This window comes from Streptococcus sp. HSISS3 (assembly GCF_000448605.1).
Taxonomy (GTDB): Bacteria; Bacillota; Bacilli; order Lactobacillales; family Streptococcaceae; genus Streptococcus; species Streptococcus raffinosi.
In genome coordinates this window covers 43,221-93,442 of sequence record NZ_CM002130.1, presented here as the reverse complement: position 1 = coordinate 93,442, position 50,222 = coordinate 43,221, and the positions used below count along the sequence as shown (strand labels likewise).

The following is a 50,222-nucleotide window of genomic DNA, read 5'->3' as shown; positions in this document are numbered from 1 at the left end:
GGCAGGTTACCTACGCGTTACTCACCCGTTCGCAACTCTTCCAAGAAGAGCAAGCTCCTCTCTTCAGCGTTCTACTTGCATGTATTAGGCACGCCGCCAGCGTTCGTCCTGAGCCAGGATCAAACTCTCATTAAATTCTTTAATAATCGTTCGAGCGTTAACTCATTTCCGTCTTCTGACGTTTTTTTCTTGTAAATTGACAGGTTATAATTTCTTCTATCATAACCCTGCACTTGGTTTCTTATTCAGTTCTCAAAGGTCTTTGTCTCTCTTAAGACAACTCCTATATTCTAGCAAATCTAGAATATCTTGTCAACACTTTTTGAAAAGTTTTTTCCAAACTTCCTCGTGTCTCTGCTTCATCCTCCGATGTAGCCTATTTATATTATCATCTCTTGCTTACCTTGTCAATAACTTTTTTAAAGTTTTAGAACTATTTTAAGTTAATGTCAGTCTACTTGAGACAACTTTCATATCTTATCATTCATTACATTGGATGTCAATATGTTTTTAACGAAACTTATTTCCCTTTTCTAGATTGAACCTTTTGGAATCCTTGATATAATATCCAACCGATTAGTATCCCTAGAGTGTTCTGACAGAAATTCGGTATGATTTCTGCGACGGCAAATCCTATTCCATACATAAATATTGAAGCAAGAGCATAACCACCAACCATTGAAATTGTAGCAAGTAACAAACCTACAATACGATATTTTCCCTTAAATCCAGCAAAATATCCTTGCGCACCATGAATCAGTAAACTAATAAACATCCATTGTGGAGCAGACGATAAGAGATCAATCAGAAATGCTGATAAACCTCCTACAATAGCTCCCTCTTTTTTACCTAAATAGAAGGCGGTAAAGTAGATACCTGCATCTACCAAAGTCAACAATCCTGTTGGTGTGGGGATTTTAGCTACAAATCCAAAAGTGACTGACAACGCTGTTAAAACAGCTAACAATGTTAGTTTTTTGTTTTATCATTTTGCATATTGAACTACTCCAAACTCATTTGATTGTTTAATTGATTCAAAAACAAAGGCTTTAGCATTAGCTATAGCGTCAATTTCTGAATATCCCTTAACTAGTTCACTTGCTATACTAGAGGCAAATGTACAACCTGCACCTGTATTATTTTTATCCAATACAGCCTCTTCAAAGATTTTATAGTCTTTTCCATTATAAAAGACATCTATTGCTTTATGATTATTTAAACGATTACCACCCTTAACGATGACTGTCTTAGCACCTAATTCATTTAAAATACATGCTGCACTCTTCATATCGTCAAGAGTATGGATTTTTTTATCAATAAGGAGCTCAGCTTCTGGTAAATTTGGAGTTATGACTGTAACATATGGGAAAAATTTAACCAATTCATTACGTAGCCGAGAAACCTCAACGTCATGGGTCTCCTTACAAACTAATACAGGGTCCAAAACAATTGGAATTCCAGGATGATTCTTAACAAAATCCAAAGTTAGCTCTGCGATTTCAACGTTTGGTAATAACCCAATTTTAAGTGCTGAGAAAGGCACATCTATTAGTGATTCCAGTTGTTGCTTAAAGACCTTGCTATCAATCGGAATGACCTCAAAACCATGTTCCGTCATCGCTGTCAGACAAGTCAAAGCTACAAAGCCATGTTGCTTATTGGTTGTAAATGTTGCTAAGTCTGCGTGAAGCCCTCCACCACTAAAAATGTCATTACCTGAAATGGCTAAAATTAATTCATCACTCATATTTTATCTCCTTCAAATATAATCCATTACCTGATGCTGTCGGTCCCGCAAGATTACGATCACAACTTTCCAAAACTGTCTTAACTTGAGAAATAGGCATGTGACCATTTCCAATTTTCAACAATGTTCCGACCATGTTTCTAACTTGCTTATAAAGAAAACCATTGCCAGAAAAAGTAAAGACATAGAATCCAGTTTTTTCATCAATTGAGACTCGAGCTTGGGTAATTGTGCGCACCTTATTTTCTACAGAGGTACCCGAAGCTGTGAAACCTGTGAAATCATGCGTACCAACCAAATCTTTGGCAGCTTCTTGCATAGGAGCTAAGCTTAGTGGATAGGGATAATGGGTGGCATAATTTCGCATCATAGGATTTTTAGGACGGCCTGCATCTACTAGAAACTCGTAAGTCTTACTATGTTTATTGTAACGTGCATGGAAATCTTCTGATACAAGTTCGATACTAACAATATCAATATCATCTGGGCATTGCGTATCTAAACCGAAACGCAGCTTCTCTGGATCCCGCTCCTGAGGCAAATCGAAGTGAATAACTTGTCCATAGGCATGAACACCAGCATCCGTTCGACCTGCTCCGTGAACTACTACAGGTGTGCCACTATTTAGCCGCAATAGCGTTTTCTCAATTTCCTCCTGAATAGAGCGAGCGTCTGGTTGTCTTTGAAAACCTGAAAAAAGTGTACCATCATAGGAAATTATTGCTTTGTATCTAACCATAAGCCTATCATATCAAATTTAATTGAGGATAAAAAGTGGTTAGGCTATAAATTGACCCCATACAGTTTTTGTGGTAAAAAAAGACGCTCAAGGCGTCTTTTCATTACAGGTCTTCTAAAGCATCTTTTACTTTGTTAAAAAACCCTTTTTTCTGTGGGGCAATCTTTTCATCACCACTTGCTTTGGCAAAGGCGAGAAGAGCCTCTTTTTGAGCATCATTGAGCTTCGTAGGTGTCACAATCTTCACTGTAACGTGTTGGTCTCCTTGTGATCCACCACGAAGACGTGGGGCACCCTTACCTTTGAGACGGAAAGTTTTACCTGTTTGAGTTCCAGCTGGAATAGTCATCTCAACATTTCCATGAACTGTTGGTACTTCAACAGTGTCACCAAGAGCTGCTTGAACAAAGGAAATGTTAAGAGTGTAGTATATCGTTGATCCGTCACGAGTAAATTTGTCACTTGGATTTACATTGATGATGACAAAGAGATCTCCGTAAGGACCGCCATTGAATCCGGCTTCACCTTGACCAGCAAGACGGATTTGCTGACCTGTTTCAACACCTGCTGGAATCTTGACAGATACTTTATGGCTTTGTTTTTCATGTCCTGTTCCATGACAAGTTTGACAAGGATCCTTGATTTCTTGACCTGTTCCATGACAGACATCACAAGTTACTTGACGTCGCATCACCCCAAGTGGTGTTTGCGTATCAACATTGATAACCCCTTGACCATGACAGCGACCACAGGTTACAGGGCTTGTTCCCGGTTTTGCACCAGATCCTGAACATGTCTTACATGTCGCTTCACGGTTGTAGTGAACTTCTTTTTCAGCACCAAAAACAGCCTCTTCAAAACTTAGGTTGACACGATACTGAAGGTCATCTCCTTGGCGAGGAGCATTCGGATTGCGAGCAGCACCGCCACCAAAGAAGCTTGAGAAGATATCCTCAAAGCCTCCGAAGCCTGCTCCACCGTCAAAACCACCGAAGCCACCTTGACCACCAAAGCCTGCATTAGCGCCATCAGGTCCATATTGGTCATAAGCTGCACGTTTTTGATCGTCACTTAATGTCTCATAGGCCTCTTGGACCTCTTTATATTTTTCTTCTGCGCCTGGTTCTTTATTAATGTCTGGGTGGTATTTCTTAGACATCTTACGATAGGCACGTTTTATTTCATCTTGAGAGGCATCCTTAGATACCCCAAGACGATCGTAATACTCAGTATTGTTCATAATTTAAGATACAAAGGGCATCCAATGAAGAAAGCCAAAACAATAGTTTTTAAGAGGGATAAATGGACCTTTTAATTAGCTATCTTTCTGGCTTGGTTCATAGCCCGTGTTCACCAACGAACACTCTTTGTTCCTTTCTTTTTTATTTTTCACAACATGAAGCAGAAGCATATCTTGCATTTACTTCACTTATTTTACCGAAAAACAGAGGCTGGTTTGCAACCTCTGGATTTCTTTTTATCATTACGATGTTCTAAAACAAAGTCGATTATACTTTGTTTTAGAACTAGTAAATCTGAATTGAGTTTCGGCTAAATCGAGCACGCCCTAACCTCTTGGTGAAAAAGACAAATCTTCCTAGAAACTAAAGTTTCTGCGTCAGATTTCCTATTTTCACTGTGAGGTTTTAACGGGCTTTGCATCTTACTTCTCCGTAAACTCTCCGTCTACGACATCGTCACCTGAGTTATCGGCTGTTTGTGCACCTTCTGCTCCTGCTTGAGCTTGTTGTGCTGCTGCAGCTTGTTCGTAAAGTTTAACGGCAAGAGCTTGAGCTTTTTCGTTAAGAGCTTCCAATTTAGCCTTCATGTCATCAAGATTTCCTGATTCTTGAGCTTTCTTAAGATCGTCAAGGGCTGATTGAGCAGCATCACGTTCTGTATCGAAACCTTTACCTTCTGTTTCTTTGATTGTCTTTTCAGTAGCAAAGATAGCTTGGTCGACTTCGTTACGAAGATCTACTTCTTCTTTACGTTTTGCATCTGCTTCAGCATTTGCTTCGGCATCTTTCATCATTTTTTCAATTTCTTCATCAGTCAAGCCTGAGTTAGATTGGATAACGATGTGTTGTTCTTTTTGAGTTCCAAGGTCTTTCGCTTTAACAGATACGATACCGTTCTTGTCGATGTCGAATGTTACTTCAATTTGTGGGATACCACGAGGTGCAGCTGGGATATCTGTCAATTGGAAACGTCCAAGCGTCTTGTTATCTGCTGCCATTGGGCGTTCCCCTTGAAGAACGTGAATATCAACGGCTGGTTGGTTGTCTGCTGCAGTTGAGAAGACTTGTGATTTAGATGTTGGAATCGTAGTGTTGCGGTCGATGAGCTTTGTAAAGACTCCACCCATTGTTTCAATACCAAGTGACAATGGTGTTACGTCAAGAAGAACGACGTCTTTAACATCACCAGTGATCACACCACCTTGGATAGCAGCACCCATGGCAACAACTTCATCAGGGTTAACTGATTTGTTTGGTTCTTTACCAGTTTCAGCCTTAACAGCTTCTACAACGGCTGGGATACGAGTTGAACCACCGACAAGGATAACTTCATCAATATCTGACAAGCTCAAGCCAGCATCTGAAAGGGCTTGACGAACTGGAGTTTTAGTACGTTCTACAAGGTCACGAGTCAAATCATCAAATTTCGCACGAGTCAATGTCATTTCCAAGTGAAGAGGTCCAGCCTCACCAGCAGTGATGAATGGCAAGCTGATTTGTGTTGAAGTGACACCTGAAAGGTCTTTCTTAGCTTTTTCTGCTGCGTCTTTCAAACGTTGAAGAGCCATCTTGTCTGTTGACAAGTCGATGCCGTTTTCTTTCTTGAATTCTTCAACCATGTGATCAATGATTTTTTGGTCAAAGTCATCACCACCGAGTTTGTTATCCCCTGCAGTTGCCAATACATCAAAGACACCATCTCCAAGTTCAAGGATAGATACGTCGAACGTACCACCACCAAGGTCGAATACCAAGATTTTTTCTTCTTTATCAGTCTTGTCCAAACCGTAAGCAAGAGCTGCGGCTGTTGGTTCGTTGACAATACGTTCTACTTCAAGACCAGCGATTTTACCAGCGTCTTTAGTTGCTTGACGTTGTGCATCATTGAAGTAAGCTGGAACTGTGATAACTGCTTTGGTTACTTTTTCACCAAGGTAATCTTCAGCGTAACCTTTCAAGTATTGAAGAATCATAGCTGAGATTTCTTGTGGTGTGTATTCTTTACCGTTTGCAGAAACTTTTTCAGAAGTACCCATCTTAGATTTGATAGAGATTACTGTATCTGGATTTGTGACTGCTTGACGTTTTGCAGCGTCACCAACGATGATTTCACCGTTTTTGAATGAAACAACTGAAGGTGTTGTACGGTTACCTTCTGGGTTTGCGATAATTTTTGATTCAGTTCCTTCAAGAACTGCTACTGCTGAGTTTGTTGTACCTAAGTCAATACCAATAATTTTAGACATATGTTTTTCTCCTTGAATCTATCTTCTTTTTTCTTTTTGATACTTCCCTTAAGTGGTGGGGACGTGAGCAACTCCCTTCGGGATTTCATCACTTATTTTTGAGCCTACTGTCTCAAAAATCCCCTGTTTCAGTAGCACACGCTACTGAAACTTTCACCACGACGGGAAATATCTGCTTTGCAAGCCTATGGCTTGCTTCTTATCTTTCTTTCATAGTTTAGTGTCGTTTCGGACAAGTTTCCTATTATGTTACAACACGAGGAGTCGAAATCAATATTATTTCGACGACGAGTTAGTAAGGAGGCTAGGCAAACGCCATAGCGACTGCCGTTTTCTGACGAGTCGCTTTAACTACCGTCAGAATTGCCTAGTTGAACACGCCCTAAGCTCTGGGTAAAAAAGATAGATTTCCTTGTGTTCATCGAACACCTCGTCAATCTCCTATTTTTACTGTGAGCTTTTTACGGGCTTTGTATCCTAGTTATAAACCACTACCATGGCTGGGCGTAGGACGCGTTCATGAAGTTTGTAGCCTTTTTGGAAGACTTGTGCAATGGTGTCTGCTGGATGTTCATCATCTGCTGGCATGGTTTGAATAGCCATATGGAAGTTGTGGTCAAAATCACCATCGGCTGGAATTTCTTCGATTCCTTCCTCTTTAAGAGCATGTATCAAACTTTCTTGTACCATTTCCAAACCTTTTTTAACATCATCAGTCAAACCTTCAACGGCAAGAGCACGTTCGAGATTATCCAATGATGGCAAAATAGCTTTTGCCAAATCCTGACTACGATATTTTTGCAATTGTTGACGTTCTTCATTTGCACGACGCTGAATATTTTGCATTTCTGCATGGGCACGGAGATATTTGTTTTCCAACTCCTCTGCACGCGCTTGTGCTTCTTCAAGTTCAGAAGGGTCTTTTGCTTCCTCTACAACTTTTTCAGTTGTTTCAGTAGTTTCTTCTTCTTTTTTAATATCTTCTGTCAAGGCATACACCTCTTTCTATACTTTTTAAACTTTATATATTAGTTAACTTCGTAATGGTTACTATTGAGATACCGATAATAATCCGTCAACTTCATAACCAAAACCCTACCGATAACATTGACCAAACTAATCATGCGATGATAATCCATTTCAACAGGACCAATCACATGCATAAGTGCCATCCCACGATAAGGAATCAGGAATTTATGACTGATGACTGTTATATTTTCAAGAGCTTCTTCAGTTAATTCAGCAACCGAAACCTTGGTCACTTCATCATCGGAGATAGCTGATCGAAGCTCAAGCGCCACATGTTGTGGATTATCCAAAAACTGATAAGTTTTTAAATCGGCATAGGTCAATGATGCAACCTTACCTTCGATGAAAATCAATTCCCTAAAGAGTTGTGAAAAGATATAATCAAACAAATCCAAAACATTATCTGTTGTTTTAAAATACTTTTGCACAATCTGAGGAATCTCTGTCCGTAATCGATAATGGATATCTAAAACAGTGTTCCCCAAGAAACGTTCTTGAACAAGTTTATGAAAAATTTCCAAATCACTAGACAAGAAATTCTTCGGAATAGCAAACTGAACTGTCACCGGCTTAGATTCATCCAAAGTAAGAACTGCTAAAGCATCATGATTAGACAACTGAACGATTTCAAACCCCGTCAGACGCTGTCTTGTCGGTTCCACATCTTGAATCACTGCTGTGCATCCTGTCATTTCTGCCAGCAACTTTGCTGCTGCGTCCAAAATGTCTTCAAGTTTAAAAGCCTCAAAGTCGAAGGCCTTGACAACCTGATAAACATCCTGCTCATCAATCGTATCAAGATTCAAAGAGTTAGCGACAAAATATTGAAAACCTGCTCGGCTTGGCATACGCCCACTAGAAGTATGGGCTTTTTCAAGATAACCCATTTTTTCTAACTTGGCCATGTCATTTCGAATAGTCGCTGAACTTGAATCGATAGATTCTTGCAAAGCTTTAGAACCAACTGGTTCATGGGTACGAGTGAACATCTCAACAATCAAATTCAAAATAGCATTTTGTCTTTGCGTAATCACGATGTCACCTCATTTCTATTTATTAGCACTCTCATATGCCGACTGCTAACTTATGATTCTATTATACACCTAAACTCTAACATGTCAACACAAAAAACCAAAAAAATTAGCACTCTTTTTACAAGAGTGCTAAAAATACATCTAAAGACCTAGAAAAATAAAAAATACCCTCAAGGGGCATTTTAATCTCAGCGATCATATTTTGACAAATGATAGGTTTCAACAATAGAAATGAGATGCTTAGCATAGTCCGGATCACTGTTGAAACCTGCAGCTTGTAATTTTTCCGCCGCAACTTTATAACTAGTCGTTTCTGCTACCTCTTTATAGGTTGACTCACCCCATCTTCCCTGACGAAGACCTTCCAAATAAGCCAACATAGAACTTGACCAATCCTTGAAGACTGCAAAATCTACCTTTTGATATTGCCATTTACCTTTACTATAAACGTTATCTTTCAGAAGGATATGCTCCTGACCCGGCTGAGCAGATAGACTATATAGATTATGATATTTGACCGACAAAAGACTGCTACCGTAATTAGACTCATACGCCGCTTGACTAAGGAGAATAGAGGCAGGTACACCGTAGGTTTTGGACATCTTTTGCGCTGTAGGAGCCAAGTTGTCAACGAATTCTTTCTGTGTGTAGGCAACTTTGACTGAACGAGCATTGTCATCCGTAGACGCATGCAAGATGAGTGGCAAAAGGATACCTAGAGCGAAAACAGCAACTAAGATTATGAAGGCTTTTAGTTTAAAACGTCGTCTCACTTAGTCTTCTCCTTTAATAGTGCCAGATATTCTTCTAAGGTAAGGTCATGCTTGGTCATATACTCTGCCGACTTTTCACCAACATAACGGAAATGCCAGTCCTCATAATCTACGCCTGTTGATGACGCCTTTCCCTCTGGGAAGCGAAGAACAAAGCCGTATTTTGGTGCTAACTCCTTGACCTTAGCAACCGTATCAGGATCTGCTTCGTTTAGGCTATCAACGGTACTCATATCAATTGCAAGACCTGTTTGATGTTCACTAGCACCAGGAGGTTGTGAGTACGTTTGAACCTTTTTCTCTGCTTGAGATTTCGTCAAACTTGGATCCGTAGCCATTTCTTGTTGAACATAGGTGTTATAAAGTTCTGTTTGATAAGCAACACTGCGGTAACCTGAAATGAGATGATAACTTGGATCAATTTCTTGAGCTGCTGCTAAAAATTCTTTGACGTTCTTAGCAATTCTGGAATCTACGGAAATACCATCAACATCTGCAATCTTTGGATTAAGCTCTTTAGACTTATTGTCTCGATTTACCAAAAGCAATTCCCAGTCTTTCGGTGATACATCAGGAAGTCCTTTCGTATCTTTACTCTGAGTTGCACTTGCAGTTTGCTTGTCACTCTTTGTGACTGATGTTCCACTGGTTTGTTGAACCGTATGATGCACACCAAATAGTGAATAGGCTCCCGCCACAACTAGCAATACTACAATCAAGACACTACTAACAATCAAAAACCAATTGGTTTGTTTTTTCGTCTGACGACGACTTGGATACTTATTTTTTGCCATTTTCTTTTTCTATTATCTCTCGTCCAACCTGACGATAAGTCATCTCGCCAAGCGTTTCTAATGTGAATTTCCCATTGTCATATGTAACGACAGTTACCGAACCATTATCTAATGAAGGATGTTCGACAGAAGGGTCAATTAACCAAGCTAGGGTCGCAATAGTCATGCCGTGACTGACGACAATAGCATCACCACCACCAGCTTTTAACACATCCTCTGCAATAGCTGTAAAACCCTCTATAATACGTTTTTTAAGAACTTCCCAAGGTTCTGCCCAACCAGCCGTATCCACATCAAGAATACTCTGTGCAAGCTCGGGGTAGCTCACTTCGTATAAATCCTTACCTTGAAAAGCATCTGTTCTCGGTAGCACACCATAGAAAAGTTCGCCATCGTAGCCACCATCTAAACTACCAAAGCACCACTCACGAATGCGCTTGTCCCGTTTATACGGAATGCTCTCAAAACCAGTCTCACGTAAGATAATGTCCATGGTTTGAATGGTACGTCCCGAATCACTAGAATAGGCAGACTTGAAAGGAATACCTGCCGCTTTTAGACCTACACCCAGCTCACGAATGCCCTCTTCCCCAGATGGCGTTAAAGGACTATCGGACCAACCTTGCGCACGTCCAATAGTATTAAACATGGTTTTTCCATGTCTCGCAATATACAACTTAACCTTACTCATGGCGCCCCCTTCTTTCCGTCATTTTGAATTCATTATAGCACAAATCTACCTGACTATCTAGCTAGCGAAACCATCAGAAAATGCTTCACCAATCGGTAAAGCACTTATCATCACTTTAGTTTTTAAAGCTATGAACAGGAGCTGGGATTTGACCACCACGCGCTATAAAATCAGCCGAAGAAGCTTTATTTACCTTCATTACTGGCGCATAGCCAAGGAGACCACCAAGTTCAAGCATATCACCTTCCTTACCATAAGGAATGATGCGAACAGCTGTTGTTTTCTGGTTAATGACACCAATAGCGGCTTCATCAGCAATCATAGCTGCAATTGTTGTATCTGGCGTATCAGCTGGAATAGCAATCATATCCAAACCAACAGAACAGATAGCCGTCATAGCTTCCAATTTTTCAAGGTTGATATGACCAGACTTAACAGCTGCAATCATCCCCTCGTCTTCAGAAACCGGGATAAAAGCACCTGACAAACCTCCGACTTGGTTACATGCCATGATACCACCCTTTTTAACTTGGTCATTAAGAAGGGCAAGAGCTGCAGTAGTACCATGCGTACCAACAACTTCAAGACCCATTGCTTCAAGTACACGAGCCACTGAATCACCTACTGCTGGAGTTGGTGCAAGAGACAAGTCTACAATACCAAATTCAACGCCTAGTCGTTCGCTAGCCATCTGACCAACCAACTGACCAACACGTGTGATTTTAAAAGCCGTCTTCTTAACTGTTTCTGCTAGAACATCGAAGCTTTCACCTGGAACCTTCTCAACAGCACGCTGCACCACACCAGGGCCTGAAACCCCAACATTGATTACAACGTCAGCCTCACCAACACCATGGAAGGCACCTGCCATAAAGGGATTATCTTCAACCGCATTAGCAAAGACGACCAATTTACCTGGACCCATTGGATCTGCTTCAGAAGCTTCTTTGATGATACGTCCCATGTCACGTACTGCCGTCATGTTAATACCAGTTTTTGTTGAACCGATATTTACAGATGAGCAGACAAAATCAGTCTCAGCAAGCGCACGTGGGATAGAATTAATAAGAATCTCATCACCTTTTTGGTAGCCCTTTTGAACAAGGGCAGAAAAACCACCAATAAAGTTAACACCGATTTCTTTAGCCGCACGATCAAGTGCTCTGGCAAATGGTACATAGTCTGTCGCATCTGTCGCTGCACCAATGATTGAGATTGGCGTAACTGAGACACGTTTGTTAACAATTGGAATACCAAGTTCAGCTGCAATTTCGTCACCAACTGCTACCAAATTCTTAGCTTTAGAAACAATCTTGTTGTATACCTTTTCCGCAGCCTTATCAATATCTGAATCAATACAATCAAGGAGTGAGATTCCCATGGTAATGGTACGAACATCAAAGTTCTGTTCCTCAATCATGGCAATGGTTTCTGTAACCTGTTTAATATCCATTTTTTAGCTACTCCTATCTTACAAGTTGTACATAGCATCAAAAATCGCTGAACTTTGGATGTTGATTTTAACGTTCAATGATTCACCAAAGGCTTCCAATTCACCACGTAGGTGAGTAAAATCCTGCTTATCTTCTGATGATACCACTGCCATCATCGTAAAGAACTCATCAAGGACTGTTTGGGAAATGTCGTCAATGTTCAAGCCAAGCTCTGCAACCTTAGTCGCAACTCCTGCAACAATACCCGCTTTATCCTTACCTACAACTGTAATAATCGCTTTCATGACAAGCCTCCATCATTTTATTTTGTATAATTTTAGCATATTTTACGTAAAAAGGCTATTTTTTATAGAAAATATACCTTTTTAAGCGAAAAAGACGAATATTTTCACCCGTTTTAGCTAGTATCGTTTATGAATTAGATTCATACCAATATCTAAAAACGTGTGGATAACTAAATTTACAGCGTCAGTCTTTTTTATGATTTCTCATCTTAAAAATTCAATGATGCACACTGTCCACTGACTTATCCACAATTGTGGATAACTCTGTGGGTAACTTGTCGATAAATAAAAAAACCACCCCAATTGAACGGCATCCCAAAAGTTAGACAGAAAAAATCTAACTTTTGAGATCAATACAATTCAGGTGATATTATCAATTTATTTCCACTTTAAATTAACATGAGCATTCATTTCTTTATAGGCAGTATCCACACGTTCTTTGGTTTCTTCGTCTAGTTGATTTCTATATTTTCCACCTTTGATGAAATCCTCTAAGATGTAGGTTTGGTAGGTATACAAAGGATAACCTTCTGGTGAAACTGTTCCCTTAGGTGTACGGTTAACCCAGGTTGGATGCGCTTGAGCTGTCTTAATCGTGGTTTGACCATTTTTCTTTTCAAGAGTAAGGTCCATCAAAACACCTCTCTCTGTCCATTTCGCGCTATCCACACCGTCCATTGTCTCTATACGCTGGTTAGAGATGAAATTCCCCATCGAGTAAATGATAAGCTTTTGCTGTCCATCTTTTTTAACCACCTCAGACGGCTCAACCACATGAGGATGTCCTCCAAAGATAACATCAGCCCCCCAATCAATCATCTTATGATAAAGGGTAATCTGCTCTTTTGTCGGTTCCAAGCGATATTCGACACCCATCTGTGGCATGATAACAGTGATATCAGCTTCTTTTTCAGCACGTTCAATCTCAGCCTTCATACGTTTTTCATCTAGATTCGACAAATGATCCGCAACCTCTTTCTTAGTCAGATTTGAATCCAGACCGTTGTAACCATAAGAATAGGAGAGTATCGCAATCTTGATACCATTAACATTCTTGATGAGTAGGGGTGCCTTGTCACGCACAGGTTTTTCATAAACACCGATAGGGTCAATACCTACTTTTTTAAAGGCATTAGCTGTTGTAAAAGCCCCCTCTAAACCAGAATCCAAAATATGGTTGTGGGCCAAATCCATGACATTATAGCCAGCATCCTTGATTGCCGTAGTCACTGCTTGAGGAGCATTAAATAAGGGATAACCCGACAGAGGATAATCAGGATTAATGGTCCCTTCGAAATCACCCAAAACCAAATCAGCCTGCTTTAACCACGGTTTCACATAAGTAAAATTTTCCGTAAAATCATAGCTACCATCTTCCTGAAGGGCACTCATATAAAGACCGTCGTGGTAAAGCAAGTCACCATTTGCCATGATACGTGCCGTCTTTACTTGATTCGAACCATTTTTCCGCTGTTCATTATTCCCATTAACAATTAAAATTTCAAGAAAAAGCAAACCTAAGACGAGAGCAATCAACCCCATCAAAATCTTATTAGTCATTGCAATGTCACGCTTTTTAGCACGGCTCTGTTCCATAATAATCTCCTTTTTCACACTTCTAGTGTACCAAAAAAAGTTATCCATAAATCGTAAATAAGATTAATAAACGATTACATCTCACCTCTATAATGATTGACAAGCATAGAAGCTGTTTCGAAACAAGATAAAAACCCTACTTCAGCAGAAGTAGAGTTCTATTAATCATTATCGTGTTGGTGTATATTCCAAATCTTTGCCATGCTTAGCAACAAAATCTGTCATTTCAGAATCTGGAATTTGACGCAAGTAGAGATTAGCACGAATCGTTTCATCCTCCTCACGACAAGTAGAAAGAACGAGGTATTTATCTGAAGCACTAACCTTCAAATCCTTGTTTTTAACATCGGCTGTATTATAAATAATATCCAATTGTTCCTTAAAGTCTTTATCATCTTTAAAGGACGTACGATAAAACGCTGTATCCTCAGGTACGATGACCATCGCAAGGGCTTCATAATAATACTTACGTTGAGGTGTTTCTACGACAACATATTTGTGTTGGTCGAAGAATGACTGATCGCTGTAATAGTTAACATCATTGAACATACGGTGGTCTTCTACCTGACTTCCTCGAGCATGACCAAAGAGCCAAGTCAAGCGGTCACTAAAGTCTTTCTTATTGTCCATATCCATAAACACAGTACCAAACAGAGGTTCATTACCTCCTTCAAATGTTTTATCTAGATATGTAGAATTATCTTTAGTTTGTACAACAGGCTCATCTAACTTTGTACCTGGTGCATAAATATAGGCTATGGTGTCAGGGTTAGTTGCAGTAAGGCCATCAAACTTGTTCTTTAGATAAGATTTTTCCTCACCTGAAACCTTATAAGTGCTTGCTTTTTTGGTAGTCAAAGCACTCTTAATACCATTGGAAGATGACGCTGTTGGCGACAAGTACTGGAAGCCAAGGAAAATTGCCAAAGCAGCAATCACTAAAGCTGAAATCCCAGCAACCAGTTTTTTGCGAGATCCAGTAGATTTACGATTATGACTACTCATGAAATATGAAATCCTTTTCTTTATCTATAGAAAAATATCACCGAAGCCTAAGCCCCAGTGATATTCTTTTCAGCAATAACGGTTAATTATTTAACTGCTGCTGTGTTTGGAAGAGTTTTTGCTTCTGCTTTAGAGCCAGATTTGTTTTCTTTAGCTGCTTCAGATTTTGCTTCTGCTTTTTTAACTTTTTCTGCTGAAGTTTGGGCTTTTTTCACATCTTCTTGTGATGGAGCAGTTTTATCCTCTGCTTGAGATCCATGTTCTGCTTCATAACGAGCATTCTTTTGTTCTGGAGTTTCATTCAAAATGTAATAGTTACCTTCTTTTTTAGAAGCTGTATTCCATTTCTTTTGAAGTTCTTCAGTGTAACGGTTACGAACATTGTTACGAGCAGTATTCAAAGCTGATTCGTAAGCTTCTTTCTTTTCAGTGTAAAGGTGTGATCCACCTTCAACTGCATCAAACTCAGATTTAGCTGCAACTACTGCTGGATCTTGAGCTGCTTCAGCATCAATATCTTCTTGGTGTCCTGCCAAGTACTCATTTACTTTACGAGCATTTGCAAACTCTGTTTGAGAGTTGTATGCATCATTCACACCACCACCATTTGTTGGTTGATCATATGCTCCTGGAGTGTTAGCTCCACCATTGATATCTGCCACTGCTGGCGCTGCTGCTGCAAAAAGGGCAAGAACTGCAGCTGAAGTAAGCAATACTTTTTTCATAATTGTGTCTCCTCTAATGGATCATTATATTTACATCAGGACTGCCTGACATTTATAGATTATAACACTATTTAGAGGTATGTCAACAATTTTTTAAAAACTTTTTTAAATTTTTAATATACACTACAATTCCTACGAATAAAGGAGTCGAAGGGGATATTATTGCTCAAAAATAATTAACGGTTTTTAATTTTAGTGTTATTTTGAACAATTTATTATACGCTATCTTAAGTTAAAATACAAACCTTTCTTCATATATAAAGATAAAACCAGTAAAATATACATTCGTTATCATAAAAAACAATGGCTAGAAGAGTCCTATAAAATAACCAAATCTAAGTTATTTGAGGTGTAGAACAATATCAACTTTCAAGTTATCTCACCTACTTATTTTCTGGTGTTTTTGGATGATAAATACATAATATGCAGAACTTTAGTTCATTCCATTAGATAAAAATTAGGATTTATGAGAGTTGTTTTGTTTAGGAATTCGTTTACATCAGTTAGAATTATGAAAAAATAAGCTGCTATCTTATTTTTGATAGAGTTTAAACTAAAATTTTTTAAGAAAATGATTTTGACAAATTTTTCGTATACACTATGAGTAAAACTCAAAATAAGGATATTTTCCAACTTGTCTACCTATAAAAGAAGTATATTGGGAAAAATAATTTTAGAATCAGATCCTCAACCATCTATTCTAGTCTAACTAATCCCTCCTTCTGCCCGTTAAGCACTTGTACCACATTCGAAACCATCTCCATAGATAGGTTATGGCGATTATCCTATAAGTAAACAATCGTTTCGCTTTGTATTCCGACTTAATCCGATAAATCCTGTTGAGTCCTATCTTACCAAAGAAGCAGATTATTCTCTTGAAACTGTCTCTGTGGCTCTAACTCATAGTGACGAAGAAATTACAAAGACTTATGTTAATACTAGAGATGTAGTAAATCAAACTGTCGGTGACATCGCATTTCGCAGCTTAAAATAATAATGGGGTGAATATGGGGAAAGTATGCATTTAATTTGACAAATACCTTTATTAGTTTTAATATGATAGTATCAACTTGATATTAATTATAGGACGAAACTTAAATGACCGAACTAGAACTTTATAGAAGCTTGTCGCGAAATAATAGTCTGAGCAAATCTGAAATGAATGTTGTTATTTTTTGCTATGAATCGGAGCATACTTCTAAAGAGATTGGTGCCCACCTTGGTTGGCAATCTCCTAATGTTGCTAGATTATTAATAGCTATGTTTAATAAAGGTATGCTCAATAGACATCAGCTAGAAGATAAAAAAACTTATGTTTATAGAACTAATGTTTCCAGTCCTGTACTTGGAATAAAATAATAACGATAGTAATACTATCATATTATTTTATTCCGTTGACTATCAAGTATATAGTATTTTATTGATAGTTTAGAGGTGTTATAAAAAATAGAATTACTATTGATTAATAAATTATAAAAGGAGACTTTATGCTAAAAATAATACAAATAAATTTTAACGGTTATTGTTCTGCTCAAAATAACACTACTAATATTCTAAAACTATTGAATCATGACTTTGATATTATCTCAATATCAGAGATTTGGAATTACAACCTTTCTAAACTTCAGCATACAAATAACTATAAATTATTTAGTCCATTAGCTTTAAAAAGTATTTCTTTTAATCAACTCACCACAGCTTTACTTATAAAAAAATCAATAGTAAAAAAATATAAGCTTAACCAAGAGTCCAGACCTTTCCTTTATAAAAATCCTCTTCAATACAGAAATTGTTACTTAACAGGTCCAAATATTGAAATTTGTTCAGTATACCTTCCTGCTGGCTCCCCTAAACAACGGAGCAAAGAAAATGCTCTGAAAAAAATTACTAATTTCTTTTTAGGTAACAAAGTAAAAATACTGCTGGGAGATACAAACTGCGATGCAGAGAGTTTCTTTAGCGAGTATCAAAGAGATTTTTCCTCACAATATGATTGTGATAGACTTCGTAGTAAATGGAAAAATGTAATTGATAAATACTCTGCTTGGAATATTGCAGAGATATCCAAAGGAAATAAAATTACACTACCTAAATGCGGAACTCATATTGATCACATTTTGACAAATCAACAAGTTATAGAAGCAATACATGAAAATTTTATTGAATCAGACCATAAGGCTGTAATAGCTAAGGTTTTAATAGAGGAGTAACCAATATGGCACAAATAGGTTTTATGAATAATCCTCATATTTTATTAATTCAAACTAATAAAGAAAATATCATTGCGGAAGATATTATTTTGGACTATTCGGATACAGACATCGTTTTCCCAGTGCTAGATGAACACATAGCACAAGGACAAGAATTTGAATTCATTTTTGGTCATGATATTCTTGTCATTGCTGACCCACGTCATACACTTAACGGAAAAAATATAGAGTCATTTTTTAATGATGAAATGATTCCCATTTCTAGTTATGGAGACTGGTTCGCTTGTTTTGGAGTTATCAAAAAAGAAGCTGAAAATTTTATAGTAGGAGATATTAATTTGAAAAATCACCTTGATTTAAGGAAACATCTTAGTATTAGAGACGGAGAGTCACTAATTCCTATTGAGTTTAAGTAAGGAGGAAAATATGTTTTTTAATCATAATAAAGAGCCTACAATTTCACTTTACAAAAAGAGAATTAACTGGATACTATTAAGTCGGTTATTGAAGTGGATACTATCTATAATCTGTTTAGTAGCACTATGTGAAATGCTCTTCAATTTTTCCTTCTCAACTTTGGTAATCATAGACCTCAAACAATCCCTTGATAAATATATAAATATCAAAGTGACAAAAGGAAACAAAAAGACTCTCTTTAATATACCTAGCCATTTAGTAGAACTATTAGCCCAATGGAAAACAATACAAAATCCTGAACAGCTGATTTTTACCTATATCAATACAAAAGGTAATGTTAACAGTCCTCTACACATTGATTACTTAAATAATAAAATGAAATCAGTTGAACGCCGTCACCCTAGACTAAAACACACCACACCGCACAAATTACGCCATACTGGAGCAACATTAGCTAGACAAGCAGGAACATCACTCGAAGCTATTTCAGAAGCATTAACTCACAGTGACACTCTCACAACTAAGACCTATGTCAACACTTCAAATGTCATACCAATGGCTGTTGGTGAAATTGCCTACCGTAACCTTAAAAGTAATGGTGTGAATTTGGTGTGAAAAGTGGTGTGAATTTTGCTAAAAAAACATCAAAAAACACCCCATGGTGTGAACCATGAAGTGTTGATAAATGCTGTATTGTAGCCGTTTCTTAACGTTTTGAGAACTGGCTAGCTTTACGAGCTTTCTTAAGACCTGGTTTCTTACGTTCAACCATACGTGCATCACGAGTAAGAAGTCCAGCGCGTTTCAATGAATCGCGGAAGTCTGGGTCTACTTGAAGAAGTGCACGAGCGATACCGTGACGGATCGCACCTGATTGACCAGCGTATCCACCACCTACAACGTTAACGTGTACGTCGTATGAACCTTCAGTTGAAGTAACTGCGAAAGGTTGGTTGATAACGAGACGAAGGTCTGCGTGTGGGATGTATTCTTCTACATCTTTTTTGTTAACAGTGATTTTACCAGTACCTGGAACCAAACGTACGCGTGCAACAGCGTTTTTACGGCGTCCTGTACCTGCATATTGTGCTTGTGCCATTATATTAGTGCTCCTTTCCTCTTAGAATTAGATAAGTCCTGAGATATCAAGTACTTCTGGTTGTTGTGCAGCGTGAGTGTGCTCACCGCCAACGAAGACTTTCAATTTCATACCTTGTGCGCGTCCAAGAGTGTTGTGTGGAAGCATACCTTTAACTGATTTTTCAATCAAACGAACAGCGTTTTTAGAACGAAGTTCACCTGCTGAGATTTGTTTCAATCCACCTGGATACATTGAGTGAGTGTAGTAGATCTTATCAGTTGCTTTTTTACCAGTCAATTTAACTTTTTCAGCATTGATAACAATTACGAAATCACCTGTATCAGTGTGTGGTGTGAAAGTTGGTTTGTTTTTTCCGCGAAGTACGCTAGCAACTACTGCAGAAAGACGTCCAAGTGGCACATCAGTTGCGTCAACGACATACCATTTACGTTCAACTTGGCCTGGTTTAGCCATAAATGTTGTTTTGTTCATGATTTCTCCTATATATAGTTCGATTTTTGTTTACGAGTGATGGGTGTTCCTTCCCATCGAAAAGTATTTGGAAGGTTCCGGGGCCTTTCAAATGGGGTAAACAATACCGTTTAACATAATATCAAAAAAACACGTCCAAGGCAAGTCATTTGGAGGTGTTTTTCTTTTATTTTTTTAGCCTCTGTTTTATAAGGTAGGTAATAGAATTAGCCCTCAACACCCCCTCCTCTAAGGGATGCAAACTAGTCCTCAGATTCCCAAAAAAGCTGGTCCAGAGTTTTGTCTAATGTTTTACAGATAGCAATGCACAGATTTATAGTCGGGTTGTAGTCTCCCTTTTCAATAGCAGAGATGGTCTGACGAGAGACCCCTATAGCATCTGCTAAGCCTTGTTGAGTGAGGTCTTTTGCCACACGCGCTGACTTTAATTTTAAATTTTTCATTTAAAAAACCTACTCTTCGTCTTCTAGCTCTTCCAAACGGTTTTTCTTGATTCTTTTAATAATAACCCAGCAGTCACAAATAAGGATCAAACCCAATGTCAAAAATGCTACACTACTCATAAGATTCTTCCCTATCTTAAATGACTGAAATAGACTTAAGAGGCCCATTAGCAATATAAAAATTCCCAAAAAACACATTACCCAGGAAATTATAAGCATCTTCTTCTCAAGTTTTTTGTCTAGTAACCATGGATGCCCATTACGTGATACGCTGTGGACTAAAACCACGCACATAGAACCAAAGAAAGTGATGATTAATAGTGACTGCACTAATTCGACGGAGTGTGTCTTACTAGCAACCATAATCGTTACAAATAGACCAAGCATGGCCACCCAATAACCTCCAGCAGCAGATTCTCCACTGATTAACCGAGCACGTTCATCCATCGTGCTAGCTACTTTTTTCTTTGACTTTTTCATTTTGTTTCCTCCATTTTCTAGATTCATTATATCATTATTTTACACAATGTCAAATATATCATTCATTTTGTATAAGTTATATTTTTATTTGCTATTAACATATCATTTTAGAAACAAAAAATCAGATAGGAAATCCTATCTGACACTTTTTCTATCTAGCTTCTTTACCAATCGTGAAGACGGCCAAGGTATCTGGTCCGACGTGGGTAGAGATGACTGGACCAAGTGGCATAATAAGAACTTGCTCAATGCCATCAACTGCTAACAAATCTTCTTTGAGCTTTTCTGCCGCTTCGATGTCGTTAGCATAAGCAACAATTGCTGTGCTATGACCAATATCTTGAGTAGCATGCAGAAACATTTCCTTAATAGCTTTTTTACGTCCTCGAATCTTGGCCAAAGGAACCAACTTGCCTGAGGCATCTAACCAAAGGAGAGGCTTGATATTAATCAAACTACCAATAATGGCTGAACTCTTAGAAAGACGCCCCCCACGCATCAAATGGTAGAGATCATCAACCAAGAAGTAAGTGCGTAATCGTGGCAAAATAGCTTCAATCATGGCTTTGGTTTCAGATAAACTCTTACCCTTGTCACGGGCCTCTGCCGCCAAGATAGAGAGATAACCTTCCCCACCTGCTGCCGCTAAAGTATCTACAATCTCAATGACAGCTTCTGGGTATTCATCCAAAATCATGTCACGCGCCATAACAGCACTTTGATAAGTACCTGAAAGCACTGATGAAAAGGCAATATAAAGAAGGGCATCACCATTTTTGGCGTGACGACGAAAAACCTCTTCAAATTGACCAACATTCACTTGGCTAGTAGTCGGCTGAGCACCTTCTCGCATACGTTCTAAGAGACGGTCACTCGTTAAACGGTTAGGACCAACGGTCTCATAGGTAGTATCATCCAGAGTAATGGTCAAACCAACGAGTTCTACCTCATTTTCCTGAGCCCATTTTTCATCTAAATCTGCTGTTGAATCTGTCAAAATTTTGAATGTCATATGTCCCTCTATTCTATTTCATTTAAAAGATCCTGTAATTGACCTAATTGTGTATCATCCCATGGACCTAACTTGGGTGTTTTTAAGTCAATATGTGCCGACATCTTGTCTAAGTCCGATTTAACGGTATTGACACGTTCTTCCAACTCTCGTGCTGAAACACGTAAAGCCCCCTGAGAAAATATAGCCCACTGTTCATTTAGGTCACTGGTTGCTACCTCAACTAGATGTTGAACGGTATTCATCTCAGCTGCTGCTCGCTCAATGTAGCTATCTGCTGTCTCGTCTTCCTCAGTAAAAATAACACTGATACGATATTGGTCATAGCGCTGACGGGCTCCTGGAACGAACTGAGCATCAAATACACAGATGACATCAATATGTTCAAAGTTGGCATAATGATTAAGTTTACGAAGCAGTGTTTCACGAGCTTCATCAAGCTGATTAGTCTTAAAGAGTTGACGGGTTTCTTGCCAAAAGGCAATCATGTTATAACCATCAACCAAAAGTATTCTTTTTTTCATCGTTACAATCGGTTTCGATAAACTTCATACATGAGTACTGCAGCTGCCACGCTAGCATTAAGGCTCTGTACATGGCCACTCATAGGGATAGTAATCATTTCATCTACTTGTTTTTTGATGTTAGCAGAGATACCTTTTCCTTCATTACCGATAATCAGAGCAAGTCTCCCAGCGGTGTTCCATTTATGAGATGGTGTACCATCCATGTCTGTTCCAAATATCCAGAAGCCTGCTTCTTTAAGCTTATCAAGAGTTTGACTAAGATTAGTCACTCGAGCAATGGGAATATGCTCCACTGCTCCTGTTGAGGTTTTGGCAACGACAGGTGTTACCCCCACAGCACGGTGCTTAGGAATAATAACACCTGTTACCTGAGTAGCATCAGCCGTACGCAAGATGGACCCAAAGTTATGAGGATCGTTGAGTCCATCTAAAATAAGAATGAGAGGATTTTCCTCTTGCTCAACCTTGTCCATAATATCTGAGAGCTCAGAATAAGCAAACTCCGACACACGAAGAACAAAACCTTGATGGACAGCTCCACCTGTCATATCAGACAAGGTTTTCTTAGGTGTCCAAGAAATAGAGACCTTCTTTTCAGCTGCCAAAGCCTTGATAGCATCAACATTTTTCCCTCGAAGATCATCTTGAATATAGAGTTTATTACCAGTATTAGCCTCGAGACTTTCTGTTACAGCGTGCACGCCATAAACAATGTCTAGACTTGATTCTTTAGTTGTTTTCATAAGCCCATTCTATCATAAAAAAGGCCCTCTTACGAGGGCAAAGCATATTAAATAAACGTAATTGCTGCTAGGTAAAGCACGAGAAGAACAAGAACAACAGTTGCAGCAGCCAAAGCTTGCTTACCAATTGTATCTGGATCTGAGATTGATTCTGCAATCTTTCTCGCAGCTTGAGTAATGGTTTTACCTGCTGCTTGGAAGATATCAATTGAACCTGTGCTTGTTGAACTATTTCCAGAAATCGCTGAAGACCAACCACTCAAAACCTCAGCAATTTGATCTGCCAATTGCTGTGTCAAGGCTCTAGTTGTCTCAGCCAACTCATTAACTGCTGTAGCCTGAATGTGATTAGCTGCTTCAGTATAGTTGTTTACACTAGTATTATAGGTTACCGGTATAGTCATTGTTGTCGTGGTCGATGGGTACTGGGTCCTTTGATAACCACCAGGAGTCACCGGCAGATCTCCATCATTGAAGACGCTAAATGTTTGTGTCAGATAATGGATATTATTATCTGTATCGATCAACTCAAAGGTCATCTTATGGATACCAGTCGTTTGCTCTGCCAAGTGGTAGGCACTCAAACCAGCATTTACTTCATCCAAAGTTCCTTCAACAAAGTAGCTATGGTGAATTTGTTTCCCATCAAAAACAAGATTAAGACCCTTAATCTTCTTACCGTCCATCTTGTTAACATCGAAGTTGACGTTAAAGATTTCACCACGTGCCAAATAGAGAATATCTGTATTTCCTGTAACAGCTGGGTGATCTTCAAGAAGAGAACCGGTACTATCACGTTTAGGAACTACAGTGTAAACTTCGGAGGTGATTGGAGTCGCTAGAATCTCTGAGATAAGCCCATCCGTAAAGGTTACTTCTGACGAATAAGTCAAACTCTCGCTCTGCAACATTGAAACCACTACAGAAGTTTCAAAAACTTCAGAAGTTGATGTTGAATCTTTCCATCCAACTGTGAGGACAGTCAGACTCTCCTCTGTATTTTTATTTGACTGACTTGCTTCTGCGTTCGTTGACGCAAGAGAGCTGGCAGTGCTTGCAGCTTCTGAAGCAAGTTCGGAAGTTGCAACGGCTTGGCTAAAATTAGTAGCACTTACAGATGTCGTATGAGAATTTAGGGAAGAAAATTCCGATTTTTCAACAGCATGTGTATTCCCAGCAAGTTCAGATGTATAAAGTGTGCTTTCACTTTTATACATGGATGTCACCGCTTGAGATTCAGCTGTCGCTGTAGCCTCACGAGACTTATCATAAGTAAGCACAATGTTTGGCTTGGTTTGCTCAGAATCAGATGCCGGCTTTGCATCACCTCGCTCAGATGTCGCTGTTGAACTACCTGCACTAAAAGCTTGTACTTGAGCCCCTTCTGAATGAGGTGTAGCCTTAGAAACTCTTGTCTCTACGATATCAACTTGAGAGTGCACTTCAAGAAGTCCCTCATCCGTTTCACTCGAAGAAACGACCATTAGTGATGTTGATGTCACTACTGAAGTTACTTGACTCGCTGGCTCTGCCTTTGCTTCCACTGCTGAAAAATCAACTTGCGGAGCAAGAGGAGCTGGAGCCGGAGTCTCACTCTTAACATAATCTATATTAGCTTTGTCAGGACTTGCCTGAACTTCATCTGCTTTACCTGTTTGTAGCGTAAAACTAGATAAAATCAAAGCAGCAAACGTTGTATATAAAACTTTTTTCTTAGCTATTTCCATTCACCTCCTCATTTTTTATATGGCTTTATTTATTAATATTATAGACTTTTTTTTACTTTCTGTCAAATTAGTTTTATTAAAAAACGTTATAATATCAGGGTTTTACACGTGTCAGACCCTCCTTAATTTTCTCATTTTTGACCTTCTAAATATCAGTTTTATCTTATTTTTTATTGGCAAACCGCTTAATTTCTTTGATTCTCAAATCATTTTGATTTTGAGGATTTTATTATTTGCTACGACTAATAGGAGTTGTAAGATAAGCAAAAAATCCTGCAATGGCAGAATTTTTTAGATTTCTCTTTCAACTTGATCAATACACCAAGTAATTAATTCTTCTAAGCGAGTCAGGTCTTCAGTCATATGAAGATAGCCCATGACGGCTTCGAAGCCTGTTGACATTTTATAAGTAATAACATCCGTATTTTTAGCCTTGGTGTGACTATGGGCATTACGACCTCGTTTGTAGATGTCCAGTTCTTTTTCAGTCAAGACTTCTTGATCTAGCATTTTTTCAATGAGACTAGCCTGAGCTTTGGCCGAAACATAGCGTGTAGCTAGACGGTGCAGTTGATTTGGCTTGGTCTGACCTTGAAAAATCAGGTGACGACGAATGTACAAGGAATAAACAGCATCTCCCTCAAAGGCAAGTGCAATACCATTGATAAGATTGACATCAAGGTGTTTAGTCACGTGTCCACCTCACACCATCCTTGGTATCAAGAAGTTTGATACCTTGAGCAGCCAACTCATCGCGAATACGGTCCGCTGTCGCAAAATCCTTGTTAGCACGCGCCGCTTGACGTTCTTCAATGAGTTTTTCGATATCTTCATCAAGGACTTCCTCTTTGAAAACAATTCCAAAGACTTGAAGTATTTTTTCAAAAGCATCTTTAACCGTTTGATCATAATGGCCTGAATTAATCCATTTAGCCATGTCAAACAGGACAGTTACACCGTTTGCTGTGTTAAAGTCATCATCCATAGCTTCCTGGAAAGCGTCCAGATAAGTTTGTAACTCAGCTTGGTCCACCTGACCTGTTAATGGAAGACTGTGGGTGTTTTTCAAATACTTAAGATTGACTTCAGCATCATGGATAGCTTTTTCGGTGAAGTTAATTGGCTTACGGTACTGTTGTGTCGCTAAGAAGAAGCGAAGCACTTGACCATCAACTGTCTTAAGCATGTCATGAACCGTTACAAAGTTACCCAAAGATTTTGACATTTTCTCATTGTCCACATTGACAAAACCGTTGTGCATCCAGTAATTAGCAAAGGTCTTGCCAGTCTTGGCTTCTGATTGAGCAATTTCATTGGTATGGTGTGGAAATTCCAGGTCTGCACCACCACCGTGGATATCAATAGTATCCCCAAGAATTTCAGTCGCCATAACGGAACATTCGATGTGCCAACCAGGGCGACCAGGTCCCCAAGGGCTATCCCAAGAAATTTCGCCTTCTTTGGCTGCTTTCCAAAGGGCGAAATCCAAAGGATTTTCCTTACGAGCGGTTTCGGCGTCCGTACGACCACTAGCACCAATTTCAAGATCTTCCAAGGTCTTATTAGCTAACTTAGCATAATTTTTTGACTTAGCTACTCGGAAGTAAACATCACCTTCAGAGACATAAGCAAACCCTTTGTCAACCAAGGTTGACACAAATGCAATGATTTCATCCATATAGTTAATAACACGAGGATTCTGTGTCGCTGGTTTGATGCCAAGCTGTGCAGTATCTTCCATAAAGGCTGCGATAAACTTGTCTGATAATTCTTTGGTCGAAATACCAGCTTCATTGGCTGCCTTAATAATCTTATCATCTACATCTGTAAAGTTAGAAATGTAGTTAACAGTGTAACCACGATACTCAAAATAACGACGAATGGTATCAAAAGCTACTGTTGAACGGGCATTTCCGATATGAATATAATTGTAAACAGTTGGTCCGCAAACATACATATTGACAACATTCTCTGTCAAAGGTACAAAATCACGGAGCGAACGCGTCATCGTATCATAAATTTTAATCACTAGAGATTCCTTTCAATTAACTGGAAACTATTTTTTATCCTTGATATGGTTTAGGTATAAACATAAAACTACAACAAGGACGATAATCAATAAAGCCAAAACCAACTTACCTTGAGCCAAGAGAGAGACGACTGATACAAAACTTCCCACCATATAGAAGACCAAAAAAGGATTATTTTTGAAAAAATGGTTCATGATTCAGCTCTCACTTATGACGTTGTTTGTAAACAAGACCTGCCCATAAAAGTGAAATACAGAACCATAAAGCTGCCATGCTATAATCAGCTCGGTGTAAAGCTATGTAAACAAGAGCGAGCGGACCTACAACGGTCAGTCGAGTCACCTTTGAACTAAAGAGTTTCATCTTTTTCTTTCCTTATAGACGTGATGAGTGAAAGCTAGCTGCTTTTAGAAGGTCTTCTAGCTTTTCGCTATAATATTCACGGCCTTCCTCAATGTCATGAATCACTTCTTCATCCTTTTGGCCATGAACACGTACAACCTTAGCAGGAACACCAACAACTGTAACATCTTCTGGGACATCTGCAACTACCACAGCTGCTGCACCGACCTTGGCATTTTTTCCAATCTCAATAGGACCTATAACTTGAGCATGAGCTGAAACCAAGGCCCCTTCACGAACGGTTGGGTGACGTTTTCCGACATCTTTACCAGTACCACCTAAAGTGACACCATGGTAGAGCATAGCTCCCTTTTCCACAACGGCTGTTTCACCAATGACAAGACCAGAACCATGGTCAATGAAAACACCTTCGGCAATCTGAGCCCCAGGGTGAATCTCAATCTGAGTCCAAAATCGCCAAAATTGACTATGCATACGAGCTAAAAGTCGGCAATGGTGGCGCCAGAGAAAATGTGAGATACGATGAGCTGCCAAAGCCTTTAGACCAGGATAGGTTAAAAGAACCTCCAAACTTGTCCGAGCCGCTGGGTCATTTTTCTTTACAATATCAATACTTTCTTTCCACCACCCCATATAGGTCACTCCTTATATCATTATTGTTTACTGTGGCCTTATTATCTTTTCAGAGATTTGATAATACTAGGACTACTTACTATCATCCTCAAAATAAGACCAATCCACTAACTCAGGCTGCTCATCAAAAGGATTGATGACAATACCTTGAACCTTATCCAACTCATTTTCACCTGTTGAAGGCTTATAAATTTCTGACAACGGCCACTGTAGAATAGTTCCCTTGGCCTTACGGAAAGGAAGTCCAAAAGTCTCGTTTCCGTACCATTTGGCAAAGCTCGTCAAGTTCGTAAATACAGGCACATAGCTCTGTCCCTCTGCATTAGACATGGTTGCAAAGAAACGATCTTCTTGTCCATCCGTCTCACGCTTATGAACAAAGGCCGGAACAAGATAAATCTTGTCTTTAGGGGTTGCCTTTTGATTTTCCTCACTCAAAAGATTATTAAGAGTCTGAGTAAAGTAGTTGATAAATTGAATCAATTCACTGCTTGCAAAAAGAGTGGTGTTCGAAAAATCACCATCGGATTTAAGATTGAAAGCAAGGCCAAAAAGTCCTGCCTCAACGAGCTGCGATAGAATATCTAAACTTGAACGTTTTACCCATGCTTGTTCTCGAGCACTCTCTTGAGTATCTTTAAAGGCTTGCAAATCCTGCTCGCTTGTAAAGACAGGAACAACCTTCTTCCCTTCTACTTCAACCGCATAGAGGTCTTGGGCCGCCAATACTGGAGTACGTTGCAGGTGATTAACCAAAGCCAGACTAGTCAAAAAATGGTCTGGTTCTGTTAAAAATTCTCTCAAGGTTTCATCAAAGACTTGCAATTCTTGATTTTCTGTCATTCTTCTGTTTGTTCTTTCGTTTCTGATTGATCAAATTTTTTCGGTGCTTCCCCACTTTCCTTATGGTGGCGTGGTTTATGATGAGAACGACGGCGATGACGAGACTCTCCTCCATTTTCTCCGTCCTCAATTTTTTCAGGTTTTGGAAGCAGGGTCTTAATTGAAGCATCAACACGGCCTTTTTCATCGATTTTGATGATTTTAACAGTTACCATATCCCCAACCTTAACCACATCTTCGACATGCTCTGTACGTTTCCAAGATAATTCTGAAATGTGGACTAAAGCATCGGTTTTATTGAATAGGTGAACAAAGGCACCAAACTTTTCAATACGCACAACTGGTACTGTGTAAACCTCACCAACCTTAGCTTCACGCACAAGGTCGGAGATGATTGTTTTGGCACGGTCAATAGCATCCTGATCACTAGAGAAAATCTGAACAAGTCCTTCTTCATCAATATCAATTGTGACACCTGTCTCAGCGATAATCTTATCAATGGTTTCACCACCCTTACCGATGACAACCTTAATCTTGTCAACAGGAATCTGAATACTGTCAATCTTAGGAGCCGTTGGTGCCAATTCTGGACGTGGCTCAGCAATCGTTGACTCAATAACATCAAGAATCTCAAAACGAGCCACCTTGGCTTGAGCTAAAGCTTCCTCAAGAATAGCAGGTGTAATCCCCGAAATCTTAATATCCATCTGAAGAGCTGTAATTCCTTGACGTGTACCAGCTACCTTAAAGTCCATATCACCAAAATGATCTTCCAAACCTTGAATGTCGGTTAGGACAGTGTAGTTTGTTCCATCTGAAATAAGACCCATGGCAATCCCTGCAACAGGCGCCTTAATCGGCACCCCACCTGCCATAAGAGCCAAAGTGCCTGCACAAATAGAAGCCTGTGAAGAAGAACCATTTGACTCCAAGACTTCGGCTACCAAACGGATAGCATAAGGAAACTCTTCAACGCTTGGGAGAACTTGAGCAAGGGCACGCTCACCCAAAGCTCCATGACCAATTTCACGACGGCCTGGCGCACCGTAACGCCCTGTTTCACCTACTGAATACTGAGGAAAATTGTAGTGGTGAAGGAAACGTTTCTTGTATTCTGGGTCCAAACCATCAACAAGTTGTGTATCACTCATAGGAGCCAAGGTCAAGACTGATAAAGCCTGGGTTTGCCCACGTGTAAAGAGACCTGATCCATGAACCTTTGGCAGAAAGTCAATCTCTGCGTCCAAAGGACGAATTTCGTCCACACGACGACCATCGGGACGGACCTTGTCTTCGGTAATGAGACGACGCACTTCAGCATGTTCCATCTGTTCAAGAATTTCTGCCACATCACGTAAGATAGTATCTTTATCGTCATCTTCTGCAAAGCGTTCTTGATAAGAAGCGAGGACCTCTTCTTTTACAGCCTGGGTTACTGCTTCACGCGCTAATTTTTCTTCCACCTGAACAGCCTTAGCTAACTGATCATAATAAGCTGTTTCAATTTCAGCCTTCAAATCAGCATCAACTTGGAGCAGTTCAACCTCAGCCTTCTCCTTACCAACAGCCGCAACAATGTAATTTTGGAAATCAACCAACTCTTGAATAGCTTCATGCCCTTTCAAGAGTGCCTGCAACATAATATCCTCTGATAATTCTTGAGCTCCTGATTCCACCATATTAATGGCTTCCTTGGTCCCTGCCACTGTCAAGTCTAAATGCGAAACTTCTTTATCTGCTGCACTTGGGTTGATGATAAAATCTTCCGCTGCATAAGCTACTTGAACCCCAGCAATCGGACCATTAAAAGGAATATCAGAAATAGAAAGTGCTAAAGAACTCCCAAACATAGCTGCCATTGGCGCACTAGCATTTTCATCATAAGAGAGAACAGTGTTAATGACTTGCACTTCGTTACGAAAGCCCTCCGCAAACATGGGACGAATAGGACGGTCAATAAGACGAGCAGTCAAAGTGGCATCAGTTGAAGGGCGTCCCTCACGCTTGTTAAAACCACCTGGGAACTTTCCAGCCGCATACATTTTCTCTTCATAGTTAACTTGTAAAGGAAAGAAATCTGCCGTTGCCATCTTTTTAGACATGACAGCTGTTGATAATACGGTTGTATCTCCATAACGCACGACAACAGCACCGTTAGCCTGCTTGGCTACCTGTCCCACTTCCACAACAAGCGGGCGTCCTGCAAAGGTCATCTCAAAAGTTTGTTTAGCCATGTTTGATCCCTCTTTTTATCCATAACCAGCCCTACAAAAACGAACTGGTCAACTTTATGTCATTCATTTGATATAACTTCCATTTTACCATATTATAGTCAAAAATGGCAGAGCTTCGGCATAAGTTGTCTCCCAAGCTTTTCTCGGCTCCAGATATTTAGGTGGTTTTGTGATATAATAAACACTCATAAGAGACAGAGGAATGAGTATGAAAAAATTACAACACATCATTATGGTTGCCTTAATCCTAATAGGCTTAGTAACACCTGCCCTAGCACAAGAGCAGACTGATGACTTCAATGTTGCTGCTAAACATGCGATTGCTATCGAATCAACTACAGGGAAAGTCCTCTATGAAAAGGACGCTACCACTCCCGATGGTGTTGCTTCAATGACGAAAATCCTAACAGCCTACATGGTCTATAAAGCTATTGATCAAGGTAAAATTACTTGGGATACTGAAGTAGATATCTCAGATTATCCATTCAACTTAACAGTTGATTCAGAAGTTTCAAACGTCCCACTAGACTCTCGAAAATATACTGTCAAACAACTCTTAGATGCCACCCTCATCAGTAGTGCTAACAGCGCAGCAATTGCTCTAGCTGAAAAGATCTCAGGAACAGAGAGTGCTTTTGTAGATACTATGAAGGCCCAATTAAAGAAATGGGGAATTACTGATGCAAAACTGTACAATGCCTCAGGGCTCAATAATAAGTATCTAGGAGATAACCGTTATCCTGGCTCTAAACCAGATGACGAAAATACCATGAGTGCTCTGGATGTTGCGATTATCGCAGACCACCTCATCAAGGACTATCCCCAAGTACTTGACATCACCAAGCAAGGCGAAGTTGATTTTGAAGGTGACAACAAATTAACCACTCATAACTATATGTTGGAAGGTCAAGACAACTACCGTGAAGGGGTTGATGGACTTAAGACCGGAACAACCGAACTCGCAGGAGCATCCTTTGTTGCTCACTCTAATGAAAATGGCATGAGCTTGATTACAGTGGTTATGAACGCTGACAATGGTGGGGAGGATGAAGCCGCCCGTTTCACAGCTACCAATGACCTCTTAGATTATGTCGTCCAACACTGGAAGATAAATAAACTCAACACTAAGGGACAAATCGTCAAGAAAAATGATATCAAGGTAGCCGATGGAGTCAGTAAGACCGTCTCTGCTAAACTTGAAACAGACCTTACTGTTGTCCAAAAGATAAATAGCCAAAATGACACTGTTAACATCAAAGCAAAAACGGTAACGGCACCTATCAAAAAAGGAGATACCATTGGAACAGCAACCTATGATGATAAAGACCTCGTAGGAACAGGATATATCTCTGATCCACCTCAAGTTGCTGTAACAGCCAACCAGTCCATTAAGAAAAGCTTCTTCTTAAAAGTTTGGTGGAATCATATCGTTAATTTCTTTACCGGAAACAAGTAGGCACTGAACTCCCTTTTGATATCAAAAGGGAGTTTTTTGCCTTATGAATTAATGATGAAATCATAAAACCTTCTTCTCAACACCTTAAGTTCCTCTCAAAATGTGGTATAATGAATATCCAAAATACACGAAGGAACAAGCCATGAAGAAACTAATTACGCTTATTATGACCTTCTTACTCTGTCTGGGAAGCGTAGCTCCTGCTTTTGCAGCAGAGAAGAAAAAAGGATTTGACGCCGCAGCCAAGCATGCTATCGCTGTAGAAGCAACTACCGGTAAGATTTTATACGAAAAAGATGCCACTACTTCTACAGGAATTGGTTCTATCACCAAACTCCTAACAGCCTATATGGTTTATCAGGCGGTAGACAAGGGAGATCTTAAATGGAACACAAAGGTTAATATTTCCGACTATCCCTTTGAATTGACTGTTAGTGCTGGAGTTTCCAACATCCCATTAGATGCCAGAAAATACACCGTCAAACAACTACTTGACGCAACTCTTATTTCCAGTGCCAATAGTGCATCCATTGCCCTAGCTGAGGAAATCGGAGGAACAGAAAGTAAATTTGTCGACAAAATGAAAGCCCAACTTAAAAAATGGGGAATCACTGATGCTAAAATTGTCAACGCCTCTGGTCTCAATAATTCCTATTTGGGTGATAATATCTATCCAGGTTCTAAATCTGACGAAGAAAACACCATGAGTGCCAAGGATGTTGCTATCATTGCACAACATGTGATTAAAGAATATCCTGAAATTCTCGATATCACTAAAAAAACAGAAGCCAAATTTGATGGTGTTAATAAACTCAAAACCTTTAACTATATGCTTAAGGGGCAACCTAGTTACCGCAAGGGTGTTGATGGCCTCAAAACAGGTACCACTGATTTGGCCGGAGCTGCCTTCGTAGCCCATTCAAATGAAAGTGGTATGAGTATTATCACAGTCATCATAAATGCTGAACATACCGATACGGATGACTACGCCCGTTTTACCGCAACCAATGACCTGCTTAACTATGTGGTCTATCATTGGGAAAGTAAGACCGTTGCCAAGAAAGGTCAAGACATAGATAAGAGTCAAGCAAATGTCCTTGATGGTAAGTCTAAACAGGTCTCTGCTGTAGCCAAGTCTGACTTTAATATCATCCAAAAAATAGATGACGACAACACTAAACATATTAAAGTCTCCACCAACCAGATTCAAGCCCCTGTCAAATCAGGAGACAAGGTGGGAACAGCTACCTTTGAAGATAATACCCTTGTAGGAGAGGGCTACCTACCGGATCAGGGCATGCCTAGCATGGAACTTGTTGCTGGTAAAGAAGTTAAGAAAAGCTTCTTCCTCAAGGTCTGGTGGAATCACTTTGTCACCTTTGTCAACGAGAAACTTTAACCGTTACAGTCGAGCTTTGCTCGACTTTTTCTTTTACACTCGCTTGACTGAAGCCTTTACACTCGCTTGACTGAAGCCTTTACACTCGCTTGACTCCTATTGACACAAAAAGACAGATTACAAGCGCAATCTGTCTTTGTTGTTTAGTCTTTACACTACTGTAAAGGTCAATTTATCTTTAGAGCAGCCAATCTTAAGGGTCTGTCCACTCACTACTTGGCCACCTAGTAAGAGCTCAGACAACTTATCCTCCACTTGAGTTTGAATCGCACGACGCAACGGACGAGCACCCATCTCAACATCATAGCCATCTTGAGCTAAATACTTGAGGGCAGCTGGTTGGAATTTCAAGTCAATCCCTTTTTCAGCCAAAGCTGATACCAACGGTTTTACCATAATCTTGACAATTTCACGAAGCTGTTCTTCCTCTAGACTATGGAAGACAACCTTCTCATCAATACGGTTGATAAACTCTGGACGGTAGGCCTTCTTAAGTTCTTCCATGATACGTGCCTGCATGGCTTGATGGTTATGAGAAATGTCTTGAGCACCAAAACCAACAGTTTTGTCATCACGAAGAGCCGTCGCTCCCAAGTTTGAAGTCATGATGATAATGGTATTTGAAAAATCAACTTTACGTCCACGGCTATCTGTCAGAACACCATCATCCAAAACCTGTAAGAGAATATTGAAAATATCAGGGTGAGCTTTTTCGACCTCGTCAAAGAGAAGGACTGAGTAAGGCTTATTGCGAACTTTCTCTGTTAATTCACCACCCTCATCATATCCGACATAACCTGGAGGGGCACCATTCAGACGACTAGCCGCAAATTTTTCCATGTATTCTGACATGTCAAAGCGAAGCAAAGCTGACTCATCATCAAAGAGGACTTCTGCCAAAGTCTTAGCCAATTCCGTCTTACCAACACCAGTAGGTCCAAGGAACATGAAGGAACCAATCGGACGTTTTCCAGTACGAATACCTGACTGGTTACGACGAATAGCACGACTAATCGCTGAAACTGCTTCGTCTTGACCAATAACACGTTTGTGAAGCTCAGCTTCAAGATTCAGGTAACGTTTGCTATCTGCCTGAGTCATCTTCTCAACAGGAATACCTGATAGGCGACTAAGGGTTTGCATAATCTGGTCCGTATCCACCAAAGCTGGTTTTGGTAATTTTGCCTTTTGACTAGCCTTATATTGTTTAATAGCAGCTTTCATATCACCAGCTAAAAGTGCTTCATCCAAAGGCGTTATCTCACGTTTGGCTTCTTTTTTGATACGACCTTGAACAGTTGCACTCGCTTCATCTAGAAGGTCAATAGCCGAATCAGGTAAGTTTTTACTCGTCAAATAACGGTGTGCTGCCTTGACAGCTGTCTCAACGGCTTCATCAGTGATAGTCACACGATGGTAGACTTCATATGACGAACGCAAGCCCTTCAAAATATCAATAGCTTCAGATACGCTTGGTTCTTCAATTGTAATCTTAGCAAAACGACGAGAAAGGGCTGCATCTTTCTCAATATGCTTTTGGTACTCAGCTTGTGTGGTTGCTCCAACCATGTGAAGTGTTCCACGTGCTAGAGCAGGTTTCAAAATATTTGCCGCATCCAAGGTGCTATCAATACCAGAACCAGAGCCAATAATCGTATGCAATTCGTCAATAAAGAGAATGATTTTTCCATCAGCTTCAATCTCATCAATGATTTGATTCATACGCTCTTCGAAATCACCACGAAAACGAGTCCCTGCAACCACACTCATCATATCAAGTTCTAAGATACGCATATCAGCTAATTCGAAAGGTACGTCACCCGAAGCAATACGCTGTGCCAAACCAAGGGCAAGGGCCGTCTTACCAACACCTGCTTCACCTACAAGAACAGGATTATTCTTCGTTTTACGACTCAAGACCTGAATCATGCGTGAAATTTCTTCGTCACGCCCAATGACTGGATCAAGGGCTCCCGATTCTGCTACTGCAGTCAGATCTTTTGTATAATCTGACAGTTCCCCAGTAGAAGATTGAGGAGGCTGCATCATATTAGCAAAATTTCCAGATGCTTTTGCTTTTTTAGGCTTACGCTGGTCATGAATCGCCTTCAAATCTTGCTTACTAAGACCTGCATAACGCTCCAAAGAACGTCGCAAATCAATAATACGAGGCTTGTCACTGTCATCCTTATATTGAAAACCAGCAACTTCAAGGAGACGGCAAACCATCAAATCCTTATGGAGCAAAAAAGCCATCAAAACATGTTCAGAACCCACCTCAACGGCACCAGTCACCTTAGCAATTCCCTCTGCCTCTTGCAGCATAGCCTCTAAAGCATGTGACTGTGCACGTAAATCAATAATATCTGATTTGGACAACTCTGTTGGACTCTTCTCCAAAGCCAAGACAGCAGCCGTCTCAATTTCTTCCGCACGAATACGGTCTTCAAAATCAGTAAATGTTAGGTAGGCTACAGTTCCTGGAACTTCAAGCATAGCTAGAAGCACATGCCAAGTCTCCAGAAAAGGACTACCAAAGCGCTCTGCTTCAAGCTGAGCACGATGGAAAATGGCTTGCATTTTTCTTGAATATGTCGTCATCTAATTTCCTTTTCTATCCAATCTAAGTAAAAGCGAGCGTAAGATACGCGAACGAATTGTAGCAGCATCCTCACCGAGAATATCATCACTAGCAGTTGCTAAAATCAAATTCCCCTCACGTTCTGTGATAATTTTTTCATCAAATAGCAACTGAATCAAATCCGTAAAAACCTGTTCGCTGAGCTGATCTGCTAAGTTTTGAAGTAGAGCATTGATTCTGTGATGTTTATCAGAAAATCTGACCTTGACGATACGAATATAACCGCCACCACCACGCTTACTCTCAACAATATAACCACGACTCTCTGTAAAACGTGTCTTAATAACATAGTTAATCTGACTCGGTACAACTTGAAAAGTATCTGCTAAATTCGAACGTTGAATCTCAGCAATCCCAGACTGGCCCAGCAATTCTTTAATATATTCTTCTATACTGTCTGATGTATTTCTTGCCATCTTAATTCCTCCAGTCTAATTTGACTATAACTGACTATTATTATACCAAAAATGTCAGCACATGGGAAACTATAGTCTCAAAAAGCTTTTTAAAGTTGTCATTAGAGGTCATATAAGATACAATAAATAAGACAAAATGAAAAGGCAACCTAGGTATTCTGCTGAAACAACTTGAACAATCGAAGAGCTAATCCTCATCAGAACAAGAGCCTTTCACTTTATACTATGGTAATATTCCTCTTACCACTATCGAGAAATACTCACTTCACCTGGGACTTCTCACTAATTTTATTTTCCTATGAAAGGTTATTCATGAAATACATCATTGCATTTTTAATCTCTATGATTCCCCTTGTTGAGCTCCGTGGAGCCGTACCTGTCGCTATTGCCTCAGGTATTCCTTGGTGGCAAGCCCTCATTCTTTGTGTTATCGGGAATATGCTTCCAGTTCCAATTATTTTCTTCTTCGCCCGCAGTGTTCTCGAGTGGGGTGCTGACAAACCTCTTATTGGTGGCTTCTTTACCTGGTGTCTTAAAAAAGGCCACAGTGGGGGGCAAAAGCTTGAAAAAGCCGCTGGAGACAAAGGTATCTTCTGGGCCCTCTTACTCTTTGTGGGTATCCCACTTCCAGGAACAGGAGCTTGGACAGGTACACTGGCAGCATCCATCCTAGATTGGGACTTTAAACGCAGCGTTTTAGCTGTTATGCTTGGAGTTATCCTTGCAGGTATTATCATGGGGACGCTTTCTCTTCTCCTTGGTGTCAATACCTTCGCTCATTAATATTTTTTACGTCTAGGGAATACTCAGACGTTTTCTATTTACGACAAAAAAGAAGCTACGATTACGTAACTTCTTTTCTTTTTATCTAGCAACTAGAATTAGTTGTTAAGAGCTGCTGCCATTGTAGCTGCAACTTCTGATTCAAAGTCGTTAGATGCTTTTTCGATACCTTCACCAACTTCAAAGCGAACAAATTCTACTACTGAAGCATTTACTGATTCAAGGTAAGCTTCAACCGTTTTGCTGTCGTCCATGATGTAAACTTGAGCAAGAAGAGTGTAAGCTTGGTCAACCTTAGTGTTGTCAAGCAAGAAGCGGTCCATTTTACCTGGGATGATTTTATCCCAGATTTTTTCTGGTTTACCTTCAGCAGCCAACTCAGCTTTGATATCTTCTTCAGCTTGAGCAAGAACAGCATCAGTCAATTGAGCTTTAGAACCAAATTTAAGGTGTGGAAGAGCTGGTTTGTTAACCATTGCACGGCTTTCATTATCTTGATCGATTGTGTGGTTAAGTTGTGCCAATTCATCTTTAACAAATTGTTCATCCAATTCAGTGTATGAAAGAACAGTTGGTTTCATTGCAGCGATATGCATTGAGATTTGTTTAGCAAGAGCTTCATCTCCACCTTCAAGAACTGTAACAACACCGATACGTCCACCGTTGTGTTGGTAAGCTCCGAAGTGTTGTGCATCTGTTTTTTCAAGCAAAGCAAAACGACGGAATGAAATTTTTTCACCGATAGTAGCTGTTGCAGATACATATGCAGCTTCAAGAGTTTCACCTGAAGGCATAGTCAAAGCAAGTGCTTCTTCGTTGTTTGCTGGTTTACCCTCAGCGATTACTTTAGCTGTTTCGTTTACCAATTCAACGAATTGAGCATTTTTCGCAACGAAGTCAGTTTCAGCGTTAACTTCAACGACTGCTGCAACATTACCGTGAACATAAACACCAGTCAATCCTTCAGCGGCAACACGGTCAGCTTTCTTAGCTGCTTTAGCCATACCTTTTTCACGAAGCAATTCAATCGCTTTTTCGATATCACCATCAACTTCAACCAATGCTTTTTTAGCGTCCATGACACCAGCACCAGATTTTTCACGCAATTCTTTAACAAGTTTAGCTGTAATTTCTGCCATTTTGTGTTTTCTCCAAATTTATTTTATCAAACTAAGGGGCAGGGCTGAGCCCCGCCCCTTAGGTGTTTGTCTTATTTTTAGTGGGCATCGAGCCCTAACTAACCTTAAAGATTAGTTGTTGTCACCTTCGACAACTTCAACGATTTCTTCGATTGAATCAGCTGCAGCTGCTTCTTGGAAATCTGCAGAAGCATCTTCACCTTGGTTACCTTCGATAATAGCATCAGCCATTTTAGAAGTGATCAATTTAACGGCACGGATAGCGTCATCGTTAGCTGGGATGATTACATCAATCTCATCTGGATCAGCGTTTGTATCAACCATCGCTACAACTGGAATACCAAGTTTTTTAGCTTCTTTAACAGCGATTTGTTCTTTGTGTGGGTCAACGATGTAGATTACATCTGGAATACGAGGCATATCTTCGATACCACCCAAGAATTTTTCAAGACGTGCACGTTGTTTGTTAAGAAGTGCAACTTCTTTCTTAGGAAGAACTTCGAAAGTTCCATCAGCTTCCATTTGTTTGATTTCTTTCAAACGAGCGATACGTTTTTGGATAGTATCCCAGTTTGTAAGAGTACCACCCAACCAACGGTGGTTGATGTAGTATTGACCAGCACGAGTAGCTTCTTCAGCGACTGCTTCAGCTGCTTGTTTTTTAGTACCAACGAACAAGATTACTGCATCGTTAGCTGCTGCTTCACGAACAAATTCGTAAGCTGTATCAGCCATTTTTACAGTTTGTTGCAAGTCGATAACGTGGATTCCGTTACGTTCTGTAAAGATGTATTTAGCCATCTTAGGATTCCAGCGACGAGTTTGGTGACCGAAGTGAACACCAGCCTCAAGAAGTTGTTTCATTGAAATTACTGCCATGAGTATTTCTCCTTAAAAATTGTTTTTTTCCTCTTCTAAGCTTTAGACTTGCAGTCCCACCCTGCGGCAACAAGACCACAATCGGCTTAGAATGAGTATTTGTTACTTTACGCAACTATAGTAGTTTATCAAAAAAAGTGACATTTGACAAGCTATAAAATCAAGCTATCCATTAGCAGAGCACTCCCTCCTTATAAAAGGTAATCGTTTCCTTTGAGATTCGAAAATATTTCGTTTATAATTAGGCTATCAAAAATAGAGGAGGACATTATTTTGTCATTAGTCGGAAAAGAAATTATTGAATTCTCAGCACAAGCTTATCACAATGGAGAATTCATCACTGTTACAGATGAAGATGTTAAAGGAAAATGGGCTGTTTTCTGCTTCTATCCTGCAGATTTTTCATTTGTTTGCCCAACTGAACTCGGCGACCTTCAAGAGCAATATGAAACACTTAAATCTCTTGATGTAGAGGTTTACTCTGTCTCTACAGATACTCACTTTGTTCACAAAGCTTGGCATGATGACTCAGATGTTGTTGGAACTATCACTTATCCTATGATTGGAGATCCTTCACATCTCATCTCTCAAGGTTTTGATGTTCTTGGTCAAGATGGTCTTGCACAACGTGGAACATTCATCATTGATCCAGATGGCGTTATCCAAATGATGGAAGTTAACGCTGATGGTATCGGACGCGACGCAAGCACTCTTATTGATAAAGTTCGTGCTGCTCAATACATTCGCCAACATCCAGGTGAAGTTTGTCCAGCCAAATGGAAAGAAGGAGCTGAAACATTGACTCCTAGCTTGGATCTTGTAGGTAAAATTTAACAACCAGGGGGTATCGTATCCATGGTCTTAGATAAAAAAATCAAGGCTCAATTAGCACAATATTTAAATTTACTAGAATCTGATATTGTATTACAAACCGATTTGGGAGATGACGATAATTCTCGAAAAGTAAAAGAATTTCTAGATGAGATTGTCGCTATGTCTGACCGCATTAGTCTTGAATCAACACATTTAAAACGTCAACCTAGTTTTGGTATTGCACAGAAAGGGCAAAAAAGTCGTGTTATTTTCTCTGGCCTACCGATGGGGCACGAATTTACGTCTTTCATTTTAGCTCTTTTGCAAGTTTCTGGTCGTCCACCAAAAGTTGATGAGGATATTATTGAACGCATCAAAAAGATTGACAAAACTATCAATCTTGAAACTTATGTTTCACTAACATGCCATAATTGTCCAGACGTCGTTCAAGCCTTTAATATAATGGCTGTTTTGAACCCAAATATCACCCACACTATGATTGAAGGTGGTATGTATCAAGATGAAGTCAAAGCCAAAGGTATCATGTCTGTTCCTACAGTTTACAAAGACCAAGAAGAATTTACATCTGGCCGTGCAACCATTGAACAGCTTGTAGAAAAATTGGATGGTCCACTTGATGCTGATGCTTTTGCCGATAAAGGGGTCTATGATGTCTTGGTCATTGGTGGGGGTCCTGCTGGAAACAGTGCTGCAATTTATGCTGCCCGTAAAGGACTAAAAACTGGTCTTTTAGCAGAAACCTTTGGTGGACAAGTTATTGAGACAGTCGGTATTGAAAACATGATTGGTACGCTATATACAGAAGGTCCTAAGTTAATGGCCCAAGTTGAAGAGCATACGAAATCTTACAATGTTGATATCATCAAAAGTCAATTAGCTACTGGTATTGAGAAGAAAGAACTCATTGAAGTCACACTAGCTAATGGTGCTGTTCTACAGGCTAAAACTGCTATTCTAGCCCTAGGAGCCAAATGGCGTAATATCAATGTTCCTGGTGAAGATGAATTCCGTAACAAAGGGGTTACTTACTGTCCACACTGCGATGGTCCTCTATTTGAAGGAAAAGATGTTGCTGTTATCGGTGGTGGTAACTCAGGTTTGGAAGCCGCTTTGGATTTAGCGGGTATTACTAAACACGTTACGGTCTTAGAGTTCTTACCTGAACTAAAGGCAGACCAAGTTTTACAAGAACGTGCTGCTAAAACTGATAATCTAACTATTCTTAAAAATGTTGCAACCAAAGAAATCGTTGGTCACGATCATGTGACTGGTTTGAATTATGTTGAGCGTGATACAAATAAAGAAAAACATCTTGATCTTGAAGGTGTCTTTGTTCAAATTGGTCTTGTACCAAGTACTGCTTGGCTCAAAGATAGTGGCATTGAACTCAATGAACGCCAAGAAATTGTCGTTGATAAATTTGGTTCAACAAACATCCCTGGCATTTTTGCCGCAGGTGACTGTACTGACAGCGCCTACAAGCAAATCATTATCTCCATGGGATCTGGCGCTACAGCAGCTATTGGTGCATTTGATTACTTGATTAGACAATAATCAAAACTTACGTGTTAGTAATCTGTCTGCAACAGTTATAATTACTATAAAGAGGTTGACTAAATTTCAGCCTCTTTTTTTGAATATACGTAGCTTTAATAGTCCAATCGCCTATTTGATAAAAGAGACTTGACGAATCATTCTTTTTTCGATAGAATGGTATTTGTTATGGCGGTATAGCCAAGTGGTAAGGCACGGCTCTGCAAAAGCTTGATCGTCGGTTCAAATCCGTCTACCGCCTTCATAATTTGAGGACACCTAAGGGTGTCTTTTTTTGCTATAATCGCATAAAAAATCCCCGAAGCCAGAAGCTTCAGGAATCCATAAATCATAAACTAATGAGCATATCTAATAGCAGCTATCTTAAAGATACGCTCTCAAACTTTAATCAAACTAAGATTGTAATATTTAAAACACAAATAAATATGTTCAGACATTCTTAAATTTTTTCAGGAGCTCCACCAGCTGTGTTTGTTCTTCAGAAGTCAAAACGGAAAAAGTCTCCTCAATTGCTCGTTGATGCGGTGGAATTGCTGCTTGAATGATTCGACGGCCCTCATCTGTCAAATCAACCTCGAAAGCTCGCTTATCCGTTGGACAAGCTTGTCGACTCAACCAGCCCTTTTTCTCCATATTTTTTATGACAACAGTCATATTACCAGAAGTGGCAAGCATGCAATCAATTAATTCACCAATCTTCATACGTCCCTTGGCATTTAACACATCCATAACTCCAAATTGAGTTGGTGTTAAATCAAATTCTTTAAAAGTCTCAGAGACCTTGGCATCAATGGTACGAAAAGCCTTACGCATAACAACCATACTCTTGACAGCCATGTTTTTATCTAAGTCGCTCATTTATAGTCCTTTCCAAATAGATGCTGTATTTATTACTCTACCACAGTTTTTCTAAAAGTGGTATATGAAAAAGAAGAAATAAGAAAAAGAGTTCTTAGATATCTAACCAACACCTCAGAACTCTTTCATTTACTAACTATTACGATTCCAAAAAAGAGCCAATAAAATCACCGCACCTAATACTGAAGGAACAATAGCGGTGCCTGATAGCATCGGTCCCCAATTTCCAAAAAGAAGTTGCCCAACAAAAGCGCCAAGCCATCCTAAAAAGGTCTTACCAATACAGCCCATTCGCTCACCTCGGTTTGAAATAGCAGAGGCAATAAGACCAATTAGAAAACCAACTATCATACTTCCAATCATAAGAATTCCTCCTTCTTACTTAAATTACCCAATCACCATTTCGGAAGATTGGTACACGACTACCATCTTGACGGATACCATCAATATCCATTTGATTTGAACCAATCATAAAATCTACGTGTACATCTGAACGGTTAAGACCAGCTTCCTTAAGCTCCTCTTCTGTCATGTCTGCTCCTCCCTCAACACTGGTAGCATAGGCTGCTCCAATAGCTAGGTGGTTGGAGGCATTTTCATCAAAAAGGGTATTAAAGAAGGTAATACCAGACTGCGAAATAGGACTTGGATCTGGTACCAAGGCACATTCACCTAGAGCACGCGCTCCACTATTGTTGAAGACAAGATTTTTCATCACTTCATCACCTTGGTCTGCTGTAACGTCTACAATCTCACCGTCTTTGAAGGTTACCTTGATTCCCTCAATAATATTGCCATTGTAACTTAGAGGCTTTGTACTTGAGACATAGCCATCTGCACGACGAAAATCTGGTGCCGTAAAGACTTCTTCGGTTGGCATATTAGGTAGGAAGCCTTCACCCTGTGCATTAATTGCCCTTGCAGATTCCCAAACGTGATTTTTGGGTAATCCTAGAGTTAAATCTGTTCCAGGTGCTTGGTAGTGTAAGGCTGAGAATTGTACCTCATTAAGTAGGCGTGCTTTAGCATCTAAACGATCAGCATGTTCCTTCCAGGCACGTACAGGATTCTCTTCATAAACACGACAGGTCTTGAAAATTTGGTCCCAAAGTAAATCTACAGCTTCCTCATCACTCGAAGCATCAGGAAAGACCTTCTTAGCCCATTCTTTACCAGCTGCAGCAGCTACAGTCCAACTAACTTTATTAGACTGAGTTGCCACCTGCATAGGTTTAAAGGCCACCCCAGTAGCCTTAGCATGAGCAGATAGACGTTCAGGAGCTACACCATTAAGGGCCCCTGGATCTGATGAACGAACACCTAAGCGACTTGCCTTCTTGTCCAGCAAATATTCCATCTCAGCTTTTTTATAGGTAGGAACCTCTTCAATTCGGTCCATACCAGCATGCAAAAATCGTTCTCGATTAATGATATCATCCGACCATTGAACAATTACCTCAGCTGCTCCTAGAGCATAGGCCTCTTTAACTAAAAGATGAGCTAGCTCTGCTTGCTCTACATCTATACTCAAGGCCACCGTATGACCAGGTTGTACATTAATCCCATTGGCAACCAATAATTTAGCATATTTTTCAAGATTTTCTTTAAAATGTGGTAAAACCATAATCAACTCCCTGAAACTATAATTTTCTAACAGTATACCATAAGACTAAGAAAAAAGTTTCCTCACAGCTTTAACCTTGCCTTACCCACTACAGTTGGCAAGAAAAATAAAAAAGAGAACAGAGACTAACTCCATTCTCTCAAGTTTATGCACGACTTCTTTTATCTCCTAAAAGAAATCATCAAAAAGACTTAACTGATTATCTTCTGGCATATTGCCTAGGATTCCCATTTCATCTAGCTTTTCAACCAAAGTGGATGAAAGGCCTCCTCGTTTACGCAATTCTGTTTTAGAAAGGAATTCTCCTTCCTCACGTGCAGCAACTACCTGCTTAGCAACATTCTCGCCCAAACCTTCAAGTGCAATAAACGGTGGAATCAAGGTATCTCCCTCAATCAGAAATTCAGTTGCCTGACTTTTGTAAAGATCTAACTGACCAAAGGTAAAGCCACGTTCTAACATTTCATTGACAATTTCAAGAGTCGTAAACAAATCAATTTCCACATTAGTCGCTTCATTTCGTTGACGCTTTTCTTTAATATCTTCCATTCTCGCTTTAACAGCATCAAGCCCTGCCGACATAGTCTTAAGTTCAAAAGCTTTGGCACGGATAGAAAAGTAGGCACAATAGTAATAAATAGGATGGTGTACTTTGAAATAAGCGACACGCAGGGCCATCATAACGTAGGCTGCCGCATGGGCTTTCGGGAACATGTACTTGATTTTTCCACAAGATTCAATATACCAGTCTGGAACATTATTTTCACGCATGGCTTGAATATAGCCATTACGCTCTTCTTCAGAAATCTTCAACCACATTCCCTTACGCACACGTTCCATGATGGTGAAGGCCATCTTAGGATCTAATCCCGCATGCATTAGGTATACCATGATATCGTCACGACAACCGATAACGGTTTTCAGAGTGGCAATACCTTCCTTGATCAAATCTTGTGCATTACCCAACCAAACGTCTGTACCATGAGACAAACCAGATAACTGTAAGAGTTCCGCAAAGGTCGTCGGATGCGTCTCATCGACCATACCACGAACAAAGTTAGTCCCAAACTCAGGGATTCCCAACATTCCCGTTGGTGTCCCAATCTGTTCAGGTGTTACACCTAAAATATCGGTACCTGAAAAAAGCTTCATTACATCCGGATCATCTGCTCGAATATCTTTGGGATCAATTCCCGATAAATCCTGCAACTTACGAATCATCGTCGGATCATCATGTCCCAGAATATCAAGCTTCAACACGTTCTCATCAATATCGTGGAAGTTAAAGTGAGTCGTTTGCCAAGCAGCAGTCACATCATCGGCTGGATATTGGACGGGGGTAAAATCATAGACATCCATATAATTTGGAATAACAACGATACCACCTGGGTGTTGACCTGTACTTCGCTTAACCCCAGCAGCTCCCATGGCCAAACGATCGACCTCGGCATCACGGTAAAACTTATTGTAATCACGCTCATAACCCTTGACAAAACCATAAGCCGTCCTATCTGCAACAGTACCTACTGTTCCAGCACGAAAGGCATATTGCTCACCAAAAATATCTCGAACATCTAAGTGGGCTGACGGCTGATCATCTCCTGAGAAGTTCAAATCAATATCAGGAACCTTGTCCCCATCAAACCCTAGGAAGGTTTCGAAAGGAATATCTTGACCATCTTTCTTATACTCGGTTCCACATTCTGAACACTTCTTATCAGGCAAATCAAAACCAGAACCATAAGAACCATCTGTGATGAACTCAGAATGTTGACATTTAGGACATAAATAATGAGGAGGCATAGGATTTACCTCAGTAATTCCAATCATTGTCGCAACAAAACTAGAGCCAACAGATCCTCGAGAGCCAACCAAGTAACCACGTTCATTTGAACGGTTAACCAACATCTGCGAAGCCAGATAGATTACGGCAAAGCCATTACCAAGAATTGAAGACAATTCTTTCTCAATCCGTAGGTCAATAATATCAGGTAGAGGATTACCGTATAGCTCAAATGCTTTAGCATAAGTCATCTCAGCAACTTGCTCCTCCGCACGATCAATAAAAGGCGTGTACAAGTCTTTTTTGACAACCTCGACCTCTTCAATTTGGTCAGCCATAGCCTGCGTATTCGTTACTACAACCTCATAGGCCAACTCTTTCCCCAAAAAGGCAAAGTCATCTAGCATCTCGTTGGTTGTTCTAAAATGTGCTTCGGGTAAAGGAGCCGGTTTAGCATTTTCTCCCTTACCAATCGGCCTATTAATCATGGCTCCTTGTCCCAAAGCACGAACAATGATTTCACGATAAATGGCATCCTCAGGATTGATATAATGTACATTTCCGGTAGCAAGTACAGGCTTGTCAAGACGATTAGCAACCTCTATCAAATCCCGAATCAGCTGTTCTACAGTTGCCTCATCCTTAATTAAATCCTTTGCAATCAATGGCGCATAAATTGCCGGTGGCATAACTTCAATAAAGTCATAATATTTAGCAACTTCAACTGCCTTTTCAATACCATGAGACAAGAGCGTATCAAAAACCTCACCGTCCGCGCAAGCAGAACCTACAATGATTCCTTCACGATACTCATCTAAAACCGTACGAGGAATACGGGCTACTCCCTCAAAATATGATACATTTGATAGGCTGACCAATTTAAAGATATTCTTCAAACCAGTTTGATTCTGAACATAGAGCGTCGCATGTTTGACACGAGACTTTTTATACGAATCCTCAGAAACCAACTCCGTGTTCAACTGTTCCAGATTAGTCAAACCATGCTTATCAAATACATCTTTAATGAAAATAAACAACAAACGACCCGTAGCTTCCGCATCATAATTGGCCATATGGTGGTGATCCAAAGCTACACCAAAACGTTTGGTTAAAGGTCCCAAACCATGACGCTTATACTCAGGATAAAGATTTCTAGCAAATTCCAAAGTATCAATAACCGGTTGTGAAATTGTTGGTAATTGATTTCTTTCATAATTGGCATTCATAAACCCAACGTCAAAGGTCGCATTGTGGGCTACTAGCACCGTTCCCTGACAAAAAACTTGAAACTCCTGTAATACTTGTAACAAAGGTTTGGCACCTTTAACATGATTGTCAGTAATACCAGTCAATTCAGTAGTAAACGCAGACAAGGGGTAACCTGGATCAATAAATTCATCAAATTGCTCAATAATATTACCTTTATGCATTTTTGATGCCGCAATCTGAATCAAATCATTATGAACAGCAGACAAGCCCGTCGTTTCAACGTCAAAAACAACATATGTTGCTTCTTTTAATTCCAATTCCTCAGAATTATAAACAATAGGAACCTTATCCTCAACAAGATTAGCTTCAAGACCAAAAATAGCTTTAATCCCTGCTTTTTTAGCCCTATGGTAACCATGAGGAAAACTCTGAACATTGGCATGGTCAGTTATAGCAACTGCTGGATGCCCCCAAGAGGCCGCTGTATCAATAAGCTCCTCAACGGTAGGCATCGCATCCATAGTTGACATATTGGTATGAGCATGGAATTCAACACGCTTTTGTCCCTCAGGCATCAAATCCTTACGAGGTGTATGAGAAATCTCCTTAATATCTTGTACATTCATCGTCAAACTATGTGTATAAGGATTATTCTCAATACGTCCTCGAACCCTTACCCAGTTTCCCTTTTTAATCATATCGAACTTAGCGAGCTCTTCACTATCCTTCGCCCAACGTTGCATCGCAAAACTTGAAGTATAATCAGTTACTTTAAAATTAATGATAATACGTCCTGTCTTCGTTTCACGTTGTTCAACATCAAAGATATATCCCTCAAAGACAATTCTGTTTTCTTCAGAATTAACATCAATCATCGGGGTTATCTCAGCCTTATCAAAGCTTGCCTGACGTTGGCTTTGTTTCTCGGTAGATCTTGGACTCTGCTCAAGTCGAGAAGTTGATACTGGTTCACTTTCAACAATAGATTGAAGAACTTGTTTGGCTTGAGATTCAGCTTGCTCTTGCAAGGAAACTTTATTTGTTTCATAAGCCGTTTCGAAAGAAGAAGATACATCTTTATCTTCAATAACGGAAACTTTAACATCAGACAATCCAACATTTGAAAGAACATTAGAAACTAAAAAATAAATCTATCCTGAACATTCTCTCTAAAAATATGAGATGGAGCTTTAACGAGAATTTCTTTATTAAAAAATTCAACACTGAGATTGGAGAATAAAGAATAAAGGGAAAAATGTGAAACTTTTAAAGACTCTAAAGCATAAGAAAAATAGAAAGATAGTAAGTCATTATCACAAGACGATGACTCCAAAATAAACTCATAAGAAACTTCTGCACCAAGGGTATTAAAAGTAGACTGAAGTAACGAATTAAAAAGGTTAAAGCCCTCACTTGACAAAACATTTTGAAAAGTAAAAACAAAAAACCAACGACGTTTTGATTTTGATAATTTTACAGAGTGAATAGAACCATCTTTAATTTCATTATAAGTTTTATGATCCTTAGGAAAACGAATTTGTTTTAAAAGAAGCTGAAATTTATCAGACATAAAAAATGACTCCTATATACAAAAAAACACTCCTCATGGAGTGTAACTTATACCGGCGGCCGGGGTCGAACCGGCACGTCCTTGCGGACACTGGATTTTGAGTCCAGCGCGTCTGCCAATTCCGCCACGCCGGCAAAGTATAACTGGGGTAGCTGGATTCGAACCAACGCATGAGGGAGTCAAAGTCCCTTGCCTTACCGCTTGGCTATACCCCAAAGTATAGGCGAATGAGGGGAAATCGAACCCCCGAATGTCAGAGCCACAATCTGATGTGTTAACCACTTCACCACATTCGCCATTATATTAACACGGGCAGTAGGAATTGAACCCACACTGAAGGTTTTGGAGACCTTAGTTCTACCTTTAAACTATGCCCGTTACTATGGAAGGGGAGGGATTCGAACCCCCGAACCCGAAGGAGCGGATTTACAGTCCGCCGCGTTTAGCCTCTTCGCTACCCTTCCAAATATAAATAAATGGCGCGAGACGGAATCGAACCGCCGACACATGGAGCTTCAATCCATTGCTCTACCAACTGAGCTACCGAGCCAAATTGCGGGAGCAGGATTTGAACCTACGACCTTCGGGTTATGAGCCCGACGAGCTACCTAGCTGCTCCATCCCGCGATAAAAATTAAGGAGGATGTGGGATTCGAACCCACGCACGCTTTTACACGCCTGACGGTTTTCAAGACCGTTCCCTTCAGCCGGACTTGGGTAATCCTCCAAATAATATAGTCCGTACGGGATTCGAACCCGTGTTACCGCCGTGAAAAGGCGGTGTCTTAACCCCTTGACCAACGGACCATATAATGGGCACGAGTGGAATCGAACCACCGACCTCACGCTTATCAGGCGTGCGCTCTAACCATCTGAGCTACGCGCCCAAGCTAAATGCTTGGCTATTTATTCCAAATAAAGCGGGTGACGAGAATCGAACTCGCGACAACAGCTTGGAAGGCTGTAGTTTTACCACTAAACTACACCCGCTAAATGGGAGTTAACGGGATCGAACCGCTGACCCTCTGCTTGTAAGGCAGATGCTCTCCCAGCTGAGCTAAACTCCCTCTTGGTCGTTTAACTCAGCCAACGGTCAGAAACTTCGTTTCTCTTATCCGCCGATTGAAATCTCGATTGCCTCTCAATTCCAACTAAGCTAAACTCCCTAAATGCTAAGCGACTACCATATCTAACAGGGGGCAACCCCCAACTACTTCAGGCGTTCTAGGGCTTAACTGCTGTGTTCGGCATGGGAACAGGTGTATCTCCTAGGCTATCGTCACTTAACTCTGAGTATTCTCAACTCAAAATTGAATATCTATACCGTCTCAAGAAACCTTCACGCTATCAATGTCTCTCAGTTACTTGCTTTGGATAAGTCCTCGAGCTATTAGTATTAGTCCGCTACATGTGTCACCACACTTCCACTCCTAACCTATCAACCTGATCATCTCTCAGGGCTCTTACTGATATATAATCATGGG

The 50,222-nt window shown here is 40.0% G+C and carries 43 protein-coding genes, 13 tRNA genes, 1 rRNA gene, 3 pseudogenes and 1 other annotated feature (1 of these 61 only partly in view); of the genes and pseudogenes, 11 read left to right on the top strand and 49 right to left on the bottom strand.

The window, feature by feature from the left end:
- Positions 1-520: 520 nt before the first annotated feature.
- The 15 genes from HSISS3_RS00565 to abpA form a co-directional block, all read right to left on the bottom strand.
- The gene (locus tag HSISS3_RS00565; RefSeq protein ID WP_021151352.1) at positions 521-967 is read right to left on the bottom strand and encodes an ECF transporter S component; all 447 of its coding nucleotides are present in this window, start codon (positions 965-967) and stop codon (positions 521-523) included.
- Between the two features lie 18 nt (positions 968-985).
- A complete protein-coding gene (locus HSISS3_RS00560; RefSeq protein ID WP_021151351.1) occupies positions 986-1,747 on the bottom strand; it encodes a bifunctional hydroxymethylpyrimidine kinase/phosphomethylpyrimidine kinase in 762 nt (253 codons plus the stop codon).
- Positions 1,740-2,486, bottom strand: coding sequence for a tRNA pseudouridine(38-40) synthase TruA (gene truA, locus HSISS3_RS00555; protein ID WP_021151350.1), 747 nt, complete (start codon positions 2,484-2,486; stop codon positions 1,740-1,742). Before truA ends, HSISS3_RS00560 begins: the two co-directional genes overlap by 8 nt.
- 103 nt (positions 2,487-2,589) lie before the next feature.
- On the bottom strand, positions 2,590-3,726 hold the full coding sequence (dnaJ, locus tag HSISS3_RS00550) for a molecular chaperone DnaJ (RefSeq protein WP_008536278.1): 1,137 nt from the start codon (positions 3,724-3,726) through the stop codon (positions 2,590-2,592).
- Between the two features lie 423 nt (positions 3,727-4,149).
- Entirely contained in the window at positions 4,150-5,973 is a 1,824-nt protein-coding gene (dnaK, locus tag HSISS3_RS00545; RefSeq protein WP_002888263.1) for a molecular chaperone DnaK, read from the bottom strand.
- A 477-nt stretch (positions 5,974-6,450) separates the two neighbouring features.
- Positions 6,451-6,963 carry a nucleotide exchange factor GrpE gene (gene grpE, locus HSISS3_RS00540; protein WP_021151349.1) on the bottom strand — a complete coding sequence of 171 codons (513 nt, stop codon included), beginning with the start codon at positions 6,961-6,963 and terminating at the stop codon, positions 6,451-6,453.
- Between the two features lie 38 nt (positions 6,964-7,001).
- Positions 7,002-8,036 carry a heat-inducible transcriptional repressor HrcA gene (gene hrcA / locus HSISS3_RS00535; protein WP_021151348.1) on the bottom strand — a complete coding sequence of 345 codons (1,035 nt, stop codon included), beginning with the start codon at positions 8,034-8,036 and terminating at the stop codon, positions 7,002-7,004.
- 188 nt (positions 8,037-8,224) lie between these two features.
- Positions 8,225-8,809 (bottom strand): glycoside hydrolase family 73 protein, encoded by a 585-nt coding sequence (locus tag HSISS3_RS00530; protein ID WP_021151347.1) that lies wholly within the window; start codon positions 8,807-8,809, stop codon positions 8,225-8,227.
- Positions 8,806-9,603: a M15 family metallopeptidase gene (locus HSISS3_RS00525; protein WP_021151346.1), complete on the bottom strand. Its 798-nt coding sequence runs from the start codon at positions 9,601-9,603 to the stop codon at positions 8,806-8,808. The genes HSISS3_RS00530 and HSISS3_RS00525 overlap by 4 nt, the downstream gene beginning before the upstream one ends.
- Positions 9,590-10,294 (bottom strand): histidine phosphatase family protein, encoded by a 705-nt coding sequence (locus HSISS3_RS00520; RefSeq protein WP_008536268.1) that lies wholly within the window; start codon positions 10,292-10,294, stop codon positions 9,590-9,592. The genes HSISS3_RS00525 and HSISS3_RS00520 overlap by 14 nt, the downstream gene beginning before the upstream one ends.
- A gap of 115 nt (positions 10,295-10,409) precedes the next feature.
- Positions 10,410-11,747, bottom strand: coding sequence for a PFL family protein (locus tag HSISS3_RS00515; protein ID WP_002888271.1), 1,338 nt, complete (start codon positions 11,745-11,747; stop codon positions 10,410-10,412).
- Positions 11,748-11,765: 18 nt separating this feature from the next.
- Positions 11,766-12,032: an ACT domain-containing protein gene (locus tag HSISS3_RS00510; RefSeq protein WP_002888272.1), complete on the bottom strand. Its 267-nt coding sequence runs from the start codon at positions 12,030-12,032 to the stop codon at positions 11,766-11,768.
- Positions 12,033-12,410: 378 nt separating this feature from the next.
- Complete coding sequence (locus HSISS3_RS00505; protein WP_021144892.1) at positions 12,411-13,628, bottom strand: CapA family protein; 1,218 nt, start codon at positions 13,626-13,628, stop codon at positions 12,411-12,413.
- Positions 13,629-13,796: 168 nt separating this feature from the next.
- On the bottom strand, positions 13,797-14,633 hold the full coding sequence (gene srtB, locus HSISS3_RS00500) for a class B sortase, LPKTxAVK-specific (RefSeq protein WP_021151345.1): 837 nt from the start codon (positions 14,631-14,633) through the stop codon (positions 13,797-13,799).
- A gap of 86 nt (positions 14,634-14,719) precedes the next feature.
- Positions 14,720-15,358 carry an amylase-binding adhesin AbpA gene (abpA, locus tag HSISS3_RS00495; protein ID WP_021151344.1) on the bottom strand — a complete coding sequence of 213 codons (639 nt, stop codon included), beginning with the start codon at positions 15,356-15,358 and terminating at the stop codon, positions 14,720-14,722.
- An 871-nt stretch (positions 15,359-16,229) separates the two neighbouring features.
- Between abpA and HSISS3_RS12555 the strand changes: the two are divergent.
- The 5 genes and pseudogenes from HSISS3_RS12555 to HSISS3_RS00470 all read left to right on the top strand — a co-directional run.
- Positions 16,230-16,352: pseudogene (locus HSISS3_RS12555) on the top strand (site-specific integrase); the annotation flags it as partial.
- A gap of 104 nt (positions 16,353-16,456) precedes the next feature.
- Entirely contained in the window at positions 16,457-16,717 is a 261-nt protein-coding gene (locus HSISS3_RS00485; RefSeq protein ID WP_042771679.1) for a hypothetical protein, read from the top strand.
- Positions 16,718-16,845: 128 nt separating this feature from the next.
- Complete coding sequence (locus HSISS3_RS00480; RefSeq protein WP_021151343.1) at positions 16,846-17,568, top strand: endonuclease/exonuclease/phosphatase family protein; 723 nt, start codon at positions 16,846-16,848, stop codon at positions 17,566-17,568.
- 5 nt (positions 17,569-17,573) lie between these two features.
- Positions 17,574-17,984: a hypothetical protein gene (locus HSISS3_RS00475; protein WP_021151342.1), complete on the top strand. Its 411-nt coding sequence runs from the start codon at positions 17,574-17,576 to the stop codon at positions 17,982-17,984.
- Between the two features lie 169 nt (positions 17,985-18,153).
- A pseudogene (locus HSISS3_RS00470) lies at positions 18,154-18,600 on the top strand (tyrosine-type recombinase/integrase); the annotation flags it as partial.
- Between the two features lie 91 nt (positions 18,601-18,691).
- On the opposite strand, the gene rpsI reads toward HSISS3_RS00470, so the two are convergent.
- The 13 genes from rpsI to pnp all read right to left on the bottom strand — a co-directional run bounded on the left by rpsI (position 18,692) and on the right by pnp (position 30,593).
- Positions 18,692-19,084: a 30S ribosomal protein S9 gene (gene rpsI / locus HSISS3_RS00465; protein ID WP_002888293.1), complete on the bottom strand. Its 393-nt coding sequence runs from the start codon at positions 19,082-19,084 to the stop codon at positions 18,692-18,694.
- 27 nt (positions 19,085-19,111) lie between these two features.
- Complete coding sequence (gene rplM / locus HSISS3_RS00460) at positions 19,112-19,558, bottom strand: 50S ribosomal protein L13 (RefSeq protein WP_002886374.1); 447 nt, start codon at positions 19,556-19,558, stop codon at positions 19,112-19,114.
- 242 nt (positions 19,559-19,800) lie between these two features.
- Positions 19,801-20,001, bottom strand: coding sequence for a helix-turn-helix transcriptional regulator (locus tag HSISS3_RS00455; RefSeq protein WP_008536245.1), 201 nt, complete (start codon positions 19,999-20,001; stop codon positions 19,801-19,803).
- Between the two features lie 9 nt (positions 20,002-20,010).
- Complete coding sequence (locus HSISS3_RS00450) at positions 20,011-20,481, bottom strand: hypothetical protein (RefSeq protein ID WP_042771677.1); 471 nt, start codon at positions 20,479-20,481, stop codon at positions 20,011-20,013.
- 151 nt (positions 20,482-20,632) lie between these two features.
- Positions 20,633-21,493, bottom strand: coding sequence for a DegV family protein (locus tag HSISS3_RS00445; RefSeq protein WP_021151340.1), 861 nt, complete (start codon positions 21,491-21,493; stop codon positions 20,633-20,635).
- 8 nt (positions 21,494-21,501) lie between these two features.
- Positions 21,502-22,017, bottom strand: coding sequence for an NYN domain-containing protein (locus HSISS3_RS00440; protein ID WP_021151339.1), 516 nt, complete (start codon positions 22,015-22,017; stop codon positions 21,502-21,504).
- 2 nt (positions 22,018-22,019) lie between these two features.
- A complete protein-coding gene (gene rlmB / locus HSISS3_RS00435) occupies positions 22,020-22,763 on the bottom strand; it encodes a 23S rRNA (guanosine(2251)-2'-O)-methyltransferase RlmB (RefSeq protein WP_008536241.1) in 744 nt (247 codons plus the stop codon).
- Positions 22,764-22,810: 47 nt separating this feature from the next.
- Positions 22,811-24,490, bottom strand: a complete 1,680-nt coding sequence (locus HSISS3_RS00430) for a hypothetical protein (RefSeq protein WP_021151338.1) — start codon at positions 24,488-24,490, stop codon at positions 22,811-22,813.
- A gap of 291 nt (positions 24,491-24,781) precedes the next feature.
- The gene (locus tag HSISS3_RS00425) at positions 24,782-25,183 is read right to left on the bottom strand and encodes a Mini-ribonuclease 3 (protein WP_021144836.1); all 402 of its coding nucleotides are present in this window, start codon (positions 25,181-25,183) and stop codon (positions 24,782-24,784) included.
- On the bottom strand, positions 25,176-26,519 hold the full coding sequence (cysS, locus tag HSISS3_RS00420) for a cysteine--tRNA ligase (protein WP_021151337.1): 1,344 nt from the start codon (positions 26,517-26,519) through the stop codon (positions 25,176-25,178). Before cysS ends, HSISS3_RS00425 begins: the two co-directional genes overlap by 8 nt.
- Positions 26,520-26,895: 376 nt before the next feature.
- Positions 26,896-27,516: a serine O-acetyltransferase gene (cysE, locus tag HSISS3_RS00415; protein WP_002886354.1), complete on the bottom strand. Its 621-nt coding sequence runs from the start codon at positions 27,514-27,516 to the stop codon at positions 26,896-26,898.
- A gap of 72 nt (positions 27,517-27,588) precedes the next feature.
- Positions 27,589-28,359, bottom strand: a complete 771-nt coding sequence (locus HSISS3_RS00410) for an SseB family protein (protein ID WP_021151335.1) — start codon at positions 28,357-28,359, stop codon at positions 27,589-27,591.
- On the bottom strand, positions 28,356-30,593 hold the full coding sequence (gene pnp / locus HSISS3_RS00405; protein WP_021151334.1) for a polyribonucleotide nucleotidyltransferase: 2,238 nt from the start codon (positions 30,591-30,593) through the stop codon (positions 28,356-28,358). The genes HSISS3_RS00410 and pnp overlap by 4 nt, the downstream gene beginning before the upstream one ends.
- A 208-nt stretch (positions 30,594-30,801) precedes the next feature.
- On the opposite strand from pnp, the gene pbp3 (HSISS3_RS00400) reads away from it, so the two are divergent.
- Positions 30,802-32,049, top strand: coding sequence for a D-alanyl-D-alanine carboxypeptidase PBP3 (gene pbp3 / locus HSISS3_RS00400; RefSeq protein WP_042771676.1), 1,248 nt, complete (start codon positions 30,802-30,804; stop codon positions 32,047-32,049).
- A gap of 142 nt (positions 32,050-32,191) precedes the next feature.
- Positions 32,192-33,448 (top strand): D-alanyl-D-alanine carboxypeptidase PBP3, encoded by a 1,257-nt coding sequence (gene pbp3, locus HSISS3_RS00395; protein WP_021151332.1) that lies wholly within the window; start codon positions 32,192-32,194, stop codon positions 33,446-33,448.
- Positions 33,449-33,598: 150 nt separating this feature from the next.
- On the opposite strand, the gene HSISS3_RS00390 is transcribed toward pbp3 (HSISS3_RS00395), so the two are convergent.
- Both HSISS3_RS00390 and HSISS3_RS00385 read right to left on the bottom strand, forming a co-directional pair.
- Positions 33,599-36,049 (bottom strand): ATP-dependent Clp protease ATP-binding subunit, encoded by a 2,451-nt coding sequence (locus tag HSISS3_RS00390; protein ID WP_021151331.1) that lies wholly within the window; start codon positions 36,047-36,049, stop codon positions 33,599-33,601.
- On the bottom strand, positions 36,050-36,505 hold the full coding sequence (locus tag HSISS3_RS00385) for a CtsR family transcriptional regulator (protein ID WP_008536227.1): 456 nt from the start codon (positions 36,503-36,505) through the stop codon (positions 36,050-36,052).
- Positions 36,506-36,817: 312 nt separating this feature from the next.
- Here HSISS3_RS00385 and HSISS3_RS00380 point away from each other — a divergent pair, with 312 nt between their 5' ends.
- Entirely contained in the window at positions 36,818-37,288 is a 471-nt protein-coding gene (locus HSISS3_RS00380) for a COG2426 family protein (RefSeq protein WP_021144826.1), read from the top strand.
- Between the two features lie 98 nt (positions 37,289-37,386).
- Here the strand turns inward: HSISS3_RS00380 and tsf are convergent, their stop codons facing one another.
- Entirely contained in the window at positions 37,387-38,427 is a 1,041-nt protein-coding gene (gene tsf, locus HSISS3_RS00375) for a translation elongation factor Ts (protein WP_008536226.1), read from the bottom strand.
- Positions 38,428-38,538: 111 nt separating this feature from the next.
- Positions 38,539-39,306, bottom strand: coding sequence for a 30S ribosomal protein S2 (gene rpsB, locus HSISS3_RS00370; RefSeq protein ID WP_002886342.1), 768 nt, complete (start codon positions 39,304-39,306; stop codon positions 38,539-38,541).
- 273 nt (positions 39,307-39,579) lie between these two features.
- On the opposite strand from rpsB, the gene ahpC reads away from it, so the two are divergent.
- From ahpC to HSISS3_RS00355, 3 genes are all read left to right on the top strand, one after another.
- Complete coding sequence (ahpC, locus tag HSISS3_RS00365) at positions 39,580-40,140, top strand: alkyl hydroperoxide reductase subunit C (protein WP_021144823.1); 561 nt, start codon at positions 39,580-39,582, stop codon at positions 40,138-40,140.
- 21 nt (positions 40,141-40,161) lie between these two features.
- On the top strand, positions 40,162-41,694 hold the full coding sequence (ahpF, locus tag HSISS3_RS00360; protein WP_021151330.1) for an alkyl hydroperoxide reductase subunit F: 1,533 nt from the start codon (positions 40,162-40,164) through the stop codon (positions 41,692-41,694).
- Between the two features lie 170 nt (positions 41,695-41,864).
- A tRNA-Cys gene (locus HSISS3_RS00355) sits at positions 41,865-41,935 on the top strand.
- A gap of 188 nt (positions 41,936-42,123) precedes the next feature.
- Here HSISS3_RS00355 and HSISS3_RS00350 read toward each other — a convergent pair.
- From HSISS3_RS00350 to rrf, 17 genes and pseudogenes are all read right to left on the bottom strand, one after another.
- Positions 42,124-42,552 carry a MarR family winged helix-turn-helix transcriptional regulator gene (locus HSISS3_RS00350; RefSeq protein WP_002888341.1) on the bottom strand — a complete coding sequence of 143 codons (429 nt, stop codon included), beginning with the start codon at positions 42,550-42,552 and terminating at the stop codon, positions 42,124-42,126.
- Positions 42,553-42,684: 132 nt separating this feature from the next.
- Positions 42,685-42,915, bottom strand: a complete 231-nt coding sequence (locus tag HSISS3_RS00345) for a GlsB/YeaQ/YmgE family stress response membrane protein (protein WP_002888342.1) — start codon at positions 42,913-42,915, stop codon at positions 42,685-42,687.
- A gap of 19 nt (positions 42,916-42,934) precedes the next feature.
- On the bottom strand, positions 42,935-44,176 hold the full coding sequence (locus HSISS3_RS00340; protein WP_021151329.1) for an aminopeptidase: 1,242 nt from the start codon (positions 44,174-44,176) through the stop codon (positions 42,935-42,937).
- Positions 44,177-44,344: 168 nt separating this feature from the next.
- Positions 44,345-48,738: pseudogene (locus HSISS3_RS00335) on the bottom strand (PolC-type DNA polymerase III).
- A 50-nt stretch (positions 48,739-48,788) separates the two neighbouring features.
- Positions 48,789-48,872: transfer RNA gene (locus tag HSISS3_RS00325), tRNA-Leu, on the bottom strand.
- A 9-nt stretch (positions 48,873-48,881) separates the two neighbouring features.
- Positions 48,882-48,953 (bottom strand) — tRNA-Gln (locus HSISS3_RS00320).
- Positions 48,954-48,960: 7 nt separating this feature from the next.
- Positions 48,961-49,034: transfer RNA gene (locus HSISS3_RS00315), tRNA-His, on the bottom strand.
- Positions 49,035-49,045: 11 nt separating this feature from the next.
- Positions 49,046-49,116: transfer RNA gene (locus HSISS3_RS00310), tRNA-Trp, on the bottom strand.
- A gap of 5 nt (positions 49,117-49,121) precedes the next feature.
- A tRNA-Tyr gene (locus HSISS3_RS00305) sits at positions 49,122-49,202 on the bottom strand.
- 13 nt (positions 49,203-49,215) lie between these two features.
- Positions 49,216-49,288 (bottom strand) — tRNA-Phe (locus HSISS3_RS00300).
- Between the two features lie 3 nt (positions 49,289-49,291).
- Positions 49,292-49,365, bottom strand: a tRNA-Met gene (locus HSISS3_RS00295).
- 10 nt (positions 49,366-49,375) lie between these two features.
- Positions 49,376-49,465 (bottom strand) — tRNA-Ser (locus tag HSISS3_RS00290).
- A gap of 8 nt (positions 49,466-49,473) precedes the next feature.
- Positions 49,474-49,545: transfer RNA gene (locus tag HSISS3_RS00285), tRNA-Glu, on the bottom strand.
- 6 nt (positions 49,546-49,551) lie between these two features.
- A tRNA-Ile gene (locus tag HSISS3_RS00280) sits at positions 49,552-49,625 on the bottom strand.
- A 32-nt stretch (positions 49,626-49,657) separates the two neighbouring features.
- A tRNA-Gly gene (locus HSISS3_RS00275) sits at positions 49,658-49,728 on the bottom strand.
- 4 nt (positions 49,729-49,732) lie between these two features.
- A tRNA-Val gene (locus HSISS3_RS00270) sits at positions 49,733-49,805 on the bottom strand.
- Between the two features lie 104 nt (positions 49,806-49,909).
- A 5S ribosomal RNA gene (rrf, locus tag HSISS3_RS00265) occupies positions 49,910-50,025 on the bottom strand.
- Positions 49,984-50,222, bottom strand: a sequence feature (most likely nonfunctional fraction of RNA operon) (it continues 219 nt past the right edge of the window). It overlaps the preceding rRNA gene by 42 nt.

Bases quoted from the DNA above. Each gene is read 5' to 3' on its own strand.
- HSISS3_RS00560 (WP_021151351.1), bottom strand. From the start codon at position 1,747: ATGAGTGATGAATTAATTTTAGCCATTTCAGGTAATGACATTTTTAGT.
- truA (WP_021151350.1), bottom strand. From the start codon at position 2,486: ATGGTTAGATACAAAGCAATAATTTCCTATGATGGTACACTTTTTTCA.
- dnaJ (WP_008536278.1), bottom strand. From the start codon at position 3,726: ATGAACAATACTGAGTATTACGATCGTCTTGGGGTATCTAAGGATGCC.
- dnaK (WP_002888263.1), bottom strand. From the start codon at position 5,973: ATGTCTAAAATTATTGGTATTGACTTAGGTACAACAAACTCAGCAGTA.
- HSISS3_RS00525 (WP_021151346.1), bottom strand. From the start codon at position 9,603: ATGGCAAAAAATAAGTATCCAAGTCGTCGTCAGACGAAAAAACAAACC.
- HSISS3_RS00520 (WP_008536268.1), bottom strand. From the start codon at position 10,294: ATGAGTAAGGTTAAGTTGTATATTGCGAGACATGGAAAAACCATGTTT.
- HSISS3_RS00515 (WP_002888271.1), bottom strand. From the start codon at position 11,747: ATGGATATTAAACAGGTTACAGAAACCATTGCCATGATTGAGGAACAG.
- HSISS3_RS00510 (WP_002888272.1), bottom strand. From the start codon at position 12,032: ATGAAAGCGATTATTACAGTTGTAGGTAAGGATAAAGCGGGTATTGTT.
- HSISS3_RS00505 (WP_021144892.1), bottom strand. From the start codon at position 13,628: ATGGAACAGAGCCGTGCTAAAAAGCGTGACATTGCAATGACTAATAAG.
- srtB (WP_021151345.1), bottom strand. From the start codon at position 14,633: ATGAGTAGTCATAATCGTAAATCTACTGGATCTCGCAAAAAACTGGTT.
- abpA (WP_021151344.1), bottom strand. From the start codon at position 15,358: ATGAAAAAAGTATTGCTTACTTCAGCTGCAGTTCTTGCCCTTTTTGCA.
- HSISS3_RS00485 (WP_042771679.1), top strand. From the start codon at position 16,457: ATGACCGAACTAGAACTTTATAGAAGCTTGTCGCGAAATAATAGTCTG.
- HSISS3_RS00480 (WP_021151343.1), top strand. From the start codon at position 16,846: ATGCTAAAAATAATACAAATAAATTTTAACGGTTATTGTTCTGCTCAA.
- HSISS3_RS00475 (WP_021151342.1), top strand. From the start codon at position 17,574: ATGGCACAAATAGGTTTTATGAATAATCCTCATATTTTATTAATTCAA.
- rpsI (WP_002888293.1), bottom strand. From the start codon at position 19,084: ATGGCACAAGCACAATATGCAGGTACAGGACGCCGTAAAAACGCTGTT.
- rplM (WP_002886374.1), bottom strand. From the start codon at position 19,558: ATGAACAAAACAACATTTATGGCTAAACCAGGCCAAGTTGAACGTAAA.
- HSISS3_RS00455 (WP_008536245.1), bottom strand. From the start codon at position 20,001: ATGAAAAATTTAAAATTAAAGTCAGCGCGTGTGGCAAAAGACCTCACT.
- HSISS3_RS00450 (WP_042771677.1), bottom strand. From the start codon at position 20,481: ATGAAAAAGTCAAAGAAAAAAGTAGCTAGCACGATGGATGAACGTGCT.
- HSISS3_RS00445 (WP_021151340.1), bottom strand. From the start codon at position 21,493: ATGACATTCAAAATTTTGACAGATTCAACAGCAGATTTAGATGAAAAA.
- HSISS3_RS00440 (WP_021151339.1), bottom strand. From the start codon at position 22,017: ATGAAAAAAAGAATACTTTTGGTTGATGGTTATAACATGATTGCCTTT.
- rlmB (WP_008536241.1), bottom strand. From the start codon at position 22,763: ATGAAAACAACTAAAGAATCAAGTCTAGACATTGTTTATGGCGTGCAC.
- HSISS3_RS00430 (WP_021151338.1), bottom strand. From the start codon at position 24,490: ATGGAAATAGCTAAGAAAAAAGTTTTATATACAACGTTTGCTGCTTTG.
- cysE (WP_002886354.1), bottom strand. From the start codon at position 27,516: ATGGGGTGGTGGAAAGAAAGTATTGATATTGTAAAGAAAAATGACCCA.
- HSISS3_RS00410 (WP_021151335.1), bottom strand. From the start codon at position 28,359: ATGACAGAAAATCAAGAATTGCAAGTCTTTGATGAAACCTTGAGAGAA.
- pnp (WP_021151334.1), bottom strand. From the start codon at position 30,593: ATGGCTAAACAAACTTTTGAGATGACCTTTGCAGGACGCCCGCTTGTT.
- pbp3 (WP_042771676.1), top strand. From the start codon at position 30,802: ATGAAAAAATTACAACACATCATTATGGTTGCCTTAATCCTAATAGGC.
- pbp3 (WP_021151332.1), top strand. From the start codon at position 32,192: ATGAAGAAACTAATTACGCTTATTATGACCTTCTTACTCTGTCTGGGA.
- HSISS3_RS00390 (WP_021151331.1), bottom strand. From the start codon at position 36,049: ATGACGACATATTCAAGAAAAATGCAAGCCATTTTCCATCGTGCTCAG.
- HSISS3_RS00385 (WP_008536227.1), bottom strand. From the start codon at position 36,505: ATGGCAAGAAATACATCAGACAGTATAGAAGAATATATTAAAGAATTG.
- HSISS3_RS00380 (WP_021144826.1), top strand. From the start codon at position 36,818: ATGAAATACATCATTGCATTTTTAATCTCTATGATTCCCCTTGTTGAG.
- tsf (WP_008536226.1), bottom strand. From the start codon at position 38,427: ATGGCAGAAATTACAGCTAAACTTGTTAAAGAATTGCGTGAAAAATCT.
- rpsB (WP_002886342.1), bottom strand. From the start codon at position 39,306: ATGGCAGTAATTTCAATGAAACAACTTCTTGAGGCTGGTGTTCACTTC.
- ahpF (WP_021151330.1), top strand. From the start codon at position 40,162: ATGGTCTTAGATAAAAAAATCAAGGCTCAATTAGCACAATATTTAAAT.
- HSISS3_RS00350 (WP_002888341.1), bottom strand. From the start codon at position 42,552: ATGAGCGACTTAGATAAAAACATGGCTGTCAAGAGTATGGTTGTTATG.
- HSISS3_RS00345 (WP_002888342.1), bottom strand. From the start codon at position 42,915: ATGATTGGAAGTATGATAGTTGGTTTTCTAATTGGTCTTATTGCCTCT.
- HSISS3_RS00340 (WP_021151329.1), bottom strand. From the start codon at position 44,176: ATGGTTTTACCACATTTTAAAGAAAATCTTGAAAAATATGCTAAATTA.